58 protein-coding genes and 2 pseudogenes (2 of these 60 only partly in view) are annotated in these 56,261 nt (G+C 71.7%); 29 read left to right on the plus strand and 31 right to left on the minus strand.

Annotated features, from left to right (window positions below; genetic code table 11):
• Positions 1–879: the 3' end of a hypothetical protein gene (locus tag ACZ3YL_RS00785; RefSeq protein ID WP_465654466.1), read on the plus strand. The gene continues 3,243 nt to the left of window position 1, outside the view; only the last 879 of its 4,122 coding nucleotides appear in the window; its start codon lies beyond the left edge, outside the window; the stop codon is at positions 877–879.
• 36 nt (positions 880–915) lie between these two features.
• Here the strand turns inward: ACZ3YL_RS00785 and ACZ3YL_RS00790 are convergent, their stop codons facing one another.
• Positions 916–1,341, minus strand: a complete 426-nt coding sequence (locus ACZ3YL_RS00790) for a hypothetical protein (RefSeq protein ID WP_465654468.1) — start codon at positions 1,339–1,341, stop codon at positions 916–918.
• A 304-nt stretch (positions 1,342–1,645) separates the two neighbouring features.
• Here ACZ3YL_RS00790 and ACZ3YL_RS00795 point away from each other — a divergent pair, with 304 nt between their 5' ends.
• The 11 genes from ACZ3YL_RS00795 to ACZ3YL_RS00845 all read left to right on the plus strand — a co-directional run bounded on the left by ACZ3YL_RS00795 (position 1,646) and on the right by ACZ3YL_RS00845 (position 11,283).
• Positions 1,646–2,893, plus strand: a complete 1,248-nt coding sequence (locus ACZ3YL_RS00795; RefSeq protein ID WP_465654470.1) for a phage tail family protein — start codon at positions 1,646–1,648, stop codon at positions 2,891–2,893.
• 9 nt (positions 2,894–2,902) lie between these two features.
• Positions 2,903–3,985, plus strand: a complete 1,083-nt coding sequence (locus ACZ3YL_RS00800; protein ID WP_465654472.1) for a hypothetical protein — start codon at positions 2,903–2,905, stop codon at positions 3,983–3,985.
• The gene (locus tag ACZ3YL_RS00805) at positions 3,982–5,184 is read left to right on the plus strand and encodes a nucleoside phosphorylase-I family protein (RefSeq protein WP_465654474.1); all 1,203 of its coding nucleotides are present in this window, start codon (positions 3,982–3,984) and stop codon (positions 5,182–5,184) included. Before ACZ3YL_RS00800 ends, ACZ3YL_RS00805 begins: the two co-directional genes overlap by 4 nt.
• A 23-nt stretch (positions 5,185–5,207) precedes the next feature.
• On the plus strand, positions 5,208–5,513 hold the full coding sequence (locus ACZ3YL_RS00810) for a hypothetical protein (RefSeq protein ID WP_465654476.1): 306 nt from the start codon (positions 5,208–5,210) through the stop codon (positions 5,511–5,513).
• Between the two features lie 11 nt (positions 5,514–5,524).
• Positions 5,525–6,694, plus strand: a complete 1,170-nt coding sequence (locus ACZ3YL_RS00815; RefSeq protein WP_465654478.1) for a GDSL-type esterase/lipase family protein — start codon at positions 5,525–5,527, stop codon at positions 6,692–6,694.
• Positions 6,695–6,707: 13 nt separating this feature from the next.
• The gene (locus ACZ3YL_RS00820) at positions 6,708–7,964 is read left to right on the plus strand and encodes a beta strand repeat-containing protein (RefSeq protein WP_465654480.1); all 1,257 of its coding nucleotides are present in this window, start codon (positions 6,708–6,710) and stop codon (positions 7,962–7,964) included.
• A gap of 143 nt (positions 7,965–8,107) precedes the next feature.
• Positions 8,108–8,650, plus strand: a complete 543-nt coding sequence (locus ACZ3YL_RS00825) for a phospholipase D-like domain-containing protein (protein ID WP_465654481.1) — start codon at positions 8,108–8,110, stop codon at positions 8,648–8,650.
• Positions 8,647–9,060, plus strand: a complete 414-nt coding sequence (locus ACZ3YL_RS00830) for a DUF1003 domain-containing protein (protein WP_465654483.1) — start codon at positions 8,647–8,649, stop codon at positions 9,058–9,060. The genes ACZ3YL_RS00825 and ACZ3YL_RS00830 overlap by 4 nt, the downstream gene beginning before the upstream one ends.
• Entirely contained in the window at positions 9,060–10,643 is a 1,584-nt protein-coding gene (locus ACZ3YL_RS00835; RefSeq protein WP_465654485.1) for a GH25 family lysozyme, read from the plus strand. Before ACZ3YL_RS00830 ends, ACZ3YL_RS00835 begins: the two co-directional genes overlap by 1 nt.
• Positions 10,643–11,014, plus strand: a complete 372-nt coding sequence (locus tag ACZ3YL_RS00840) for a hypothetical protein (protein WP_465654487.1) — start codon at positions 10,643–10,645, stop codon at positions 11,012–11,014. Before ACZ3YL_RS00835 ends, ACZ3YL_RS00840 begins: the two co-directional genes overlap by 1 nt.
• A gap of 26 nt (positions 11,015–11,040) precedes the next feature.
• Positions 11,041–11,283 carry a hypothetical protein gene (locus ACZ3YL_RS00845; protein ID WP_465654490.1) on the plus strand — a complete coding sequence of 81 codons (243 nt, stop codon included), beginning with the start codon at positions 11,041–11,043 and terminating at the stop codon, positions 11,281–11,283.
• Between the two features lie 265 nt (positions 11,284–11,548).
• Here ACZ3YL_RS00845 and ACZ3YL_RS00850 read toward each other — a convergent pair whose 3' ends face one another.
• Positions 11,549–11,848, minus strand: coding sequence for a hypothetical protein (locus ACZ3YL_RS00850; RefSeq protein ID WP_465654492.1), 300 nt, complete (start codon positions 11,846–11,848; stop codon positions 11,549–11,551).
• A gap of 500 nt (positions 11,849–12,348) precedes the next feature.
• Complete coding sequence (locus ACZ3YL_RS00855) at positions 12,349–12,540, minus strand: hypothetical protein (RefSeq protein ID WP_465654494.1); 192 nt, start codon at positions 12,538–12,540, stop codon at positions 12,349–12,351.
• A 203-nt stretch (positions 12,541–12,743) separates the two neighbouring features.
• Here ACZ3YL_RS00855 and ACZ3YL_RS00860 point away from each other — a divergent pair, with 203 nt between their 5' ends.
• Positions 12,744–14,024: a helix-turn-helix domain-containing protein gene (locus ACZ3YL_RS00860; RefSeq protein WP_465654496.1), complete on the plus strand. Its 1,281-nt coding sequence runs from the start codon at positions 12,744–12,746 to the stop codon at positions 14,022–14,024.
• Positions 14,025–14,113: 89 nt separating this feature from the next.
• Here ACZ3YL_RS00860 and ACZ3YL_RS00865 read toward each other — a convergent pair whose 3' ends face one another.
• The gene (locus tag ACZ3YL_RS00865; RefSeq protein WP_465654498.1) at positions 14,114–14,374 is read right to left on the minus strand and encodes a hypothetical protein; all 261 of its coding nucleotides are present in this window, start codon (positions 14,372–14,374) and stop codon (positions 14,114–14,116) included.
• Positions 14,375–14,492: 118 nt separating this feature from the next.
• Here ACZ3YL_RS00865 and ACZ3YL_RS00870 point away from each other — a divergent pair, with 118 nt between their 5' ends.
• Entirely contained in the window at positions 14,493–14,972 is a 480-nt protein-coding gene (locus ACZ3YL_RS00870; protein WP_465654500.1) for an NUDIX hydrolase, read from the plus strand.
• On the opposite strand, the gene ACZ3YL_RS00875 is transcribed toward ACZ3YL_RS00870, so the two are convergent.
• Positions 14,969–16,399 carry a helix-turn-helix domain-containing protein gene (locus tag ACZ3YL_RS00875; protein WP_465654502.1) on the minus strand — a complete coding sequence of 477 codons (1,431 nt, stop codon included), beginning with the start codon at positions 16,397–16,399 and terminating at the stop codon, positions 14,969–14,971. The genes ACZ3YL_RS00870 and ACZ3YL_RS00875 overlap by 4 nt on opposite strands.
• 185 nt (positions 16,400–16,584) lie before the next feature.
• Between ACZ3YL_RS00875 and ACZ3YL_RS00880 the strand changes: the two genes are divergently transcribed.
• The 3 genes from ACZ3YL_RS00880 (at position 16,585) to ACZ3YL_RS00890 (ending at position 17,786) form a co-directional block, all read left to right on the plus strand.
• A complete protein-coding gene (locus tag ACZ3YL_RS00880) occupies positions 16,585–16,824 on the plus strand; it encodes a hypothetical protein (RefSeq protein WP_465654504.1) in 240 nt (79 codons plus the stop codon).
• 214 nt (positions 16,825–17,038) lie between these two features.
• On the plus strand, positions 17,039–17,311 hold the full coding sequence (locus tag ACZ3YL_RS00885) for a hypothetical protein (RefSeq protein WP_465654506.1): 273 nt from the start codon (positions 17,039–17,041) through the stop codon (positions 17,309–17,311).
• A 301-nt stretch (positions 17,312–17,612) separates the two neighbouring features.
• Complete coding sequence (locus tag ACZ3YL_RS00890; RefSeq protein WP_465654508.1) at positions 17,613–17,786, plus strand: hypothetical protein; 174 nt, start codon at positions 17,613–17,615, stop codon at positions 17,784–17,786.
• Positions 17,787–17,823: 37 nt separating this feature from the next.
• Here ACZ3YL_RS00890 and ACZ3YL_RS00895 read toward each other — a convergent pair whose 3' ends face one another.
• Entirely contained in the window at positions 17,824–18,066 is a 243-nt protein-coding gene (locus tag ACZ3YL_RS00895; protein WP_465654510.1) for a helix-turn-helix domain-containing protein, read from the minus strand.
• A gap of 358 nt (positions 18,067–18,424) precedes the next feature.
• Here ACZ3YL_RS00895 and ACZ3YL_RS00900 point away from each other — a divergent pair, with 358 nt between their 5' ends.
• From ACZ3YL_RS00900 to ACZ3YL_RS00920, 5 genes and pseudogenes are all read left to right on the plus strand, one after another.
• On the plus strand, positions 18,425–19,561 hold the full coding sequence (locus tag ACZ3YL_RS00900; RefSeq protein WP_465654512.1) for a CdaR family protein: 1,137 nt from the start codon (positions 18,425–18,427) through the stop codon (positions 19,559–19,561).
• A gap of 454 nt (positions 19,562–20,015) precedes the next feature.
• Positions 20,016–20,204, plus strand: coding sequence for a hypothetical protein (locus ACZ3YL_RS00905; RefSeq protein WP_465654514.1), 189 nt, complete (start codon positions 20,016–20,018; stop codon positions 20,202–20,204).
• 24 nt (positions 20,205–20,228) lie between these two features.
• Positions 20,229–20,582, plus strand: a complete 354-nt coding sequence (locus ACZ3YL_RS00910; RefSeq protein ID WP_465654516.1) for a hypothetical protein — start codon at positions 20,229–20,231, stop codon at positions 20,580–20,582.
• A gap of 67 nt (positions 20,583–20,649) precedes the next feature.
• Positions 20,650–20,781, plus strand: a pseudogene (locus ACZ3YL_RS00915) (aldehyde dehydrogenase family protein); the annotation flags it as partial.
• A gap of 214 nt (positions 20,782–20,995) precedes the next feature.
• Positions 20,996–21,319 carry a nuclear transport factor 2 family protein gene (locus ACZ3YL_RS00920; protein ID WP_188305695.1) on the plus strand — a complete coding sequence of 108 codons (324 nt, stop codon included), beginning with the start codon at positions 20,996–20,998 and terminating at the stop codon, positions 21,317–21,319.
• A gap of 15 nt (positions 21,320–21,334) precedes the next feature.
• Here the strand turns inward: ACZ3YL_RS00920 and ACZ3YL_RS00925 are convergent, their stop codons facing one another.
• Positions 21,335–22,558, minus strand: a complete 1,224-nt coding sequence (locus ACZ3YL_RS00925) for a serine hydrolase domain-containing protein (protein WP_465654518.1) — start codon at positions 22,556–22,558, stop codon at positions 21,335–21,337.
• 85 nt (positions 22,559–22,643) lie between these two features.
• Between ACZ3YL_RS00925 and ACZ3YL_RS00930 the strand changes: the two genes are divergently transcribed.
• From ACZ3YL_RS00930 to ACZ3YL_RS00940, 3 genes and pseudogenes are all read left to right on the plus strand, one after another.
• Positions 22,644–23,162, plus strand: coding sequence for an NUDIX hydrolase (locus tag ACZ3YL_RS00930; protein ID WP_188305693.1), 519 nt, complete (start codon positions 22,644–22,646; stop codon positions 23,160–23,162).
• A gap of 185 nt (positions 23,163–23,347) precedes the next feature.
• Positions 23,348–24,058: pseudogene (locus tag ACZ3YL_RS00935) on the plus strand (TetR/AcrR family transcriptional regulator); the annotation flags it as partial.
• A gap of 283 nt (positions 24,059–24,341) precedes the next feature.
• Positions 24,342–26,162 (plus strand): hypothetical protein, encoded by a 1,821-nt coding sequence (locus ACZ3YL_RS00940; protein WP_465654521.1) that lies wholly within the window; start codon positions 24,342–24,344, stop codon positions 26,160–26,162.
• Positions 26,163–26,285: 123 nt separating this feature from the next.
• Here ACZ3YL_RS00940 and ACZ3YL_RS00945 read toward each other — a convergent pair whose 3' ends face one another.
• From ACZ3YL_RS00945 to ACZ3YL_RS01000, 12 genes are all read right to left on the minus strand, one after another.
• Positions 26,286–27,374 (minus strand): TetR/AcrR family transcriptional regulator C-terminal domain-containing protein, encoded by a 1,089-nt coding sequence (locus tag ACZ3YL_RS00945; protein ID WP_465654523.1) that lies wholly within the window; start codon positions 27,372–27,374, stop codon positions 26,286–26,288.
• Between the two features lie 66 nt (positions 27,375–27,440).
• Complete coding sequence (locus ACZ3YL_RS00950) at positions 27,441–28,151, minus strand: spermidine synthase family protein (protein ID WP_188305691.1); 711 nt, start codon at positions 28,149–28,151, stop codon at positions 27,441–27,443.
• 170 nt (positions 28,152–28,321) lie between these two features.
• The gene (locus ACZ3YL_RS00955) at positions 28,322–29,389 is read right to left on the minus strand and encodes a YeiH family protein (protein WP_188305720.1); all 1,068 of its coding nucleotides are present in this window, start codon (positions 29,387–29,389) and stop codon (positions 28,322–28,324) included.
• A 14-nt stretch (positions 29,390–29,403) separates the two neighbouring features.
• The gene (locus ACZ3YL_RS00960; RefSeq protein WP_188305690.1) at positions 29,404–29,985 is read right to left on the minus strand and encodes a cysteine dioxygenase family protein; all 582 of its coding nucleotides are present in this window, start codon (positions 29,983–29,985) and stop codon (positions 29,404–29,406) included.
• An 89-nt stretch (positions 29,986–30,074) separates the two neighbouring features.
• Positions 30,075–30,980: a LysR family transcriptional regulator gene (locus ACZ3YL_RS00965; RefSeq protein ID WP_188305719.1), complete on the minus strand. Its 906-nt coding sequence runs from the start codon at positions 30,978–30,980 to the stop codon at positions 30,075–30,077.
• A gap of 193 nt (positions 30,981–31,173) precedes the next feature.
• Positions 31,174–32,043 carry an amino acid ABC transporter permease gene (locus ACZ3YL_RS00970; protein WP_188305689.1) on the minus strand — a complete coding sequence of 290 codons (870 nt, stop codon included), beginning with the start codon at positions 32,041–32,043 and terminating at the stop codon, positions 31,174–31,176.
• Positions 32,040–32,684, minus strand: a complete 645-nt coding sequence (locus ACZ3YL_RS00975) for an amino acid ABC transporter permease (protein ID WP_188305688.1) — start codon at positions 32,682–32,684, stop codon at positions 32,040–32,042. The genes ACZ3YL_RS00970 and ACZ3YL_RS00975 overlap by 4 nt, the downstream gene beginning before the upstream one ends.
• A 12-nt stretch (positions 32,685–32,696) precedes the next feature.
• Complete coding sequence (locus ACZ3YL_RS00980; RefSeq protein ID WP_188305687.1) at positions 32,697–33,608, minus strand: glutamate ABC transporter substrate-binding protein; 912 nt, start codon at positions 33,606–33,608, stop codon at positions 32,697–32,699.
• A 19-nt stretch (positions 33,609–33,627) separates the two neighbouring features.
• Positions 33,628–34,356 (minus strand): amino acid ABC transporter ATP-binding protein, encoded by a 729-nt coding sequence (locus ACZ3YL_RS00985; protein WP_188305718.1) that lies wholly within the window; start codon positions 34,354–34,356, stop codon positions 33,628–33,630.
• Between the two features lie 47 nt (positions 34,357–34,403).
• Complete coding sequence (locus tag ACZ3YL_RS00990) at positions 34,404–34,649, minus strand: LapA family protein (protein ID WP_188305686.1); 246 nt, start codon at positions 34,647–34,649, stop codon at positions 34,404–34,406.
• Between the two features lie 151 nt (positions 34,650–34,800).
• Complete coding sequence (locus ACZ3YL_RS00995; RefSeq protein ID WP_188305685.1) at positions 34,801–36,573, minus strand: ABC transporter ATP-binding protein; 1,773 nt, start codon at positions 36,571–36,573, stop codon at positions 34,801–34,803.
• Between the two features lie 43 nt (positions 36,574–36,616).
• Complete coding sequence (locus ACZ3YL_RS01000; RefSeq protein WP_465654527.1) at positions 36,617–38,395, minus strand: ABC transporter transmembrane domain-containing protein; 1,779 nt, start codon at positions 38,393–38,395, stop codon at positions 36,617–36,619.
• A 535-nt stretch (positions 38,396–38,930) separates the two neighbouring features.
• Between ACZ3YL_RS01000 and ACZ3YL_RS01005 the strand changes: the two genes are divergently transcribed.
• Positions 38,931–39,794 carry an aldo/keto reductase gene (locus ACZ3YL_RS01005; protein WP_188305683.1) on the plus strand — a complete coding sequence of 288 codons (864 nt, stop codon included), beginning with the start codon at positions 38,931–38,933 and terminating at the stop codon, positions 39,792–39,794.
• A 214-nt stretch (positions 39,795–40,008) separates the two neighbouring features.
• Here ACZ3YL_RS01005 and ACZ3YL_RS01010 read toward each other — a convergent pair whose 3' ends face one another.
• On the minus strand, positions 40,009–40,875 hold the full coding sequence (locus tag ACZ3YL_RS01010; RefSeq protein ID WP_317621142.1) for a MarR family winged helix-turn-helix transcriptional regulator: 867 nt from the start codon (positions 40,873–40,875) through the stop codon (positions 40,009–40,011).
• Positions 40,876–41,278: 403 nt separating this feature from the next.
• On the opposite strand from ACZ3YL_RS01010, the gene fabG reads away from it, so the two are divergent.
• Both fabG and ACZ3YL_RS01020 read left to right on the plus strand, forming a co-directional pair.
• Positions 41,279–42,046 carry a 3-oxoacyl-ACP reductase FabG gene (gene fabG, locus ACZ3YL_RS01015; protein WP_188305682.1) on the plus strand — a complete coding sequence of 256 codons (768 nt, stop codon included), beginning with the start codon at positions 41,279–41,281 and terminating at the stop codon, positions 42,044–42,046.
• Between the two features lie 231 nt (positions 42,047–42,277).
• On the plus strand, positions 42,278–43,141 hold the full coding sequence (locus ACZ3YL_RS01020; protein ID WP_465654530.1) for a phosphatase PAP2 family protein: 864 nt from the start codon (positions 42,278–42,280) through the stop codon (positions 43,139–43,141).
• 76 nt (positions 43,142–43,217) lie between these two features.
• On the opposite strand, the gene ACZ3YL_RS01025 is transcribed toward ACZ3YL_RS01020, so the two are convergent.
• Positions 43,218–43,436 (minus strand): I78 family peptidase inhibitor, encoded by a 219-nt coding sequence (locus ACZ3YL_RS01025; RefSeq protein WP_188305681.1) that lies wholly within the window; start codon positions 43,434–43,436, stop codon positions 43,218–43,220.
• A 77-nt stretch (positions 43,437–43,513) separates the two neighbouring features.
• On the opposite strand from ACZ3YL_RS01025, the gene ACZ3YL_RS01030 reads away from it, so the two are divergent.
• Positions 43,514–43,789: a DUF6343 family protein gene (locus ACZ3YL_RS01030; protein WP_188305680.1), complete on the plus strand. Its 276-nt coding sequence runs from the start codon at positions 43,514–43,516 to the stop codon at positions 43,787–43,789.
• Between the two features lie 58 nt (positions 43,790–43,847).
• Here ACZ3YL_RS01030 and ACZ3YL_RS01035 read toward each other — a convergent pair whose 3' ends face one another.
• From ACZ3YL_RS01035 to ACZ3YL_RS01080, 10 genes are all read right to left on the minus strand, one after another.
• Positions 43,848–45,248 carry an aspartate aminotransferase family protein gene (locus tag ACZ3YL_RS01035; protein ID WP_188305679.1) on the minus strand — a complete coding sequence of 467 codons (1,401 nt, stop codon included), beginning with the start codon at positions 45,246–45,248 and terminating at the stop codon, positions 43,848–43,850.
• Positions 45,238–47,148 (minus strand): 1-deoxy-D-xylulose-5-phosphate synthase, encoded by a 1,911-nt coding sequence (dxs, locus tag ACZ3YL_RS01040; protein WP_465654533.1) that lies wholly within the window; start codon positions 47,146–47,148, stop codon positions 45,238–45,240. Before dxs ends, ACZ3YL_RS01035 begins: the two co-directional genes overlap by 11 nt.
• A gap of 161 nt (positions 47,149–47,309) precedes the next feature.
• Positions 47,310–48,338 (minus strand): adenosyl-hopene transferase HpnH, encoded by a 1,029-nt coding sequence (gene hpnH, locus ACZ3YL_RS01045; RefSeq protein WP_188305677.1) that lies wholly within the window; start codon positions 48,336–48,338, stop codon positions 47,310–47,312.
• Between the two features lie 2 nt (positions 48,339–48,340).
• Entirely contained in the window at positions 48,341–49,027 is a 687-nt protein-coding gene (locus ACZ3YL_RS01050; RefSeq protein ID WP_465654535.1) for a 5'-methylthioadenosine/S-adenosylhomocysteine nucleosidase family protein, read from the minus strand.
• Entirely contained in the window at positions 49,024–51,105 is a 2,082-nt protein-coding gene (gene shc / locus ACZ3YL_RS01055) for a squalene--hopene cyclase (protein WP_223242217.1), read from the minus strand. The genes ACZ3YL_RS01050 and shc overlap by 4 nt, the downstream gene beginning before the upstream one ends.
• Before the next feature lie 7 nt (positions 51,106–51,112).
• The gene (locus tag ACZ3YL_RS01060; RefSeq protein ID WP_188304726.1) at positions 51,113–52,201 is read right to left on the minus strand and encodes a polyprenyl synthetase family protein; all 1,089 of its coding nucleotides are present in this window, start codon (positions 52,199–52,201) and stop codon (positions 51,113–51,115) included.
• Between the two features lie 182 nt (positions 52,202–52,383).
• On the minus strand, positions 52,384–53,826 hold the full coding sequence (hpnE, locus tag ACZ3YL_RS01065; RefSeq protein WP_188304725.1) for a hydroxysqualene dehydroxylase HpnE: 1,443 nt from the start codon (positions 53,824–53,826) through the stop codon (positions 52,384–52,386).
• A gap of 139 nt (positions 53,827–53,965) precedes the next feature.
• Complete coding sequence (gene hpnD, locus ACZ3YL_RS01070) at positions 53,966–54,823, minus strand: presqualene diphosphate synthase HpnD (protein ID WP_465655231.1); 858 nt, start codon at positions 54,821–54,823, stop codon at positions 53,966–53,968.
• A 41-nt stretch (positions 54,824–54,864) separates the two neighbouring features.
• Positions 54,865–55,812 (minus strand): squalene synthase HpnC, encoded by a 948-nt coding sequence (gene hpnC, locus ACZ3YL_RS01075; RefSeq protein ID WP_465654538.1) that lies wholly within the window; start codon positions 55,810–55,812, stop codon positions 54,865–54,867.
• A gap of 296 nt (positions 55,813–56,108) precedes the next feature.
• Positions 56,109–56,261, minus strand: partial view of an ABC transporter ATP-binding protein gene (locus tag ACZ3YL_RS01080; protein ID WP_317621045.1) — the end only. It continues 657 nt past the right edge of the window; the window shows 153 of its 810 coding nt (coding positions 658–810); its start codon lies beyond the right edge, outside the window; it ends in the stop codon at positions 56,109–56,111.

Consider the following 56,261-nt stretch of genomic DNA (forward strand, 5'->3'; position numbering starts at 1 on the left):
GGCGGCGGCATCGTCGGCAGCATCAAGGGCTTCGTCGGCGGCCTGATCGACAAAGCCGTCGATATCGGGAAGATCACAGCCGCCATCGCCACGGGCAACGGCGACGCCCTGACCAACGCCCTGACCAAGCTCGTCGGCACCCAGGGCGCCACCGGCAACTACGCCAAGCTCATGCTCGGCGTGCCGACTTCGCTGATCCACAGCATGGTGCAGGCCATCCTCGGTTCTCATCCGGCATCCAGCAGCAGTGGCGGCGGTGGCGGGGGTCCCATCCCCACCGGAGACCACCTGTCCATCATCGACGCGGCGCTGCAAGCCGCCGGTGTACCCCCACCGGGGACACAAGACGAGTGGCGAGCCGGACTCAACACTCTGATCGAGCGCGAGTCCGGCTGGAACCCCCGAGCCATCAACAACACCGACATCAACGCGCAGAACGGGGACCCGTCCCGCGGCCTCGCACAGACGATCATGTCCACGTTCCTGGCGCACCACGTACCAGGCACCAGCACCGACATCTACGACCCGGTCGCCAACGTCGCCGCGGCGACCCGCTACATCGTGGGCACCTACGGCAACATCAGCCGGGTCCAACAGGCCAACCCCAGTCTGCCCCCCAAGGGGTATGACAGCGGCGGGTGGCTGATGCCGGGCACCATGCCGGTCAACGGCTTGGGCAAGCCCGAGGCGGTACTCACGCCGGAGCAGTCGCAGGCGTTCATCACGCTGGCGAGGCACCTCGCCGCCCAGGGACCCGGAGGAGCTTCCACCGGCCGGCAGGTCACGGTCGAGCAGCACTACCACGGCACTCAGCTGCCGACGGTGGAGCAGCAGGCGGAGATGCAGCGTCGTCTCGCGCTCGCGCTCAGCGGCGCCTGACGCCGAGGTCGGGGTGGGCTCGCTCCCGGGTTGCCGTCACGTCTTGGCGATCCGGGTGACGCCCACCCACAGCTGCTGCATCTGGGCCGTGGTCAGCTTCGCGCTGGGATTGACGTTGACGTTGAACGAGATCGACTTCCCTGGCTGGATGGGTGCTGTCGTCGCATCGACCCCCGGGCCTCCGGGCTGCCCGGTCTCGCTGCCGATTGCCTGGGTGACATGGAAGGAGTAGATGACCGGCGCCTGGCAGGGGTTGGTGAACTCGAAGGTCACGATGACCATGTTCACGTCGAGCTGGGCGTTGAGGAGTTGGGCCTCGTTGCCGGAGTCGTCGGCTGGGATCCCGCACGGGTCGGCGGCGGTCTTCACGGCCTTGACGTCGTCGAGTTCGGGCGCCCCCTGGGCCGGCTTGTAGGGCAGTCGGGCGGCGGGTATCGCCACTTCCAGCTGTCCGGTTGCCACCGCAGTGGGGCTCGGCGCCAAAGCCAGCGTCGAGCTCGGCGTTGAAGTCGTGATCGTTGGCGGAGTCGTGGTCGCCGACGGGGTCGGACTTGATGCCTCGGCCGGCGGTGAGGCTGCCGGGTGCGCGGTGGTGGTGCTGGCGCACGCGGCGGTCAACAGGACGACGGCCAATGCCGGGAAAGCGCGACGCACGAAACCCCTCCCAGGGGTTGTGGCGGTTTGGTGCGGCCAGTGTGGCAACGCCTCGATCACCCCGTCGTGAGCTTTGCCGGACCGTGACCGATACCGCCGGAGGTGATGAAGGGTGGCGCAGGCCATCGCAGGGCAGCCGTACACGCTGAGCCTGAACTTCTACGACGAGACCACAGGCAAACTCGCAGACCCGACGTCGGTCCAACTCGACATCACCTACGGACAGCAGGTCGGCTTCGTGCCGGACACCGCCGGGCCGTACACCTACCAAGGCGCCTCCACGGTGACGTCCGGCCAGGTCTGGCGGACGGGCCCAGGCCAGTACTCCTGTGTCTGGAACGTACCCGCTACCGCAGCTCAGGGCGTGTACGTGGCCAACTGGACCTGCGGCTACGGTGTCTCGACCTGGCTCGGCGTCGAGGACTTCACCGTCATGGGCGGCCTCCAGCCGCCGGTGCAGGCCGGCGACGTGGGGTTCTGGACCGGCGGCCTGGTCTACGGCGGTCTGGACATCGAGTTCGGGCAGGTAGACGTCAACGGCATCGCCTGGATCTGGCAGAAGCTGGAGGGCTGGGACGGCCCCGACGTCCAAGGCGCCGGTGTCATCGCCAGAGCCGGCGACCACGGCGCGTGGGCCTCTCCACAGTTCTTCGCGGCCCGCACCATGACCCTGACCGTCACAGCCTCGGCCCCGACGCAGGCCCTGCGGGACCAGGCACGCGCCCTGCTTCAACAGGCGGTGCCCGTCAGTGACCTGGCGATGCTGCGCTATGACGAGCCGGTCCCGAAGTTCGCATGGATCCGCCGCTCGGGAAAGATCACGGAAGCGTACCCGACCCTGGCTGACGTGACCTTCACGATCGGACTGGTCGCCCCGGACCCCCGGCGGTACGCCATGGCACAGAGGTCCCTGACGATCGGCCTGACGCCCGCCGCAGGCGGCGGCACCATGGTGGAACCCTTCACAGTGCCGTTCGGTCTGGCGCCGGCTGCCGCGCCGGGTGCCGCGGTGGCCCTGAACGGCGGGTCCTTCCAGTCGCCCCCGGTCGCGGTCGTGGCTGGCCCGATCACCGGTCCCACCCTCACCAACCTGGCCACCAACCAGACCGTGTCCTGGTCCAGCCTGACCCTCAATACCGGTGACGTGCTTGTCGCCGATTTCCTCAACCGGCAGGCATACGTCAACCCCACCACGACCTCCACCTCGCCCGGCGTTCCCTCCACCGGGGGCACGTTCTGGCCCGCCGACGTCGGATCTTCGTGGTGGCAGCTCGGTCCCGGCACCAGTCAGATCGCGTTCGGCGGCACGGCCGGGCCAGGGGCCACCGTCACCTACTACTGGCGTGACAGCTATGTGTAAGGAGATCCCATGGCGACGCAGGTGACTACCTCCTTGCCGATGTGGCTCGCCGGGGCGACGTATGACGCCAACGGCGGCAATGACCTGCGTAACTCCGGGGTCACGGCCTACTTCTACGACCAGGGCATCGCATCCGGCACCACCATCAGGGTGCTGGGCGGTGTCGTCGGCGGCTCCGGCCTCGGTGTCACTGCGGGCACCGGCATGGCCGTCCTGGTCCAGCCCGGCTCCTACGTGGTGCCCAACACCACGACTCCGACGGCAGGCGGCTATGCCAGCACCCTGCCCTCGCAGGCGACGCTGACCGTACAGACCGCAGACCCGTCCAACGCCCGCATTGACATCGTGGTGGCGTTCGTGTCCGACATTGGCACGTCGGCATCGTTCGGCGCAGTGCAGATCATCACCGGCGTGGCGGCCCCCTCGCCGGCGACGCCCGCCGCCCCGGCTAACTCGATCACGCTGGCCAGGCTGACAGTTCCGGCGGCGGCGACGTCCATCACGAACGCCATGATCGCCGACACCCGGACCTACACGACGACCACCGGCGGCGTCCTCGTCGCCCCGAAGGGCACTGTGTCCGGCTACCGGGGACAGGTCGCCTTCGACCCCGGTACCGGAGCCTGGTACCACAACAACGCCCCCGGGAGCAGCGACACCCGACTGCACGTTCTGCCGTGGACCCCAATGATCCAGACGCGAACAACTGGGTTCAGCTGGAACGGCTCCGAGCAGACGGTCCTGTCGACCACGGTCACCACCGACGGCTTCACTGACGTAGAGATCTATTTCAAGTGGGCTGGCGTGCAGTGCAATCGGGGATCGGCGTCACTGTCCTTCGAAGTGGCCTACGTCATGTACATCGACTCGGTAGCGGTCGACGGGTTCTGGACGCCCCCACTGCCTGCGGACGGCACCACCTGGAGCGGCGGCTCCTGGTCGTATTTCACCAGCCCCGGAGTGGGTGACACCCCGTCTGCGGGCACCCATACGGTGAAGGTCACCGCGTCAAACAGCGGCGGCTACGCGACAACGATCTACTCCAGCTCCGGCAACAAGACGCTCCTGCGCGTCGGCCCAGAGGCGCTGTGAGCAGCTACACCTACGTCGCAACCGACCTGATCTCCGGCAGGGTCCTCGCTGACAGCTTGCCCATGACGGTGCAGTCGTTCGGGATGCAGCTCAACGGCTCGGGAACCCTCAACGGGGCCCTCACTCTCAACGAGCTGTACTCGACCAACGCCCCGTTCGTCACCGCACTCGAATGCCGCCGCGCCGTCCTGTGGGTACTGCAGGACGGCTACCCGGTGTGGGTGGGCATCGTATGGGACTGGCCCGACCAGGGACGTCGCGGCACTCTCCCGATTTCCGCCCAGACGGTCGACACCCTGTGGTCCCACCGCCTGATCACCGACACCCTTGTCTACGCCCAGGTGGACCTGTTCCAGGCCTTCATCGATCTCGTCTCCTACGGCCTGTCCAAGGAGTCCGATTTCATCTCCTCCGTTTCGCCGGCCGCCACCCGCTCCCCTGCCTACCTGGCCGCCGTCGCCGCGAACGGAGGCATGTCCCGTCTGGTTATGCCCATGGGCGCTGCGGCCTCGGCCGGGGTGCCGTGGACCGCCTCCTACCAGTACTCCGACCTCACGCAAATCAGCAGCGCCTGGCAGGACATGTGCGCGTCGGGGAACTTGGAGTACGCGTTCGTCCCAGGGTTGGACTCCTCTGGCAACCTGGCCATCTTCCTTCGACTCGCGTACCTGCGGATGGGCCGACCAGCATCGGCCTCCGGATACAACCTCATCTATCCGGGCAACGCGCTGGACTACGGTTACCAGCGCACCGGATCACAGTCCTCGAACGTGGTCTGGGCGACCGCGCCGCCGAACGGCGCCGCCCTGCAGTGGCAGTCCGTGTACCCGCATGGCGCGGACGCCAGAGACCTGGCCGCCGGATACCCGCTGATGGAGTCCACCGTCTCGTGGCAAGGGTCGTGGGTTGTATCGCAGGCCCAGATCGACGGCTTCGCCGATGGCGAGGTACAGCTGAAGACCCAGGCCATGACCGCCCCGATCGTGACCGTCGGCGGCGCCGGCTACCCGCGGCTCAGGGACATCGTCCTCGGCGACAGCACCACTCTGGTCGCAACCTCGGACCTGCACCCGCCCAAACCCGACGGCTCTCCAGGTCTCATCCAGCAGGTACGCGTCGTCGGCTGGTCGTGCCGGCCACCCGGCCCGAAGCAGTCCGAGAGCATCCAGCTCCAGACCTCCGGCGTCACCGTCGGATAGCACCCGAGAAGGGGTGACCACCCGTGCCCCGATACCCCAGCCCACTGGAGGGGCGGTTCGCGGCGACGCTCCAGGACATCCTGCGCCGACTCTCCCGCCTCGAAGTACACACGGCCGGCATCGACTCGGGGTTTCCCCTCGCGGCACTGCCCGGGGTCATCGACTCCGGCTACAGCAGCGGAGACCCGAAGGCATACATCAACGGATCGACCACCCTCACCGGCCCGTACCAGCACCTCGCCTCGTACTCCCCGGCGGCCGGCGACAGGGTGCTGATGCTGCCCGTCGGGGTGCAGCAGACCTACGTCATTCTGGGCAAACTCGCCTGATGGGGGGACACATGACCGCCAACGTGTACGGCATCGCCAACACCGGCAAGGGGATCTACATCCCACCGGGATGGGGCTCAATCTGGAAGGCCAAGCTGACAGTCGCACAGGCCGGCACGGGAACCGCCGTTGCCGCCGCCATAGGCGGCTCCTCCACGCAGGGCTACTACGCGTCAGACCTGCGCTTCAAGAGCTGGCTGGGGACGCTGCGCAGTTCACTGCAGACCACCTACGGAGTCGGCGGCTCCGGGTTCCGGTCCTCCTCCATGACAGCCCTGTTCCAGAGCGCGAACGGCGTCCCCGCGGCAGCCACCAGCGTCTACAACTCCGTCGGCAACCTGGCCACCCTCGGCGGCACCTGGAGTGCTGGAGGCAACGCCTACGGCCCCGGCGGCTACTACGTGTACACGCAGGCGCCGGGAGCCACGTGGACTCTCTCGGTGAGGGGCACCATCGTCAAGATCTTCACTGTGGACGGCGGAGGCAATCACGCCAACTGGACATACTCGATCGACGGCGGTGCGGCGGTCACCGTGACCGACTCCGGATCCGCCCAGGCCACCATCCGGACAACGGTCATCAGCGGTCTGTCTGTTGGAGCCCACCAGGTCGTCATCACCTACGCCGGAACCGGCACGAACTTCCTGTCGGTGGTAGGCATCGCCGGCGAAAACACCACCGGGGTGATCGTCAACGACTTCTCCCGCTACGGCAGCAGGGCCGGCGACTACGCCCTCGCCGACCAGACCCTGGCCACCCCGTTCAACGCCGGCGCCGCCTACCCCGCCGACCTGGTGATCCTCACCCACGGACCCAACGACGCCGTCCACGGCGACACCGGCGACACCTGGGCCCGGAACATGCGGCTGCTCATGCAGAACGTCCGAGACGCCAACTCCAGCGCCGAACTGATGATCGTGCTCCCCAACGTCGGCAGCTTCGACACCACGAACTACATGTACCAGGACTACGCCGGCCCCGCCCGAGGACTGGCGGAAGCGTTCGGAGCGGCCCTCGTCGACTTCTGGACCATCGGCAACAACAGCTGGAACTACTGGAACTCGCTCGGCTACTGGGCCTCGGCATCCACCCCGGGCGCAGCCGGGTCCGACACCGTCCACCCTTCCGACGCGGGCCACCAGTTCATTGCGAACACCCTGCTGCCGTTCCTGACGACCTGACAGGGAGAACGCGATGACCTCCATCCCCGCCCCGGTCTACACGACCACCGGTAGCGCCGTGTACACCGGCACCGTCACCGCCCAGGGCGGCACTCTCACCGTCACCAACACCTCCACCCCCCACTCCGCCAGCCTCAGCGTCGACGGCGCCATCACGGGTCTCACCGAATCCCTCAGCGCGGCGGCCCCCAGCGGCGGCGTGCTTCAGGTCACCAACACGACTTCTGCGCCGACGGCCGCGAACATCGGCATCACCTCGAACGCCGCAGCCGACAAGACCCTGGCCGTGCAGGTGGCAGGAGACACGCAGCCCCGACTCACCGTGGACTCCAACGGAAAACTCGGCTGGGGACCGGGCGGCTCCACCGCTACCGACACCGACCTCTACCGCTCCTCCGCCGGCGCCCTAACCACCGACGGCTCCCTGGCCGTCGGAACCAACCTGTCGGCCGCTGGAACCTCCACCCTCACCGGGAACGTGGCCGCCGGGGCCAACCTGTCCGTCGCAGGCACCTCGGCCCTCACCGGCGCAGTGACCACCAGCGGCACCCTCGGCGTCGGCACGAACCTGTCCGTCACGGGAACATCCACCCTCACCGGCGCGGTGACGGCCAACGGAACCGTCAACGTCGGCACCAACCTGACGGTCACAGGTACCTCCACGCTCACCGGGAACGTGACAGCCAGCGGAAATCTGACCGTCACGGGATCCGCAACCGCCGCCGGAGTCGCCTTCCCGGCAGGGGTCTACTTCCCGGCCGATCATGGCTTCGCGGCCTGGACCTACGACCCGACCGGCGCGGTCAACACCAGTCTGACCACCAGCGGAACCCTCTATCTCGCCCGGGTGCCGATCAGGTCCGCCACTACGCTCACCAAGGCGTACCTCAGCATCGCCACGGCGGCGTCCGGAGTCACCGCCAATCAGAACTTCGTCGGCCTCTACGACTCCGGCGGCACCCTGCGCGCATCCACGGCGGCTGGCTCCATCGACGCCAGCATCACCTCTCCAGGACTTCTCGCTGCGACGTTCAGCGCCTCGTACTCCGCCCCGGCGGGCATGTACTGGATCGCGTTCGTCAACAACGCCACCACCCCCACCACTCTCGGGCGCACAGGGACGTTCCTGGCGACACCGAATGCGAACCTCGCCGCATCGGCCTACCGCTTCGCCGTGAACGGCACCGGCCTGACGAGCATGCCCGCAACCATCACCCCCGGCAGCAACACCCTCAGCGGCATGATCACCATGTGGGCGGCCGCGGGCTGACGGCCCAGCGCAGGCCCCCCGCAATCACCTGAACCGCGAGCTGCAGCGGATCCCAATGGCGTATCCGCCTGCCCGCCAGCGACGTACCCCGACCTCCGCCCCCGCGGTGCCTGCGGGGGCTTCTTCATGCCCGGAGACCATCCATGGCCCTGCCCGACCTCGACGTGCTCGACAAGCACAAGGCCTGCGGCGGATTTCCGCCCGGCTACCCAACGAACGTCCGTACCTGGTACTCACCGGTCGACGACGTCCACGCCGTCCTGATCGACCTCATCAAGTCAGCCACCCAGAGTCTGATCGTCGCTCAGTACGGTTTCGACGACGACGAAATCGCCGAGCTCCTCAAAGAGAAGATCGCCGACGAGCATGTCTTCGTGCAGCTCAGCCTCGACTCGTCGCAAGCCGGCGGCGTGCACGAGCGGGAGATCCTGGCGCGGGAGGCATATCCGGCGTCCAGCATCGCGATCGGACGCTCCGAGAGGGGTGCTATTCAGCACATGAAGCTCCTGATCGTCGATGGCCTCGACGTGGTCACCGGCTCCACCAACTGGTCCCATTCCGGTGAGGCACTGCAGGACAATCAGCTCACGGTCATCCGTGATTCGCTGGTGGCCGCTGAGGCCCGCGCCCGCATCGACGCGATCCACCACCACATGCTCCGCGCCGCCCAGGGAGCTGCCTCGTGAACGGAGGCCCGGCTGCGGACGATCAGCTGCATCGGCACCCTGCGAATAAGGCCCGGCACGATGACCGAACCGTCGGCGACCGCATAGCCGACAGCCTCGCCTCCGGCATGGGCAGCTGGCGGTTCATCATCGGCCAGGCAGTGTTCACGGCGGCGTGGATCGCGGCGAACACGGTTCACGGGTGGTCCCGGTGGGATGAGTACCCGTTCGTCCTGCTCAATCTCGTCTACAGCTTCCAGGCTGGCTTCACCGGCCCGATACTGCTGCTCAGCCAGAACCGGCAAGCCGAGCACGACCGGCTGCGGGCGGAGCACGACTACGACGTCAACGAGGAAGCACTGGCCTGGAACAGGGCCATCGCCGCGCACCTCGGGGTGAGCGAACCAGGGAGTGAACGGGAGGACAGCTGATGGCGAACGCAATCGGCTATGACGTCAGCGACTACCAGGACAACATCCCCGCCGACGCCCAGTACGTCTTCGTGAAGGCGACGGAAGGCGGTCACACCGAGCAGGCCGGGTACACGGCGAAGGTCGCCGCGGCGCGCGCCCGAGGCCTACCACTCGGCCACTACCACTTCATCCACTGCGAGAACCCGGTCGACCAAGAGGTCGAGCACTTCTGTCGGGTCGTCGGCCAGGTGCCTGCTTCGGATCTGCTGGCGCTGGACTTCGAGCCGTACGGGCAGGGTGTGAGTGACGCGGCCTGCACTGCGGCGAAGAACGCGTGGTTGGCGGCCGTCAAGTCGCGTTACCCGAACAACAAGGTCGGCATGTACGTCGACCTGGACTGGTGGCACCGCACGGATGGCAACTGCGGGGACTTCCTGTGGATCGCCGATTACGGGCACCCCGCCGGGCAGCCTTCGGTTCAGCACCCCTGGAGTTTTCACCAGTTCACGCAGTCGCCGTTGGACGAAGACGTCTTCAACGGGAGCGCGGCCGATCTTCAGGCTTGGGTAGGCGCGACGACTTCGGCGCCCACTTCCGTATCCGTGCCGAGCCAGGCGGGGCCGTGGGTCTCCCCGGGCCGGGTGACGCGGGATCAGTGGGGTTCGGTGGCTCCGTCGGGCGCGTATACGCCCATGACGAACGCCGCAGGCGTGAAGATCCACTATCTGGGCAGCGCCTACACCTTCGGCGACCACTCCACGTGCGCGGCCTACATCCGGCGAATCCAGGCCTCCCACATGGCCGACCCGAAGGAACACTGGGTCGACATCGCCTACAACGAGTTGGTGTGCGAGCACGGCTACCGGTTCGAGGGCCGCGGCCACAACGTCAGGTCCGGCGCGAACGGCGACCAGAACCTCAACGCCCAGCACTACGCGATCTGCGCGCTGCTCGGCTCGTCCGGCTCCACCACGCCGACCGCCGCCCAGCTCAACGGCCTGCGGGACGCCATCGAGGACTACCAGCACAACGCCGCCGCCGGCCCGGAGATCCGCGGCCACCGCGACGGCTACTCCACTGACTGCCCCGGCGACCCGCTCTACGCCTGGGTCCAGGCGGGAGCCCCCAGACCCCAGGAGGACGATGTGACCCCCGACGAACTGCTGTCCGCGCGCATGCCGGACTACGCCGCGGTGCCCGACAGCACCGGCAAGCCGTACGTGCCGACCGTGGGCGAGGTGCTGAACGGCGCCAAGACCGCCGACGCGCAGCTCGCGCAGCTCCGAGCGGACCTGCCGCAGCTGCTGCTGTCCGCCCCGATGCCGGACTACGCGGTACTGGCGGACGGGTACCGGCCGACCGTAGGTGAGGTGCTCAACGGCAGCAAGACTGCGGGCGCACAAATCACGGCACTGACGGCGCAGGTGACCGCCCAGTCCGCGGCGATCACCGCACTGGCCACCCAGCTTGGCCAGCAGCACGCTGGCGTCGACACGGCGGCTGTCGTCGCGGCCGTGCAGCAGGCAATCGCTGCGGCGACGGTGCACGTCCAGGTCGACGTGGCCGGCTCCGTCTCCTCGACCGGAAAGGCCGCATCGTGATGCCGCGAATCTTCGGCCGGGAGCCGGCGCTGTGGCTCGCTCTGGTCTCCGTCATCATCAAGACCCTCGCGGCGTTCGGCCTGCACGTCACCACCGACCAGCAGTCCACGATCAACGCGACGGCTGCGGCCCTGGTCGGTCTCGCGGTCGCGGTCATCGCCCACGACGGCGTCAGCGCGGCGCTGTTGGGAGCGGTGCAGGCGGTCATCGCGCTCGCCGTCGGGTTCGGCCTGCACTGGAGTGCCGATCAGCAGGCGGTCGTCATGTCCCTCGTTGCCGCGGGCGTTGCCATGTGGACCCGCACGCAGGTCACTGCTCCGGTTTCTGCTGCTGCTGCACCGGCCGGTCCGGCGATCGCGAGCCGCGAGTGACCACCCCTACCCCGACCCCTACGACCGTGGACTTGCTGGTGGTGCTGACGAGGTTGGAGACCAAGCTTGACGCCGCGACGATCGGGATCGCCGATCACGAGAGCAGACTCCGCGCCGTTGAGCAGACCGCCATCACCGAGGTCGACGTCGCTCATCTGAGATCCGATGTCGAGTCCCTCAAGCGCAACCGTTGGCCCTTGCCCACCATCGGCGCCATCGGCGGAGTCGTCGGCGCCCTGGCCGCGGTGTACGCCGTGGCGCATCCCTGAACCACCGCGCCCCCGTCCGGCCACTGCCGGGCGGGGGCGCTTCGTTGTGTCTAGTGAAGGTCGGTACGCCTGCCCCTACCCGGCCGTGAGGCCTTTGCCTCGCGGACTTCGTCAGCCCGGTAGCGGGCTTGGGGACGTTTGCTGACGGGGTGTGGCACGTAGTCCGCGGCTGCGACTCCCCAGCGGGAGAGGGTGCTGCTGGCGGATTTGGCCGAGGCGGCGCCGAGGAATTCGGCGACCTGGTCGATGGTCCAGAGTTCGGCGGTCATTGGGCCGTGTGCTCGCCCGCGACGCTGCGGATGAACTCGGCGGCGTCGTCGGTGATGGTGGTCCAGTGGTCGACGTTGAGGTCGCGGGGGTTGTCGGCGAGGAGTTCGGGCCGGTCGGGGTGCTGGGAGACGACGACGTTCTCCTCGCCGTCCTCGGCGATGAGCTGGTCGAGGGTGGCGTGGATGAGGCTGTGGGCCTCGGTGCGGTCGAGGCCGGTGAGGGTCTGGACCTCGTCGAGGAGGGGGTAGGTGGCGATGGTGCGGCCGCCGGTGTGGCTGTAGATGTCGGTGGTCATGGCGTCCTCCGTAGGTGGTGGCTGCGACATGGATAACTTTGACGTACGTACGGCGAAGTTGCAAGGGGGTGCGGCCTGTCTTTGGATTTCGCTACAGTCAGGGCATCGGCCCCGCGTTCGCGGGGATGATCCGCCCAGGTCACAGCCGCAGCAGTTGGCCCCGCGTTCGCGGGGATGGCCCGTGGCCCTGTTTCACCGTGACGTCGCGCCCGCGTTCGCGGGCAGTAGAACGCCCCCGCTCCCCTCAGGGAGAGCGGGGGCGCTTCGTCGTGTCCTAGCGGAACGGGATCGCCGCGGTGCTGCCACCGGCGAGCACGCTGGCGTACGCGTCCTCGTCGACGAGCGACCGGTAGTTGAGCACCGGATCTCCGGCACGCACGAGGGCAGTTGCGCATGCGAGACACCACGGCTGTGGCGGTTGGACGTCGAGGTCCTCGATTGCTGCTTCAGCGGTGCGGCACTGCTCGCAGATCGACATGCTGGCTGCCTTCCTGGCTGTCTCAGCCCCAGTTGGAACCGCAAGCAACGCAGCCCCATCGGCCGTCCATGGTCTGGTAGGTGCTCCCCGACCCGCAGACCGGGCACGACACGGCGGACGCGATCCGGTCGCTGTCCGGCAGGCTACCGCGCTGCGGGGTGGTGTGGTGGGTGGTCTGGATGGTCGGGCGGTCGAGCAGCAGGGACGCGCTCATGACGCTCTCCTCTAGGTTGAGGATGGGATGGGGATGCGCCCGGCCGGGGCATGAACCAGACAACCCCCGCAGCCGCCTGGCGGGGAGAGGTGGACGGTTCTCCCGCACGCCGTGTGCGTGCCCTGCATGCGCTGTGCGCGCCCTGCCCGCGTCGACCACCTGGTCGGTACGGTGGCCACCCCGTGCTGTCGGAGGGTGGCGCCGTGTCGCAGCAACGTCGGATCGGGACGGCTATCAGGGCCGCCCGGTGTGCACAGCGGATGACTCAGGCCCAACTGGGCCTGGCTAGCGGGTACTCGGCGTCCGCGATCAGCCGGATTGAAGCGGGCACGCTACGCCCGACTGAGCAGGCCTTACGGCTGATCGTGCAGGCCCTGGGCCTGTCGCCTGGGGCCTTCGGGCAGGGCCGACCGGCTACCCTGATCCAGGATGTGACCCTGGATCAGCAGGAGGACGCCATGCTCCGCAGGCAGCTACTCGTGGCCGGAATGGCGGCGGCGGGGGCTTCAGTGCTCCCGGCGGGGGCAGCGGTCGCCTCCCGGCCGGACGCGTCGGCCCGGATCGTTGGGGCGTTGTACGAGCCTGCGGTGTCGGCGCCCTCGTCTCTGCCGGAGCTCGGTCGGGCGCTGGCCGCAGCGCGCGCGCAGTTCACCGCGGCACGGTATGCGGACCTCGGGGAGGCTCTGCCCACCCTGCTGGGGACGGCCCAGGCGACCCGCGAGCACCTGTCGGGCAGCGCCCGTGAGGAGGCTCACGCGTGTGTGGCCCGAGCCTGGGTCCTGGCGACGGAACTCGCCTTGAAGGGGCACTCTGATGTCGCCTGGCCAGCGGCGGACCGGGCCCTTGCTGCGGCTCAGGCGAGCGGCGATCCGGTGGTTCAGGGTGAGGCGGCGCGGGTGTTGGCGATCACCATGCGGCGCGCTGGACGGCCGGCTGCCGCCGTTGATCTCCTGCGCCGCACTGCTGGATCGCTCGGCCAGGGCCCGGGTGACACCTCCCGTGCGGTCGCGGCGACCTTGCTGATGACGGCTGCCTACACGGCCGCGTGCGGTCAGCGCCGCGGCGACGCCCTCGACCTCATGGCAGGTGCCGAGGACGCGGTCGGCCGCGTGGCCGGCGCTGGGCCTAGTCTGCAAACCGCGCTGTTCACGGTCGACGCCACGGCTGCACAGGCTGACCTGTACTGGATCGGCGTGCACACCGCGCTGGGCACGCCGGACGAGGGCGTGCCATACGCGGCGCGGATCGTCCCGGGACGGCTGCCGACCGCGGAGCGTCAGGCCCGGTACGGGACCGATTGCGCCCGCATGTGGCACCACCTCGGCGACCATCGCAGGACGTTTGCGGCCCTGCGGTTCACCGAGCAGGCGGCGCCGGAGGAGGTCCGACGCCCGGCCCTGCGGGCCCTGACCGCCGACTTGCTGTACGCGCCGGTCACGGTACCCGGCGTACGGGAACTCGCGGCACGTACGGGTGTCGTCTAGGAGTACATCACGGGGTGTCGCCGGTCCACCGCCAGACGCCGTACAGGGTCACGGTTTCCCAGTTCTCCATGGGGCCATGATGCCCGAGGTCAGGCTGCAGCTTCCTCGCCGTCGAGGTGGGCCTTGGCCGCGTCCATGGAGGCCTGCCAGGTCTGCGCGTAGCAGGCGCTGGTGCGTGCCTGTTCCCAGATGGGGTGGGCGCGCAGGGCCAGGGCCGCGGCCACGTACGTGTCCCGGGCGGCGTCCACGTCGCCGCCGGCCTCGCGGGCCGCGCTCATCGCCCGGTCGGCCTCCAGCGCGGCAGCGTGGAGGGGCAGCAGATCATCGGGGAGCGGCAGCGGCTTGGGCATGCCGCCATCGTAGGCACCTCTGGCAGGATGACGCGGACCGCCCCACCTAGATCACGAGGTGCCAGTGAGTAGCGAGTGGACCGTCCACGGCAGCCGGCCTGTGTACACCAGCCAGTGGGTGAACTTGGACCTCGTGGAGGTTGAACCGCCGGGGCGTCCCCGCTACGAGCACCATCTGGTGCGGTTCGCCCCGGTCGCCGCGACAGTGGTGATCAACGACCAGGGGGAGGTTCTGATGATGTGGCGCCACCGGTTCGCCACACAGACCTGGAACTGGGAGATCCCCAGCGGCATCGTCGAAAACGGCGAGACCCTTGAGGCCGCGGCCGCCCGCGAGGTCTTGGAGGAAACCGGCTGGCAGGTGGGAACGGTCGAGCCGCTCGCCTACAACCAGCCGATCGGCGGCATGAGCAACGCCGAGCACCATGTGTTCCTCGCCCGCGGCGCAACGTACGTCGCACCGCCGGTGGACACCCACGAGGCCGACCGGATCGAGTGGATCCCGCTGGACCGCATCCAGGGCATGATCGACCGCCGTGAGATCGTGGCCGGCGTCGCGGTCACCGGCCTACTGCAGGTACTGGCGCGCCGGCCTTAGCCCTCCAGAGCGGGGACCGCCTCCGCGGCGATCATCTCGCGCAGGTCGGCCACCAGCGGCATCCGCGCGGCCCGTGCCGGCACAGCGGCGACCACATCCCGAGCCCTGGAAACGACGATGCCTGTCCGATGCTCGGCGGGGATGGTGCCGAGGGCGAGCATGCCGACCTGGGCTGCTGCAGCGATCTCACCGACTCCGATGAGGCTGGTCGCCTGGTCCATCGCGATGAGTGCCCGGTCGAGGTGCTCGTCGGGGGCGTACAGGGCAAGGGCCTCGTCGAGGGCGAGCTGGGCTCGGCGGGTGTCGCCGAGGGTGGTGTACATGCTGCCGATATGCCAGCGGAGTTGGCGTTCGGTGTAGCCGTAGGCGAGGTCGCCGGTGTGGGTGGTGTCGAGGCGGGCGAAGGCACGCTCGGCCAGGGTCATGGCCTGGCGGGCGTCGTCGGCACGGCCCATGCGGGCGAGGGACCGCGCTTCGAGGGCGGGCGCCCACGCTGCGGTTGCACAGACGGTGTTGCCGGCGAGGAGCCGGGCACGTTCGGCGAGACGGGCGGCCGCGGCGGGCGCGCCGTAGTAGAAGGGGATGACGGCCTCGCGGGCGACCAGCCACGCTCGGAGGGCCCGGTCACCGGTCTCCTCGGCGGCGAGCTGGGCGCATCGATACCAGCCGCGGGCTTCCCGATGCTCGCCGAGGGCAACAAGAGCGATGCCGGTGGTGGCTGCGAGGCGGGCGGCTACGTGGCAGAGCCGGGCCCGGTGATCGGCGTGCTGGCTCCGGCCGAGCAGTGAGCGCACCTCGGCGAAGTCCAAGACGGCGCCGGCGAGGATCTCCCCCGGGGAGGTGTGCTGGTAGGCCTGCCCGTACTCGGTGGCCGCGTCCTCCCACTGATCGATGGTGGTATCGGCGACGGATCCGGTGAGGGTCCGGGTCATCTCCTGCCGGACGCTGGCCAGGGCGGTCATGACGGGGCTGGGGAGGGTGACACCGGCAGAGCCGAGGAGGGTACGCAGTATGGCGTTCCTGGTGTCCTCCGACTCGTCCTGCGGAGCGCCAGCGTCATGTTGGATGGTGGCAGGGGCGGCGGGCGGGTGCTGCTCGGTCCCGGCAGGCGTGTAGTCGGCGCCGTAGCCCAGGCGGTCGGGGCGAGTCTGGTACAGGCGACAGAGACCGTCGAGCCTTGGATCGCTAGGCCGTGTACCGCCCCGCTCCCACGACGAGAGCTGCTGGACGGTGACGCGGTGCCCGACGTCGGCGAGCGCCATCACGGCGTCCTGGAGGGTCCAGCCGCGGGCGAGCCTGGCGGCCTGCAGGAGGGTGACCTGGCACTGGTTGGCGATGGCCTGAACGACCTGCCAGGGGGCCCAGCCTGACGCGTGGGCCTGGGCTACGAGGCTGGCCGCAGCCTGCCGAATGGTGGCACGGGGCACCAACGCCTCCGGGACGCAGCAGGGAATGTGTCTCCACGTTAGGTCACACCGTCAGTCCGGCTGGGCCGGTTTCATCACGTCGCCGTGAAACGCCGGCCCATGTGCCGACGGCGCCATGATTTCGGGCCCGCTTCATGGCGCCGCTGTCATTGTCCAGATCTGGGCCCCGGGCGGATCCTCTCGGCATGGACACCCCGCCAACGCAGGTATGCACCACGGTCGAGTACCGGCCGTTCGACGGCGCGCCCCGAGAAATCCGGGTGACAGGCGAACAACTGCACCGTCAGGTCTGCGCCCTGGGCGTGGATTGCACGGGCGATGTCCTGGTCGACGCCGGGCACGTCTACACGTCCACCAGCACCGGTAAGCGGGTGTACGGCTGGCCCGTGGTGGCCCACCCCCAGTGTCTCGAGGAGGCGTTGTGACTGCCGTCGTGGCGTCGTGGCCGCCTCCCCCGGACAGCATCGTTGTCCGCATCGACGTCCGGCCTGCCGGCAGGTACGTCTCGCCGGAGTGCCAGCTCGGCGCGCACTGGGCATGCCCGGGCGGGATCCGCAGCGAGGCTCGCGTCCCGATCCTCGCATGTCTCTGCCTTACCACGGGCTGCTCGTGCAGCCGACACCTACCAGGAGGTGCTTGATGCCCACCCGCATCTCGGTGGAGTTCCGGCCGATCAGTGGGCCGATCCGCCAGATCACGGTGACCCCGGAGCAGTGGCACGGCAAAGTGTGCGCCGTGGGCAACGGCTGCATCGGCGAGCTGCGGGTAGTCGGTGATCTGTGCAACAAGGCCGAGCACCCCGGCAGCCTGGAGTACCTCCGGCCCGCCTACGCCCACCTGGACTGCCTGCGGCCCGTGGAACGCGAGCTGCCCAGCCTCCGCCGCCGACCGACCGTCACACCGACCTGGTGACCCGCGCAGGCGGGATCCCGGCCACCCCGGTCGAGTACGGGCGGTGCGTGACGTGCTGGGGCTGGGGCTGGGGGCCGTGGGTCGCGGACCTCACGGCAAGCATCGCCCTCGTAGCGCACTGCCTGCCGCAACCTGCTCCGAACGCGCCTCCGGAGGGCGACCGCGGGCCACGATGGTGGCTCGCAGCACAACGAGAGGACAGCCGATGAGCGGGAGCATCCCCCCGGACGCCCAGGGCCGGTGGCGCGGCCAGCGAGGCCGCGCTTCCCGAGGCCCCACCCGGACACCCCTGCATCCCCCCATGCCGCTGCCGGACGAGATGCCAGCGGCCGAGGAGAACGAGGAGGAGGAGACCACCATGCAGGACGACGGACAGCGCAAGCCCAGCGGGAACCCGGGCGGCCTGGGCCACCCACCGCCGCCGGCGCCGGGGCCATCCAGCCCACCCCCGCCGAGCCCGCCGCCGACCGAGTAGCGACTCCCCTGGCCGGCCCTACGGCGGTACAGCCGGCCTACTCGTCGCGGAAGAGGCGCCACAGCGGCACGCCGATCGCCCGCGCAATGGCGCTGAGCTGATCCAGAGTCGGCGCGACGATCCCGTTCTCGAAGCGGCCGATCGTTCGCCGGTCAATCCGCGAGTGTTCGCCGAGCTGTTCCTGAGTGAGGTTGGCCTGTCGCCTCAGTGAATGGATCCGCGCCCCTACGTCTCGCCGGTCGCGGATCTGCTGGTCAGTGGGGGTATACGGGGCAGGCACCCCTTGACGCTGGCGCGCTAGTGATCAAAAGTCTGTACCGGTACGCAGCCATTTATCGAAACCACGTTCGGGCTACTATGCATCTCCCGAGCCGCGACTACAGACATGTAGTCGCTAGAGACCTTGATCACTCTGCCAAAGCAGCACTAGGTGCGTACACCCAGCGCATGCGACGATCCGCCCGCACCCCACCAACCCGCCGAAAACACCAGCCCACAACACACCTGGAGGCACCGTGCCAACAGGCTGCAGGACCCCACACACCGCAGCCGCCGACCGAACCCGCCGGGCACCTGGACGCCGCTTAACCCCGCCCCCCACAGGAGACCGCACCCAGGCCTGACAGGACGACAGCGCAATGCAGCCAGACCCCCGCACCCTCATCGACCAGATCCGCGTAGCCGGTCTTCAGTTCCTCATGACCGGGCACACCGACGACTTCCGACGCATCATCGGGCCCCTGCTCGAACCCGGCACGTTCGACACCAACACGTGCCGCGTCTACATCGCCCACGGCCCCGCCCCCGACCGCAGCCGTGTCCTCGCCGCATGCCAGGACGCCGTCGGCACGCGCGCATTCGTCACCCGCTGCCTCGCCTACGAGGGCGACGTCATCGTCATCGCCCCCCTGAACACGCCCGCCGGGTCACCCGCAACGGGATGGGACCTGACCGGCATGCGCCTCAGGCACCTCCTCGAGCCATTGCCCGACTGGCACCTCGGCGGCAGCGGAATCTCCAGCCTCGACCACGTCGCCCAGGCCTACCGAGACGCCTCCAACGCCCTGCTCAGCGCCCGGTACACCGCCGAACGAGCCGCCCTGTACAGCTCCGATATAAGGCTCGCGTCCGTAGTCGGCCCTGGAGCGGCGAGTTGGGCCGCCACCTTCCTCGCCCCCCTACTCGCCCAGCCGGCAGGCCGCGCCGAACAGCTGGTCGATACCGTGCGTCTTGGCCTGGTCTTCAACCACTCGGCGGCCGCGAAAATGATCCCCACGGGCCGGAACGTCGTCGCGAAGCGCATGCGGTACGTCGGCACTCTCCTGGGGCTCAACCTGGACCGGTTCCCGGACAGGGCCGCATTGGACCTCGCCCTCGAGATCAACGCCACCGCCGACTGCAACGCTAGCCCCTCTGACGGCACGCCCACTCTGGCTGATCTCCTCGCCACTCCGGAGGTCCGTAACTGGGCAGAGTCACTTCTCGGGCGCCTCGACGCGGACACGCGACCCCTGCGCCGAACGGTGACGACGTGGCTTGGACATGACGGTCACGTTGCTGGCGCCGCAAAGGCGCTCGGGCTGCGGCCAGCGGCGGTTCGCGAGCACCTGCGCGCGGCCGAGGCACTTCTCCACCGGCGGCTTCTCGGCTCCCTGCCGAGCGAGGCTGATGAATCGGACTTGGGGGTGGTGGGAAGCGGGGGCGCCTACCTCGCGGCGGCGGCGCTCGGCGAGATCGAGGTGGACATGTGGCCTGACATGCGCCGCAGACCATGATGATGGTCAGACAAAAAGTGCAGATGTTGTGCGAACGAAGCGAAACAGGTGCACTTTTTCCGTTCCGTGCGCCGGGCGTACGCCCCTACCGTAGTCCTCCCGCGCCAGGAGATCGATCAGTCTCAGCCAGCCCTGGAGGCCTCGGTGACCACCCTCACGATCCTAGGCAACACTCCGCACGCGACCACGATCACCAGCCGCCTCATCAACGCCGGCTTCACCCTGCACGCACCTGACGCCCCGAGCGCAGCAAGAGGCCCCATCAGAGCGCTCCTCACTGCCTACGACTCGGCCGCCGCTTCCAGGGAAGCGGCGGCCCGCGGCTCTACCTGCGCTGCCTGCCGCCGCTTACTGGATCGACCTGAGCCCATCAACCGGCGACGACGCCAGCGCTGGCCTCGCCCGGCAACACGGGGTCACCCGCATACAGGCCACGCTCTCCGAGTACCGGCACGTGCTCGTCGCGACCGTGCATCCCGACGTCGACCTGTCCGAGCTCCCCATGTGCGACCTGATCCTCAACTCGGCCGCTCACCTCATCGCCCGCAGTGCCCGACCAGAACTCGGGCTCATCGGGATGGGCCTGGAGGCGCAGATAGGCATCCCATCCCCTCGCCCCAGCGGCGACACCGCTCTCGGCTGACCACGGATCAAGGACCCTCAGATCATGCGCGCGGCACGTGCAGTCATCACCTTCCCGATCGTCCACCCGAAGCTTGCGACGGTCTCCGCCACACCGGCGCCGTCGGCCGTCGACACCGCTCGCATAGTCCTGGCCCAGGACGACGCCTCCCGGGCCTCGGACGGCTCCCTTGAAGGCCTGCCACCAGTCGAGCTCATACTCCTCATAGAGTGCCTGCGGGGCTCCCTCTCGGATCTCCTACGCCTCCACCATGGCGGCCCACACCACTGGGCTCGGCTGCGGCAGGCGGAAGACGTAAACCTGGCAACCATGAACGTCACCGACCTGCGGTCCATGGCCCGTCAGCTTCGTGATGAAGTGGCTGAACTCGCGGCGTGACACGGGTTGACCAGCCGAAACACCGGCGCACCCTTAGCGGGCCTTTGTACCCCTTTTATCGAAAGCCGCGCACGCGGCCTTCGGCGGCTACAAGAACTCCGGCATCGGGCGAGAGAACCACAAGGCACTGTTGGAGCACTACCAGCAGACCAAGAACCTGCTGGTCAGCTACTCCCCCGACGCGGTCGGCTTCTTCTAGGCCGGCCCCGGACATGAGTGGAGCGGGAGGCCTGACCCGGCCTCCCGCTCCACCGCCACTCCCCGTGGCGGGTCTACCGGGCAAATCACCTGTTTCGGGATCAAAGCACATGAATCCCTCGATTTCTCCGACGCGCCGCCGACATGCCCGGACGGCCCGCGCGAACGCCGTAGACAGGACTTCCCGTTCCCCAACCCCTCCCAGGGAGTCCGGCATGACCATCGCCCCCGCCAAGCTCACCGACCCCGCCGTACGCGCCTTCGTGATCGCCATCAACGCCGGCGACCGCGACGCCTTCACCTCCGCCCTCACCCCGGGCGCGACCATGTCCGACGACGGCTCCGACCGCGACCTCGCCGACTGGACCGAGCGCGAGATCTTCTCCTCGCGCGGCCGCATGGCCGTCCAGACCGAGTCGGACGGCGGCCACGCGCTGGTCGCCGAGTTCACCAACGACACCTGGGGCGCGATGCGCACCGCCTGGCGCTTCACCGTCGACGGCGGGAAGATCAGCCGCTTCGAGACCGGCCAGGCCTGAGGCCGGAGTCCCGGGCTAGCGGCCGAGCCCGAGGCACTCCCGCACCGCGCGGATCAGGTTGCGCGACCGCACGTCCCCGGTGACGCCCGGCTGCATGCCGTTGGTGACGTACCCGAAGCCGAGCCCGAGCTCCGGGTCGGCGAAGCCCAGCGAACCGCCCCGGCCCGGGTGGCCGAAGCTCGCCGGGGAGGCCATCGGCGCGGTGGGGCCGTGCCGCCAGAAGCCCAGGCCGAAGGTGGAGTTGACGATCAGCACCCGGTCCGGGCCGTTCACCACCGGCCCGACCGCGCGGGCCAGCAGCTCCGGACCGAACAGCGGCGGCAGCAGCGCGCCGGATCCGTCCGGGCGGTCGGCCTCGCCGATCAGCGCCGCGTAGAACCGGGCCACCGAACGGGCCGTGCCGATGCCGTTCGCACCGGGGATCTCGGCGGCCTGCACCACCGGGTCGTTCATGTCCACCCCGGGCAGCACCGAGGCGAAGGCCCGGGCGGTCAGCGAGGTCGGGTCCTGGTAGGCGTCCCGGACGGACTGCTTGGGCCGCAGCCGCAGCCCGCTCGGGCCGGTCCGGGCCGCTTCCGGGGCGGGCAGGTCGACCAGCTTGCCGACCCTGGGCGCGGCGTCGGCCGGCAGTCCGATCCACAGGTCCAGCCCGAACGGCCGGGCGATCTCCTCGGCGAAGTACTGTCCGATCGTCCGACCGCTCACCCGGCGCACCACCTCACCGACCAGCCAGCCGAAGGTGTACGGGTGGTAGCCGTGCGCCGTCCCCGGCTCCCAGGCGGGTTCCTGCGCGGCCACCGCGGCGACGGCGCGCTCCCAGGTCAGCACGGACTCCAGGCGCAGCGGCACGTCCAGCGCCGGCACCCCGGCCTGGTGCGACAGCAGCCAGCGCACCGGCACCGCGCCCTTGCCGGCCGCCTTGAACTCCGGCCAGTACGAGGACACCGGCGCGTCCAGGTCGAGCAGGCCGCGCTCGGCCAGCAGCAGCGCGGTGGCCGCGCTCAGGCCCTTGGTGACCGAGCGCAACACCTGGGCGGTGTCCGCCGTCCAGGGCACCGCGGGCGCGGGCCGCCCACCGACCTCCGGCCGGGCGTCGCCGCCCCACAGGTCGACCACCTTGCGGCCGCGCAGGTACAGCGCGAAGGCCGCGCCCAGCTCGCCGTACTCGGCGAAGTTCCGCGCGAAGGCCTCCCGTACGGGCTCGAACCCCTCGGCCGTCTCGCCCCAGATCTCCACCACCGCGTGCCGTCCTCAGGTCGTTCGTCGCCGCCCAGTTGATCGATCCCGCGTTCGAAGCGGGCCCCGAAACCCTAACCTGTCGTCCATGACCAACCCTGCCGAAGAGCTGCTGGACATCGTCGACGACAACGACCGGGTGATCGGGACCGCGCTGCGCGGGGAGGTGTACCGGCAGGGGCTGACCCACCGCTGCGTCTTCACCCTGGTCCGCGACCCGGCCGGCCGGATCTTCGTCCACCGCCGCACCGACACCAAGCTGTTCGCCCCCGGCGCCTACGACATGTGGGTCGGCGGCGTGGTCGGCTCCGGCGAGAGCTACGCCGAGGCGGCCGTCCGCGAGGCCGAGGAGGAGCTCGGCGTGCGGGGCATCGCCCCGCGCCCGATCTTCAAGTTCCTGTACCGGGAGCCCGACGGCGGCAAGCTCTCCTGGTGGTGCGACATGTACGAGGCGGAGTGGGACGGCCCGGTCTCCCCGCAGGAGTCCGAGGTGGCCTGGCACGCCTGGCTCACCCCGGCCGAGCTGTCCGAACGCCTCGCCCGCGACACCTTCGTCCCCGACGGCCTGGAGGCCTACCGCCGCTACCTGGAACTCCACGCCGCGTAGGCACGGGCAGGGCGGGAACCGGCAGGCGGGCGGGACGGGCAGGACAGGCCGCATGGGCCCGCGGACGGCCGCCGGATAGGCTGACGAGCATGGCCTCCCGTACGCCGTCGCCGACGGCCGACCGCGCAGCACGGACCGCCGCCGCACCCGACCGGGGAGCGGCGGCCGGGCGCCCGCGCCGACGGCTGAGCGTGGACGAGCGGCGGGAGCAGCTGATCGCCGTGGCGCTGGAACTGTTCAGCCGGCGCCCGCCGGAGGAGGTGTCGATCGACGACATCGCCGCCGCCGCCGGCGCCTCCCGGCCGCTGGTCTACCACTACTTCCCGGGCAAGCAGGCGCTGTACGAGGCCTCGCTGCGGCGCGCCGGGCGGGAGCTCGCCGCGCGGTTCGAGGAGCCGATGGAGGGGCCGCTGTCGGAGCGGCTGCACCGGGTGATGGGCCGCTACCTGGACTTCGTGCAGAGCCACGGGCCGGGCTTCGCCGCGCTGCTGCGGGGCGGCTCGGTGGCGGCCAGCGCGGGCACCTCGGCGGTGATCGACGAGGTGCGCCGGGCCGCGCACGACCAGATCCTCGCCCATCTGGCGGTCCCCGCGCCGAGCCCCGGGCTGCGGCTGACCGTCCGGGCCTGGATCGCCAACGCCGAGATCACCTCGCTGGAGTGGCTGGCCGAGCGGTCCGTACCGCTGGAGGAGCTGCAGCTGCACCTGGTGCAGGAGTTCGTCGCCTCACTCACCCTCACCGCCGCCCGGGAGCCCGCGCTGGCCGCCGAGCTGGCCTCGTTCTTCGCCGACGAGCGGCCCGACGGGCCGTCCGGGCGCCTGGTCCGGGACCTCGCCGGGCTGTTCGCCGTCCCCGGCATCCTCGAGGCGGTCACCGCACTGGCGGCGGGAGCGCCGTCCGCCGAGACCCGGACCACCAGGACTCAGACCACCAGGGCCCAGACCACCGGGGCCCAGACCACCGGGACGCCGCCCTCCCGGCCCGTGGACGAACCGTCCGCGCAGGCCACGGAGGGTCCCACCGAGGCCCCCTCGGAGTGATCATCGGGTGATCCTGCGGTTCGGTGACGACGGTGGGCTCTGATAGGAATGGGCAGGGACCTGACGGACCGCCGCCCGGGCGGGCCCGGTCCCACCCGAACCACCGACGGCAGACGGAGCAGAGCGGGGGGCTCACCAGTTGACCCAGGACGTCCAGTTCAGTGCGGAGGCCAACCCCTTCGCAGCAGCCGAGCAGGTCTGCGCCACTCTCGGCACGCTCACCGACGCCCTCTTCGACGAGCACACCTCGCGCCACCCGGCGGCCGCGCTGAGCAGCCTGAAACCGGCTGAACACCCCGCCGCCGAGGCGCTCTTCGGCCTGCCGATGGCGCCCAACGGGCCGGTGCACCAGGCCCTCGACCGGCTCGGCACGGTGATCACCGCCGGAACGGCCCGGCCCGGCACCGGCGCACGCGTCGCCGACCGGGTCACCTCCGCGTTGCACAACCGCTACGGCGGCGGCGCGGTGCGCGGCGCCATCGCCGACCGGGGCACCACCTCGGCCGCGCTGTTCCAGCTGCCCGTCACCGGCGAGTTCGCCGACGCCAAGCTGCGCCCGCCGTTCGCCCCGGCACTGGCCGCGCTGGCGGCCGGGCAGCAGACCCGGCGGCCGTTCGAACTGGCGACCGGCGCGGGCGCCGAGGTCCGGCTGGTGGTCCCTCCGGGCTTCCACGCGCTCACCTCCCCCGGCGGACCGGCCGGGGCCTCCGCCCGTACCGTGCCCGCACTCCCGCACGACGACGACCCGACCACGGACGGCGACGGCGCCGACCGGGCCACCGTGGCCGCCGCCGCCGAGCTGACCGGCCACCTGGCCGAGGTCGCCGACGAGCTGTTCAGCGCCACCGGCCGGGAGCCGCGCCGCGACTTCGCGGTGATCTCCGCGACCCTGACCGACCTGCTCCAGGACGCGGGCGTCCGCTACGCGGGCGTGTGCGCGCTGGAGCGCGACGGGCGCGCCTCCGAGGCCACCCTGGTCATCTCGCTCGCCCGGCACCCGCTGCCGATCACCGCGCTCGCCACCGAACTGGCCACCGTACGACGGCACGCCGAGGTCTGGACGGTACTGCTGCCGGCCGGGCCGGCCGCCGTCCTGGTCGAGGGACGGACCGTCCCGGTGCCCGGGGCGCTGGCGGCCGACGGACAGCGCCGCTGGGTCGTCACCTCGGCCGTCCAGGCCTTCGTACCGCTGCCGGACAGCGGGACGGTGCTGTGCGCCCAGCTGTCCACGGCCCGGCCGGAGGACTGGGAGCTGTACACGGAGGCGTTCGCGGAGCTGCTGAAGAGCATCCAGTTCGGCTGGGACGGCGAGCCCGCCACGGCGCCGGGGGCGCCCGCGCCGACGGCCGCCCCAGTGGCGGAGGCGCCGGTCGCGAAGGAGCCGGTCGCGGAGCCGGCCGCCGAGCCGGAGGAGAAGCCGGTGCACCTGCGCGGCACTCCGGTGCGGATCCCGCCCGCCGACTTCAACCCCTTCGCGCCCGTCGCGGAGGAGGCCGCTCCGGTGGCCGCCCCCGTGGTGGGAGAGGAGGAGCCGGCGCCCCGCAGGGGCACGCCGGTGATGATCCCGCCGCCGGACTTCGACCCCTTCGGCATCTCCGGCACCCCCACCACCACGGACGAACCCGCCGCCCAGCCCACCGGTGGTACGGCGGCTCCGGACCCGTTCGGGACGACGATCGCCGCCGACCGGAAGGCCGACCCCTTCGGCACCACCGTCGCCGCTCAGGGCCCCGCTGTCCCGCCCCAGCCCTCCACCCCGCCGCTGATCCCGGCCCAGGCCGCCCCGGTGGCCGCCCCCGTGGTGGGCGAGGAGGAACCGGCGCACCGCAGGGGCACGCCGGTGATGATCCCGCCGCCGGACTTCGACCCCTTCGGCATCTCCGGCACCCCCACGACCACGGACGAACCGGAGGCGGCGGCCGAGGCCGACGCGGAGCCGGAGCACCGGCCGTTCGGCTGACACGGGAAGCAGCGGACAGGCGACACCTGACAGATAGCGGCTGACAACTCACAGATTTCAGATTTCGTTCGCTGACATCTGTGAGTTGTCAGCCGTCTGCTGTCAGCCGTCTGCTGTCAGCTGTCAGCCATCCCTCCCCGCCCGCCCCCGCGCCTCGATCAGCGCCCCCACCCCGTCCAGCATCCGCTCCAGCCCGAACGCGAACAGCGCCTCCAGGCTCATGTCGATCTCCGGCCCCCGGGCCAGCGCGTCGAACATCGGAAACCGCTCCGGGTCCGCCATCAACCGGTCACGGTCCTCGTCGGCCAGCCGGTCCATCCACTCGTCCGCGGACAACCCGCTGTCCTGCTCGGCCTGCGCCTCCCGCTCGAAGTGGACGGCCAGCCCACAGGTGAAGGCCGCCAGACTGACCGAGGCCTGGGCCATCTCCTCCCCGCTCAGCCCCGTCCCCACCAGCGCCGCCATCGCCCGCTCGGTGTGCAGCGCCGCGTCGGGCGCCAGCACCGGACGGGTGAACGACATCGTGGACGCCAGCCACGGGTGGGCCCGGTAGATCCGCCACTGCAGCCGTGAGACCTCCGCCAGCCCCGTCCGCCAGTCCGACACCGGCCCCCCGGGGATCGGCTGCTCGCCGAAGACCTTGTCCATCATCAGCCGCACCAGCTCGTCCTTGCCGGGCACATGACGGTAGAGCGACATGGTCGCGACGCCCAGCTCGGTGGCGACCCGGCGCATCGACAGCGCCGTCAGCCCCTCCGTGTCGGCCACCCGCACCGCCGCCGCGACGATCCGCTCCCGGCCGAGGTCCCGCTCCCCGCCCTTCCCCCGCCGCACACCGGTCGCGGCCGCCGCCCGCCCCGCATCCCGAACCGGAGCCGGAGCCGGAGCCTTGACCGGAGCCGGAGCCGGAGCAGCCGCCGAAACAGGAACAGCGGCCCCAGCAGAGGCCCCAGCCGAAGCCGGAGCCGCCACCACCGTCCCCACCCCCGGCACGGCCCGCACCAACCCCTCCTCCCGGAGCCGGTTGAGCACCTTGGTCGCGGTGGCCATCGCCACGCCCCACTCCTGCATGATCCGCCGGGTCGACGGCACCCGGGCGCCCGGCTTCAACTCCCCCGCCGCGATCCGGCGTCGAAGCTCACCCGCGATCCGCTCCGAAGGCGTCCCGCCGTCCACCACACCCACCACCGCCCGCTCGACCGACCACCGCACTAGTGCACCGCAGCGCACACGCTAGCAGCCGGCCCAGCCTCCAACGAGCGTGAACAGCAGCCCCGTTCAGCCGCCGCGCCGCGCCAGGTGCACCACGTCCGGCACCCCCCGGCTGACCGGGATCTCATGGGTGGCGACGTCCGAGAACCCCGCGACCCGCAGCGCCTCCTCGAAGTCCGGCGACGGCTGGGCGCTCCACACCGCCAGCACCCCGCCCGGCTGCAGCCGGTGCCACAGCACCGCGAGCCCATCGGCCCCGTAGAGCCCGGCGTTGGAGTCGGTGACGGTCCAGTCCGGCCCGTTGTCGATGTCCAGGCACAGCGCGTGGTAGCGCTCGCCGTCGGCCGCCGCCAGGTACTCCAGCAGGTCGGTGTGGAGCACCGCGACCCGCCCGTCGTCCAGCGCACCGGCCGAGTAGGCGCCCAGCGGGCCGGAACGGTGCCAGTCGATGATCGCGCTCTCCCGCTCGACGACGGCGATCCGCCCCCAGCGCGGCTCGGCCACCGCGTACGCGAGCGAGAAGCCGACCCCGAGCCCGCCGATCAGCACCGACGGCGCGGCCACGCCGTCGCCGGTGCGGTCCAACTCGTCCAGCGCCGCCTGGACGAGCAGCCGCTCGGAGCGCCCGTCGGCGGTGTCCATCAGGAAGCAGCCGTTGGCGATGATCTCGTGGTGCCGTCCGCGCCGCCGCAGTACCACCTCGCCGAACGGGCCCTCCCGCCGGTCGAGCGTGACGACGGCCTCGTGGCCGTCCCGTTCGGGCAGTGCGGTGGTCATGCGTACTCCTACTCCTCGACGGACTCGGCAGCCGGCTCGACCCCGTGGGGGGCGATCACCCGCCCGACAATAACCGAGTCCGCCGAGGCCGGGCCCACGCACAAGCCGGGCCCACGCAGCGGGCCCGGCCCGGGTGCGTGGGCCCGCTGCGTGGGCCCGGCTTGCCCCCGTCAGGTCGTGATCAGCACCCCCGCGTACGACACGCCCGCGACGACCACCCACGAGCCGAGCCCGAGCAGCGCGATCCGCCCGCCGGTCCGCGCCATGGTCGGCAGGTGCACCGCGCTGCCGAGCCCGAACAGGGCCGCGGCCAGCAGCAGCTCCTGGGCGTCCCCGGCCAGGGTGAGCGCCTGGTCGGGCAGCACTCCGGTGGTCCGCAGCACGATCATCGCCAGGAACCCGGCGACGAACAGCGGCACGATCGGCGGCCGGCGGCCGGCCTTGCCCGCGTCGTCCGCACCCTCGACACCGTCCTCGCGCGCATTGCGCAGGTTGCGCCGCGCCACCACCGCCACGCCCGCGACCAGCGGCGCCAGCAGCACCACCCGCATCAGCTTGACCAGCACGGCCTCGCGCAGCGCGCCGGGCCCGCCGGTCTGGGCGGTGGCGACCACCTGCCCGACGTCGTGCACGCTCGCCCCGACCCAGCGCCCGAACTCGATCTCGCCGAGCCCCAGCGGGTGTTGCAGCAGCGGCAGTACGGCGATCGCCAGCGTCCCGCACAGGGTGACCAGCGCGACCGAGGAGGCGACGTCCTCCTCCTCGCTGCCGGCCGCCTGGCTGACCGCGCCGATCGCCGAGGCCCCGCAGATCGAATAGCCGGTGGCGACCAGCAGCGGCTGGTCCCCGGGCAGTCCGAGCTTCCGGCCGAGCCACATCGTGCCGGCGAAGGTGGCGGCGACCACCGTGAGCACCATGGCGACGGTGGCCCAGCCGAGGCCGAGCACGTCGTCCAGGCTGAGCTTGAGCCCGAGCAGCACGATCCCGAGCCGCATCAGCCGCTTCCCGGCCGTCGACAGCCCGGGCCTGGCGACCCCGCGGACCACCGGGCGCAGCCCGGGCAGGTGGGCCGCCGCCATGCCGAGCACGACGGCGGCGGTGAGCTTGGGCACGGCGGGAACGGCCGCGTGGACGGCGAGCGCGGCGGCCACCCCGACCGCCGCGAGCAGCAGGCCGGGGGCGTCCCCGCCGAGCGGGGGGAGTGAGCGGGTGCGGGTGGCCCGCTCCCGGAGGGTCAGTGACACGCCGCCGCTCACCGCTCCTGGTCGGCGGGCAGCTGGTAGACCCGTCGGATGCTGGTGCCGAGCCGCGAGACGTCCGCGCCGTACACGTGGATGGAGATGGCGGTGCTGGTGCACGCGTTGCGCACCAGGTGGATGTCGCCGGGCGGGGCGAAGGCCGCGACCGTCCCGGCCGGGCCTGCCACGTGCTCGGTCTCGACCAGTCGGGAGCTGCGCCCGTCGGAGACCAGTCGGTAGCGGGTCTCGCTCTCCTGGCCCTGGTGGACACCCGCCACGCACCAGGAGACGTGGTCGTGGATCGGGGTGCACTGGCCGGGCAGCCAGACCAGGGCGACGACGGAGAAGCTGCCGTCGGCCTCGGCGTGCAGGACGTGCTGGCGGTAGCGCTGCGGGTCGCCCTCGCGCTGGGCGGGGGTGAGCAGCGCGTCGGGTCCGTCGGCGGCGGCGTGCAGGTGCGGGGCGAGGCGTTCGCCGACCAGGTAGGCGGTGAGTTCGGGAGGCAGTCCGCGGTCCACAACGGCGCGGATCTCACTGACCAGTGCGGTCATCCGCTCGGTGAGCCGGTCGCTGCCGACCGTGGCTGAGGGCGTCATACGAGCAGGTTGCGACCCATGGACCTATCACGTCCAAGGAGGTTTTCTAAGCATTACCCCCATACGTGCTTATGGGTCCGAGCCCCGGCTCAGCACCCGACCCGACTGGCCGCCGCCTGCCGCAGGTGGTCCAGCACCAGCCCGGTGGCCGGGATCCGCCGGTGCTCGCGCAGCACGTACGCGCTCACCTGCCGCCGCAGGTGCGGCTCGACGGCCCGCCCGGTGACCTTGCGGTGGCACATGAAGGAGAGCACCAGCGCGGGCATCAGCGCGATCCCGACCCCGGCGGCGACCAGGCTCTGCACCGCGAGGTTGTCGTCGGTGGAGAACACGATGTCCGGCGCGAAGCCCTCCTCCGCGCAGACGTGCAGCAGGTTGGCCCGGCAGCGCGGGCAGCCGGCGATCCAGCGCTCGCCGTCGAGGTCGGCCAGCCGGACGGCGTGCCGGCGGCCGAGCGAGTGCCCGACCGGCAGCAGCACGGTGAGCAGGTCCTCCATCAGCGGGATCTCGTCCAGCCCGTCCGGCACCTCGGTCGCCTGGCCGGGGTAGCGGAAGGCCAGCGCGATGTCGCACTCCCCGCGCAACAGCCGCTGGACGGAGTCCGGCGGCTCGGCCTCCAGCAGCTCGACCCGGACGCCGGGGTGCTCGGCGAGCAGCCGGGCCATCGCCTCGGGTATCAGGGTGGCGTTGGCGCTGGGGAAGGCGCAGACCCGCACCCGCCCGGCGCGCAGCCGGGCGAGCGCGGCGAGCTGCTGCTGGGCGGCGGAGAGGCTGCCGAGGATCAGCCCGGCGTGCCGGGAGAGCGCCTCGCCCGCCTCGGTGAGCCGCAGTCCGCGCCCGGCGCGGGTGAACAGCGGGACGCCGACGGTGCGTTCGAGGGCCTTCATCTGCTGGGTGATGGCGGGCTGGGTGTAGCCGAGTTCCCGGGCCGCCGCCGAGTAGGAACCGGCCCGGACGACCTCGTGGAACGTCCTGATGTGCCGCGAGTCGAACACCGGCTCCATGGCCCCTCCGCCCGGTCGTCTGCCGCCTGCCCTCGCAATCATAAGAGGAATTTGGAGGTCCCGGCTTCGACCTCATCCGCACCTATGGTTCAGTCCCGAACCATGCTCCCCTCCCCGCAGGCCCGCCCGGCCCCCGCCTCGACGCGGAAGCCCTCCCCCACCCGCGGAAGCCCTCCCCACCCGCTCACGCCTGCGCCGACGGCGGCAACCCCATGGCCACCCCCGCCTTGGCCACCGGCGCCCCGCCCCGCACGCTCGGGCTGCGCCGGCTGCGCCGCTCGACCCAGCGGGCGAGCCAGGACAGCAGCAGACACATCCCGATGTAGATCGGCGCGATCACCATCACCACCGGGATGAACGGCAGGTCGTAGTCCAGGTTGGTGGCGATCAGCTTGCCCGCGTGCAGGAACTCCTCGAAGGTGATCAGGAACCCGAGCGAGGTGTCCTTGAGCGCGACCACCAGCTGGCTGATGATGGCCGGCAGCATCGCCCGGTTGGCCTGCGGCACCAGCACGTACGCCATCACCTGGGTCTTGCGCATGCCCAGCGCGTACGCCGCCTCCCGCTGCCCCTTGGGCACCGCGAGCACGCCGGCCCGGAACACCTCCGCCAGCACCGAGCCGTTGTAGAGCACCAGCCCGGCCACCAGCGCCCACAGCGGCTGCGCCTTGAGCGCGACGAAGATGAAGAAGATCATCACCAGCACCGGCATGGCCCGGAAGAACTCCACCACCAGCGTGGAGACCCAGCGCACCGCCCGGTGGTCGGACAGCCGCCCGGCCGCGAACACCGCGCCGAACGGCAGCGCGAACAGCACCGTCCAGCCGAAGGCTCGCAGGGTGTTGCCCAGCCCGCGCAGCAGCAGGTCCTGCACGCCCCGGTACTCGAAGGGCTCCCACTTGGCGTAGGTGAACTGGTGGGTGTGGAACAGCATGTAGACGACCCAGCCGATCAGCGCCGCGATCAGCAGCAGCGCGATCCCGCCGTACAGCCGGTGCCGGGCCAGCGCCTTCGGGCCGGGGATGTCGTACAGCGCCGAGGATTCGACCGTCATCGGGACACCGCCACTCGTCGTTCCAGCAGGTTGAAGACGGCGCTGATGGTCAGGGTGATGATCAGGTAGCCGACGGCGATCCAGACGAAGGTCCAGATGATGCTGTAGCCCAGCTCGTTGATGGTCCGGTAGGTGCCCAGGAGCTCGGTGACGCTGAAGGAGCCGGCGATCGCCGTGTTCTTCGCCAACGCGATCATCACACTGCCGATCGGCGCCACCACCGAGCGGTACGCCTGCGGCAGCACCACCAGGCCCATCGTCTGCCCGAAGCTCATGCCCAGGCTGCGGGCCGCCTCGCCCTGCCCGGTCGGCACGGTGTTGATGCCGGAGCGCATCGCCTCGCAGACGAAGGCCGAGGTGTAGCAGCCGAGGGCGAGCACGGCGAAGGTGTAGAAGGGCAGCGTGATGTTGAACCGGGGCAGCCCCAGCACCACGATGAAGAACAGCAGGGTCAGCGGCGTGTTGCGCAGCAGCGTCACCCACACCGTCCCGAACACCCGCAGCGGCCGGACGGGCGAGACCCGGAAGCCCGCGATCAGTACGCCCAGCACCAGCGACAGCACGGCGCTCACCGCGAACAGCGAGATCGTGCCGAGGAAGCCTTCCCAGTAGGTCGACCAGTTGTCGGTCAGCGTTTTCACGGCGCGGCCCTCTCAGTACCGGTCGATCGGCGGCGGGGTGGGCGCGGGCTCCCCGGACAGGCCGAGGGTCGCGTCGAAGGCCTTCTTCCAGTCACCGTTCTGCTCGTGGTGCGCCAGCGCGTCGTTCAGCGCCCCGCGCAGCACGGTGTCGTTCTTGGGCACGCCGATCCCGTACGGCTCGGTCGAGAACAGCGGGCCCACCACCTTGAGCTCGTCCGGCACCTTGGCCGCGTAGCCCAGCAGGATCGCGTTGTCGGTGGTGACGGCGTCCACCTGGCCGGTGATCAGGTTGTCCACGCAGGCCGAGTAGGTGTCGTAACCGATCAGGTGCGCCTTGGGGTACTGCGACTGGATGCGCTGGTACGGCGTCGAGCCGGCCGCCGAGCAGACCTTCTTGCCGTTCAGGTCCTGCGGGCCGTGGATGCTGTTGTCGTTCTTGCGCACCAGCAGCGACTGCCCGGCGACGAAGTACGGCCCGGCGAAGCCGACCAGCTTCTTGCGGTTGTCGTTGATGGTGTAGGTGCCGACGTAGTAGTCCACCTGGCCGTTCTGCAGCGCGGTCTCCCGGTTGGCCGAGGCGATGGTCTTGAACTGGATCTTCTCCGGCGGGAAGCCGAGCGAGGCGCCGACCATCTTGGCGATCTCGATGTCGAAACCGGAGTACACGCCGGTGGCCGGGTTCTTCTGGCCCAGGTAGGGCTGGTCCTCCTTGGCACCGACCACCAGGTGGCCCCGGCTGCGGGCGGCGTCCAGGGTCGGCGAGCCGGTGATCCCGGAGGCGTCCTGCACCTGGTAGCTGGGCAGCGCGCTGGGCTGGGGGCCCTTGGGCGGCGGGGTGCCGGCCTTGCCGCAGCCGGTCGCCAGCACGGCGAGCAGCAGGGCGGCGGCCAGGAGTCCGCGCGCCCGCGCGGCGAGCGTCGTCATGGGGTTCACGGCGCCGCCCTCAGTGCTTCAGGATCTTGGACAGGAAGTCCCGGGCGCGCTCGCTCTCGGGGGCGCCGAAGAAGGCCTCCGGGGCGCGGTCCTCGACGATCCGGCCGTCGGCCATGAACACCACCCGGTTCGCGGAGGCCCGGGCGAAGCCCATCTCGTGGGTGACCACGACCATCGTCATGCCCTCGCTCGCGAGCTGGCGCATGACGTCCAGCACCTCGTTGATCATCTCGGGGTCGAGGGCCGAGGTCGGCTCGTCGAACAGCAGCGCCTTGGGCTCCATCGCCAGCGCGCGGGCGATCGCGACCCGCTGCTGCTGGCCGCCGGAGAGCTGGGCCGGATACTTGGCGGCCTGCGCGGCCAGGCCGACCCGCTCCAGCAGCGCGTGGGACTTGGCGTCGGCCTCGGCCTTGGGGCGGCCCCGGACCTTGGTCTGGGCGAGCGAGACGTTCTGCAGCACGGTCTTGTGCGCGAACAGGTTGAAGGACTGGAACACCATGCCGACCTCGGCGCGCAGCCTGGCCAGCCCCTTGCCCTCCTCGGGCAGCGGTTGGCCGTCGATCAGGATGGTGCCGCGCTCGATCGGCTCCAGCCGGTTGATCGCCCGGCAGAGCGTGGACTTGCCGGAGCCGGACGGACCGATCACCACGACGACCTCGCCGCGACCGACCGTCAGCTCGATGTCCTGCAGCACGTGCAAATCGCCGAAGTGCTTGTTGACCCCGCGCAGCTCGATCAACGGGGTGAAGGCCGAGGACCCGGCCGGGGCCGGTTCGGGGGCGGTGCTCACCGGCCGCGCCGTCCCTTCAGCAGCCAGCCCAGCACACCGCCGGCGACCAGCGTCGCCAGCAGCGCGATCCAGAGCGGCGCGGTCACGGTGAACACCCAGAACTGGATCTTGACCTTGTCGAGGTTGGCGAACAGGAACCACACCGCGAGGATCACGATGACACCGATCCCGATGTACCGCGTGGGGATCCCGCCGATCTCGCTGCGCTGGGCCCGGGACGAGCCGTCTGAAGTCTTGGTCACCGGAGCAGTCTGCTGGCCGGGGTGACGATTTGCCCGGCTACGCGCCCTTACGGGCAAGGGAGTAACCCGCACGGGGCAATCCGGCCCCGCACGGGTTTCGAACCCCCGCTACACTGCCCCGCCGGCCGGACGGCGGGGCCCATCGCGCCCGCTAGCGTTCGTCCCGCCAGGAGCGCCACAGCGACGCGTACGGGCCGCCGGCCGCGACCAGCTCCGGGTGGCTGCCGTACTCGCTGATCCGCCCGCCCTCGACCACCGCGATCACGTCCGCGTCGTGCGCGGTGTGCAGCCGGTGGGCGATGGCGATGACCGTCCGGCCCTCCAACACCCGGGCCAGCGAGCGCTCCAGGTGCCGGGCGGCCCTCGGGTCCAGCAGCGAGGTGGCCTCGTCGAGCACCAGGGTGTGCGGGTCGGCCAGCACCAGTCGGGCCAGGGCGAGTTGCTGGGCCTGCGGCGGGGTCAGCGAGGTGCCGCCGGAGCCGACCTCGGTGTCCAGCCCCTCCGGGAGGGCGTCCACCCAGGCCCCGGCGTCCACCGCGTCCAACGCGGCCCGCAGTTCGGCGTCGTCCGCCTCGGGTGCGGCCAGGCGCAGGTTGTCCCGCAAGGTGCCGACGAACACGTGGTGCTCCTGGTTGACCAGGGCGACCTCGGACCGCACCCGCTCGGCCGGCATCCGGGACAGCGCCGCCCCGCCGAGGGTGACGCTGCCGCGCCCGGGCGCGTAGATCCCGGCCAGCAGCCGCCCGAGCGTGGACTTTCCCGCCCCGGACGGGCCGACCAGCGCGACCCGGCTGCCCGGCGCGACGTCCAGGCTGATCCCGTGCAGGACGTCCGCGCCCTCGCGGTAGCCGAAGCGGACGTCCCGGGCCTCGACCCGGCGGCCGTCCGGGCGGGCCGACTCGTCGCCCTCGTGCTCCGGCACCTCGTGCACCCCGACCAGCCGGGCCAGCGAGGCCTGTCCGATCTGCAGCTCGTCGTACCAGCGCAGGATCAGGTCCACCGGGCCGGTCAGCATCTGGGCGTACAGCACGCCGGTGGTCAACTGGCCGACGGTGAGCCAGCCCTTGAGGGTGAACAGCCCACCGACCACCAGGGTGGCCAGCACCGCCGAGGTGTAGACCGCGTCGATGGTCGGGAACCAGACCGAGCGCAGCCACAGGGTGTAGCGCTCCCAGGCCAGCCACTCGCCCAGCTTGCGGTCCGTCAGCCGGACCCTCTGCTCGCCCAGGCGCAGCGCCTCGACCGTCCGCCCGGCGTCCACCGTCTCGGCCAGCACGTTGCTGACCGCCGCGTACCCGGCCGCCTCGTTGCGGTAGGACTGCGGCGCGCGCCGGAAGTACCAGCGGGAGCTGACCAGCAGCAGCGGCAGCCCGACCAGTGAGGTCAGCGCGAGCAGCGGCGAGGTGACCAGCAGGGCGCCCAGCACCAGCAGCAACGACACGACCGCCACGGCGAGTTCGGGCACCGCCTCGCGCACCGACTTGTCCAGCCGGTCGATGTCGGTGGTCCCCCGGGAGACCAGGTCCCCGGTGCCGGCCCGCTCCAGCACCCCGGTCGGCAGCGCGACCGAGCGGACCAGGAAGTCCTCGCGCAGGTCGGCCAGCACACGCTCGCCGAGCACCGAGCCCCGCATCCGGGACCAGCCGGTGAAGGCGGACTGCACCGCCAGCGCCAGCAGGTACCAGCCGACCGCCACCGCGATGGTGGCCTCGGCGGTGCCGGTGGCCAGCGACTCGACCAGGCTGCCGAGCACCCACGGCCCGACCAGCCCGGCCAGGGTGGCCATCGAGTGCAGCGAGACCACGGCGGCGAACCCGCTCCGGTGCCGCCGCGCCAGCACCCCCAGGTACCGCCGCACGGCGGCCGGGGAGCCGACCGGCAGGGTGGTGGCCGGCCCCTGCTCCTGATGGACGGGGGGCTTCATGACGTGCTCCTCACGTACGGGGTCGGACGGTTGACGACGGTGCTCATACCTGCGCGGCCCCCTCCATCTGCGCGGCCTCCTCGTCCCGGGTGACCACGGCCCGGTAGCCGGGTTCGGTGCGCATCAGGTCACCGTGCCGACCGGCCGCGACCGCCCGGCCCCCGCGCAGCAGCACCACCCGGTCCGCCTGGTCCAGCAGCAGCGGACTGGTCGCGAACACCACGGTGGTGCGCCCCGCCCGGATCTCCCGCAGGCCGGTGGCGATCCGGGACTCGGTGTGGGCGTCCACCGCGCTGGTGGGCTCGTCCAGTACCAGGACGGGCGGATCGGCCCGCAGCGCGCGGGCCAGGGCGAGCCGCTGGCGCTGCCCGCCGGAGAGCGAGCGCCCGCGTTCGGTGATCCGGGCGAGCATCGGGTCGCCCGCGCACTCCGGCGAGCCGTCCACCAGCGCCTCCAGCACGTCCTCGGAGCGGGCCGCGGCGAGCGCCTCGGCCACCGGGACCCGGCCGGAGGACGGGATGTCCAGCAACTCGGCCAGCGTGCCGGAGAGCAGCACCGGCTCCTTGTCATGGACCAGCACCGCCGCCCTGGCCTCGACCAGCGGCACGGTGTCCAGCGCGGTGCCGCCGAGCCGGACGGAGGGCAGCTCCGGCTCGCCCTCGGCCGAGGGGACGTGGCCGCCGAGCCGCTCGGCGAGCGCCCCGGCGAAGTCCGGGTCCCCGCAGACCACCGCGGTCAGCTCGCCGGCCCGGGCGGTCAGCCCGGTGGCCGGGTCGTGCAGGTCGGACCTGCCCGGCCGGGTCAGCGCGCCCTCGGCCGCGCCACTGGTCCGGCTGAGCGAGAGCACCCGCACGGCCCGTCCGGCGGAGACCCGGGCAACGCTCCAGGCGTGCGCGGCCTCGCCCAGGATCCGCAGCGGCGCGGCCAGGAAGGCGGTCGCGCCGTACACCGCGATCAGGGTGCCCACGCCGAGCTCGCCGGAGGCGGCCAGCCGGGCGCCGTACCACGTCACCCCGACCACGAACAGGCCCGGCAGCAGCACCTGTTGGGCCTGCATCAGCGACCACAGCCGGGCCGAGCGCACCGCCGCCGCGCGGACCTTCTGGGAGGCCGCCCGGTACCGCTCCAGGAAGAGTTCCTCACCGCCGATCCCGCGCAGCACCCGCAGCCCGGCGACGGTGTCGGCGGCCAGTTCGGTGGCCTTGCCGCCGAGTTCGCGCTGCTTCTCGTAGCGCCGCTCGAACGGCCCGATCAGCGGCCAGACCGAGGCGGCCAGGACCGGGACACCGAGCAGCACCCCGATCCCGAGCACCGGCTCGACCACCAGCACCACCGAGCTGACGACCAGCCAGACGATCACCGCGGCCCTGACCCGGGCCACCAGTTCGACGTACCAGCCGATCCGCTCGACGTCCCCGCTGCCGACCGCGACCACCTCGCCGGTGGCGATCCGCCGGGACAGCCCGGCGCCGAGGTGCGAGGCCTGCCCGGCCACCAACTGCCGTACGTGGCAAGCGGCGTGGATCCAGTTCCAGACCGCCTGCCGGTGCAGCAGCACGGTGCCCACCGACGCGGTGGCGGACAGCAGCAGCGCGAGCGCGCCGGCCCGCCAGATTCCGCCGGCGTCGCCGTCGAGGACGGCCTGCACACCGTGCCCGAGCGGTATCGGCAGCGCGGCCTGGGCGCCCATCTCGACCAGCGCCCAACAGGTGGCGCGGATCTGACCGCGCCGCTGGGCGCGCTGCAGCCAGCGCAGGAAGGCCAGGGGTGAGGAGAGGTCGGGACTGCCGGGGTCGGCCAGCGGCAGGGGGGTGAGCGGCATGACACTCCGATGCGAAGGGTGCGGGAGGTACTGGAGGTGCAAGACACGCAGGACGTGCGGGACACGCAGGAGGTGCGGAAAGTGCGGAGTCGCAGGGGCGGGGAGGTGCGCGGACACGGCGGCGCGAAGGAGCACGACTGCCCCGGGGGCGCACGACCACCGGAGCCGGCCGCGCACGAACGCGCGCAGCCCGTACGGAGGGCCGCCCCGCTCACGCACCGGAACGGGCAGCGGACGTGCGGCGCACTGGCGCGGCGACGTCGACGCGTCCGGTGGGGGCGCCGGACGGGCGGGGGATGGGTACGAAGGACCCGGGTCTCAGGAGGTCATGCCCGCGAGCCTGCCAAGCCCGGTGTGACCCGCGCAACAGGTTTTCCGCCGCCTCGTCCGCGCCACTCCCGCAGTACGGCCCCGGCGCACGCCACGCCGTCGTAAAGCTTCGCCAAAGATTCCCCCGAACGGCGGGAACAATGGTGCCGGGGTGCCAGTTGCCCCCACTGGAACCAACGGACAACCAGGAAGGCACCCCTTCCCCGTGAGCAACATCCCCAGCGTCACCCTGAACGACGGCGCGAAGATCCCCCAGCTCGGCTTCGGCGTGTGGCAGGTCGAGGACGCCCAGGCCACCCCCGCCGTGCGCACGGCGATCGAGGCGGGCTACCGCTCGATCGACACCGCGGCGATCTACGAGAACGAGGTCGGCACCGGCGCGGCCATCACCGAGGCACTGGCGGGCGGCCTCGCCCGCGAGGACCTCTACGTCACCACCAAGCTGTGGAACTCCGGCACCCGCGACTGGTCCGGCGAGCAGGGCCGCGACGCGGTGCTGCGCGAGTTCGACGCCTCCCTGGAGAAGCTCGGCCTCGACTACCTCGACCTGTACCTGATCCACTGGCCGCGCCCGATGCACGGCACCTTCCTGAACGTCTGGAAGGCCCTGGAGCAGCTGAAGGAGGGCGGCCGGGTCAGGTCGATCGGCGTCTCCAACTTCGGCCCCGAGCAGCTGACCCGCCTGCTGGACGAGGCCTCGGTCGTCCCGGTGCTGAACCAGGTCGAGCTCCACCCGTACTTCCCGCAGGAGGAGCTGCGCGCCTTCCACGCCGAGCACGGCATCGCCACCGAGGCGTGGAGCCCGCTGGGCCAGGGCGGGGACCTGCTCGCCGAGCCCGCGCTGGCGAAGATCGCCGAGAAGCACGGCCGCACGGTCGCCCAGGTGGTGCTCCGCTGGCACCTGCAGAGCGGCGTGATCGCCATCCCGAAGTCGGTCACCCCGTCGCGCATCCGGGAGAACCTCGACGTCACCGGTTTCGAGCTGGACGCCGAGGACATCGCGGCCATCGCCGGTGTCGCCACCGGCAAGCGGATCGGCCCGGACCCGCAGGGGTTCGACTGGAACTGACGTCCGCCGTGGGGGCGCCGGCCGATCAGGCCCGGCGCCCCCGACAACGACAGTCCTGACTGTCGGTCATATCGAAGTACCGCTCATTCCCCGCAGGGACGAGCGGCACTTCGGTGTGTCCGGATTCACCAACGCCAACGGTCGGCCGTTGCCGACGGCCGTGAGCGTCAGGAACTTTGGTGAATCGTTTTGGCTGTTGTTACCAAAGCTTGGGCTAGAGCCTGCCCGCCTTGGCGATGAGCGCGAGCGCCGCCTCGTGCTCCTCCACCGCCAGCGGCGCGAGCAGCAGCCGCTGGACTTCGGCCACCCCGGCGGCCGAGCGGTGCAGCAGGTCCTGGCCCGCCGGTGACAGCGAGAGCAGGTTGCGCCGCCCGTCCGAGGGGTCGCGCCGACGCTGCACCAGACCGCGGCGCACCAGCCGGCTGACCATCTCGGCCATCGTGGCCTTGTCCAGCGAGGCCAGCTCGCCGACCGTGCGCTGGTCCGCGCCCGGCTCCTGCTCCAGCGCGTCCAGCACGGCGTACTGCGGAGCCGTCAGCTCCGCACCGACGTGCTCCGACCAGAGCTTGGTGTGCACCTGCTGGCCGACCCTGATCAGGTAGCCGATCGCCCGCTGGGCGTCCAGTATCGGCCGCGCATCGGTGAAGACAGCGACGGCCGCGGGTTCCAGCCTGGCTATCTTGGCCATCACCCGGACGATCTCGACCTGCTCGTCCGGCGTGAGCGGCTCGAACAGCACCCGCTGGACGCGGACCACACCACCGGTGGCCTCGCGCACCGCCTGGGCGCCGCTCTGCGAGAGGGCGAGCAGTTTGCGCCGGCCGTCGGCCGGGTCGCGCCTTCGCAGCACGAGGCCGCGGCGGACCAGCCGCGCGACCATCTCGGCCATCGTGGCCTTGTCGAGCGAGGCACGCTCGCCGACGGTCCGCTGGTCCGCGCCCGGTTCGAGGGCGAGCACCAGCAGGACGGCGAACTGCGGAGCCGTGAGATCGGCTCCGACGTGCTCCGACCACAGCCGGGTGTGGACCTGCTGTGCAACGCGAATGAGGTGTCCGGGCGACTGCTGCAGTCGCGCGGACACGCGGGTTGTCGGGATCTCCCCCAGCACCATGTATCCGTCCCGATGTCACACCCGGTGTGTGTGGGACACCCGGGTGGGGCAGTAACGGCGAGTGGGCGTCCAGCTATGAGGGAGGGCGCTCCAGCCGTGCAGCCGGTGGCTGCTGGCGGACACTATACAAACGGCTGGCCCTTGCTGGCAGGCAGGGGCGGATAGTAGACGCAGGTTCGGCAACATTGGCATATTTACGCGCTGCCACACTGTTGCAGTAACCCGTTCTCAGCAGAAAGCCGACCGGTCGGTCCTTACCGACCGTCACCTGCGCCTCTCCACCCTGGTCGCCTCCCCTACCCGCCGGTAGGGTATGGGCACCCTCTCCGGGGGCACTCCCCCGGAGGCACCCCCGAGAGAGACGAGAGCGCGCATGACCGAGCAGAGCACCGCCCCCCGGGTCGCGGTCGTCACCGGCGCCGCCCGCGGCCTGGGCGCCGCCACCGCCGTCCGGCTGGCCGCGGACGGCTACGCGGTGGCCGTCCTGGACCTGGACGAGGCCGCCGGCAAGGACACCGTCGACCGGATCACCGCCGCCGGCGGGCGGGCCCTGGCCGTCGGCGCCGACGTCTCGGACGCCGAGCAGGTCCAGGCCGCCGTCGACCGCGTGGCCGCCGAGCTGGGCGCGCCGGTCGTGCTGGTCAACAACGCGGGCGTACTCCGCGACAACCTGCTCTTCAAGATGTCCGAGTCCGACTGGGACACGGTCATGAACGTGCACCTGCGCGGCGCCTTCCTGATGACCCGCGCGGTGCAGAAGCACATGGTCGACGCCGGCTTCGGCCGCATCGTCAACCTGTCCTCCTCGTCCGCCCAGGGCAACCGCGGCCAGGCCAACTACTCGGCCGCCAAGGCCGGCCTGCAGGGCTTCACCAAGACTTTGGCCATCGAGCTGGGCAAGTTCGGCATCACCGCCAACGCCGTCGCCCCCGGCTTCATCGCCACGGACATGACAGCGGCCACCGCGGCCCGGGTCGGCATGGACTTCGAGGACTTCAAGCGGGCCGCGGCCTCCCAGATCCCGGTCCAGCGGGTCGGCGAACCCGAGGACGTCGCCAACACCATCGCCTTCCTGGCCGGCGAGGGCGCCGGCTTCGTCTCCGGCCAGGTGATCTACGTCGCGGGCGGCCCCCTCGACTGAGCACGGAACCTACACAGGGTTACCACGGGGTGGGAAGCCGGGCGAACCGGCCTCCCACCCCGGTTTCTTTACCGGGGCTTTTGAAGAATCATTCGAAGACCACACTGGCATTCGATCCTGGAATACTGGATATCACTCCCCGAGCCACCCGCCGACGGCCCGATTGTCGATTTCCCGGGGAAATGACAATTCCCTCCGGAATAGCCTCGGCCAGATGGGTATGGTCACCCCGTGCAATCCAGAAGTACCGCCGCTCGCATTCCGCGCCAGGGTCCGGAACGCCGCAGCGCCGACCGTCGGGAACTCCCGGGCCCCGACCGTGCTCCCGACCGGGTCCCCGGCCCGACCACCGGCCCCGGCCCGACCACGCCCGGCCCGACCGACCTCGGCCGAGCCACCGGCCCCGGCCCGGCCGCCACCGCCCCCGGCGAACCCGGCTGGCCCCCGATGAGCCGCCGCCGAGCCGCCCTGTTCGCCGCCACCTTCGCCGCCTACCTCCTGGTGCTGGCCGGCGTCCTGCTCAACACCGACCTGGTCGACCTCGACTGGTCGGTCCGCCTGCTGCGCCCCTATGACCGGTGGCCCAGCCTGGAACCGCTGCTCAACACCTGGGTGGTCGCCGGCCAGCGCGGCCCCAGCGCCATCGCCGCCTTCGCCTGGCTCCTCTGGCGCGCCCACCGTCTCGGCCGACTGCGCCCGCTGCTGGTGATGGGCGTCGCCCTGCTGCTGCTCAACGTCACGGTCGGCGCGGTCAAGATCGTCACCGGCCGGCTCGGCCCGCACTACGCCCAGTACGTCGGCTCGCCCGAGCTGTTCTCCGGCGGCACCATCTTCCCCTCAGGCCACACCGCCAACGCCGTGGTCACCTGGGGCGTGCTCGCCTACCTCGCGGTCCGCTGGCGGCGCACCGGCACCGTGATCGCCGCCGCCACCGCCTGCTCGATCGGCCTGACCACGGTCTACCTGGGCACCCACTGGGTCTCCGACGTGCTGGCCGGCTGGGCCGCCGGACTGCTGGTCCTGCTCTCGCTGCCGCTGCTGGAACCCCTGGTCGCCGTCGCCGAACAGCGGCTCCACCGCCGGTTCGCGCGGTGAACGCGCTGAACGCGCTGAACGCGCTGAGCACGCTGGAGCGCGTCGAGCACACCGAGCCCCGCCGCACGGCCGACGCCTACCCCTCCCAGCTGCGCTCGACCACGCCGTTGCGCACCGTGAGGTTCAGCCGCCCCTCCCGGTACTCCATGGTCATCAGCTGCCCCGGCTCCAGCACCCGGACCGAGGCCCAGCCGTGCCGCCGGGCGAGTTCCCGGGCCCGCTCGATCCGCAGGCCCGCGTAGCCCTCGGCGTCCTCCCCCGTCGTGCCCGCGTCCCCGGCGTCCGACCCCGTCATCGTGCCTCCCCGGCTCTCCCCCACGGACGTACGCTGGAATGGTAGCCCTCACCCGCGCGCCCCGGAGGTGAACGAGCATGCGCACCACGACCCCTCGGCGACGGTGGCGCAGCGGCACCGAGCCGGCCACCGCCCGCAGCGACCTCAAGCTCCGCTACCTGCTCTCGCTGATCTTCACCCCGCTGTTCGCGCTGGGGACGGCGGGCTTCGCGCTGTGGGCGGCCTCCTCCCCGGTCGACGGCGCGCCCAGCCGGGGCACCCTCACCGGCTTCGCGATCGCCCTCGGGCTGCTCACCCTGTTCGCCGTCGTCGATCTCGTGGTGGTCGTCCGGCGCCGCCGGACCGAGCTCTGACGCGGTGTCTCCCACGGAGTGGGAAGTCGGCCCGTCCGACTTCCCACTCCACACGGCGTTACCGGTTTCCGACCGCCTGCTTCACCAGCGTCCGCCCGAAGTCCCACATCAGGCCGTTCCCCCGGTGCGCTTCGTCCATGATCTCGGTGAACGCGTCGACGAACCGGTCCACGTCCCGATCGGTGATGATCAGCGGCGGGATCAGCTTGATCACTTCCAGGTGGTCCCCGGACACCTGGGTCAGGATCCGGTGCCGCTGCAGCAGCGGGACGACCACCATCTGCGCGAACAGCCCCTTGCGTGCCGCCTGCAGGGCCGTCCAACCGGTGCGTAGCTTCAGCGACTTGGGCCGGCCGAACTCGATGCCGATCATCAGCCCGCGGCCGCGCACCTCGGCGAGCAGCTCGTACCGGTCGACCAACGCCGTCAGCCGCTCGCGGAACCGGTCGCCGACCTGCCGGGCGTTCTCCACCACCTTCTCCTCGCGCATCACCTCCAGGGTCGCCAGCCCGGCCGCCATCGCCTGGGCGTTGGACCCGAAGCTGGCCGAGTGCACCAGCACCCGGTCCATCGAGGAGTACACCTTCTCGAAGATCCAGCTCTTGCCGAGCGTCGCCCCGATCGGCACGTACCCGCCGGAGAGCGCCTTGGCCGCGCACACCAGGTCGGGCAGCACGCCGTCCTCGTGCTGGTAGGCGAAGAACTCGCCGGTGCGCCCGATCCCGGTCTGCACCTCGTCGCAGATCAGCAGCGCCTTGTGCTCGTGCAGCAGCGCCTGGGCGGCCCGCAGCCAGCCGGGCGGCGGCGCCTGGACGCCCTTGCCCTGGATCGGCTCGACGATCAGCGCGGCGACGTCGCCGCGCTTCAACTCCTTGGCCAGCGCTTCGATGTCGCCCAGCGGGATGGCGGTGTCCGGCAGCAGCGGGTCGAAGCCCTTGCGGAAGCCGTTCTCCCCGTTGACCGACAGCGAGCCGGTGGTCAACCCGTGGAAGGCGTGGTCGGCGTAGAGGACGCGCTTGCGGCCGGTGGCGTAGCGGGCGAACTTCAGCGCGGTCTCCACCGCCTCGGTGCCGCTGTTGCCGAAGAACACCCGGTCCAGCCCGGGCGCGTACGACAGCAGCCGCTCGGCGAGCAGCCCGGGCAGCGGCGAGCAGTCGAAGCGGACCAGGTCCGGGAGGTCCAGGTCCATCACCTGCTGGACCGCCGAGCGCACCGCCGGGTGGTGCCGGCCGAGCGCGAAGATGCCGAAGCCGGCCAGCATGTCGAGGTACTCGTTGCCCTCGGCGTCGTAGAAGTACTGGCCCTCCGCGCGCTCGTAGTACTTGTCGAAGCCGATGGCGTGGAGCATCCGCGGCAGCTGCGGGTTGAGGTAGCGGCTGTGCAACTCGTAACGCTCACCGCCGCGTTCGGCGAGGAGGGCGGCGAGGTCGAAGGCGGGGCGGTCGGGGTCAGCCGGCATGGCGCGGGTTCGCTCCTCGGGTCGGTAGCAGGTTCTTGGCGAAGACGGCGGTCTGGGCCGCGACCCCGGTGCCGGTCAGGCCGGCCTCCTCCAGGATCTCGCCGCGGGCGGCGTGGCCGAGGAACTCCTGCGGCAGGCCGAGCACCCGGACCGGGACGTCCACGTCGGCGTCGCGCAGCGCCTGGGCGACGGCCGAACCCACGCCGCCGGTACGGCCGTTGTCCTCGACGGTGACCACCAGCCGGTGGGCGGCGGCGAGTTCGGCCAGCGCCGGATCGACGGGCTTGACCCAGCGCGGGTCGACCACGGTCGCGGTGAAGCCCTCGGCGAGCAGCAGCCGGGCGGCGTCCAGGCAGGCGGCGGCGGTGGCGCCGACGGCGACCAGCAGGATCTCCGGTGCCGGTCCGGTGCGCAGCAGCACGTCCGTGCCGCCGATCCGTTCGACCGCCTTGACCACCGGCCCGACGTTGCCCTTGGGGAAGCGCACCACGGTCGGCGCGTCCTCGACCTCGACGGCCTCGCGCAGCTGGGCCCGCAGCTGTTCGGCGTCGCGCGGCGCGGCGAGCCGCAGCCCGGGGACGACCTGGAGGATCGACAGGTCCCACATGCCGTTGTGCGAGGCGCCGTCGGAGCCGGTCACCCCGGCCCGGTCGAGCACGAAGGTGACGCCCAGCCTGTGCAGGGCGACGTCCATCAGGACCTGGTCGAAGGCCCGGTTCAGGAACGTCGCGTACACCGCCACCACGGGGTGCAGCCCGCCGGTGGCCAGGCCCGCCGCGCTGGTGACGGCGTGCTGCTCGGCGATCCCGACGTCGAAGGTCCGGTCCGGGTACGCCTTGGCGAAGGGCGCCAGCCCGACCGGCTGGAGCATCGCCGCGGTGATCGCCACCAGGTCGGTCCGCTCGCCGCCGAGCGCGAGCAGTTCCTCGCCGAACACCGAGGTCCAGGAGACCCCGGCGCTGGGCGAGATCGGCAGGCAGGTGTACGGGTCGATCGGGTTGACGGCGTGGAAGCGGTCCGCCTCGTCCTGCTCGGCGGGCCGGTAGCCGCGCCCCTTGACGGTCAGGCAGTGCACGATGACCGGGCCGCCGAAGTTCCGGGCCTGGCGCAGCGCCTGCTCGACCGCGCCCAGGTCGTGGCCGTCGATCGGCCCGAGGTACTTGAGCCCTAGGTCCTCGAACATGCCCTGCGGCGCGAAGGCGTCCTTGAAGCCCTTCTTGGCGCCGTGTAGCGCGTCGAAGATCGGCTGGCCGACCAGCGGGGTGCGCTGCAGCGCCTCCTTGCCGAGTGCGAGGAAGCGCTCGTAGCCCTGGGTGGTGCGCAGGGTGGCCAGGTGGTTGGCGAGGCCGCCGATGGTCTTGGCGTAGGAGCGCTCGTTGTCGTTGACGACGATGACCAGCGGCCGCTCACGGGCCTCGGCGATGTTGTTGAGCGCCTCCCAGGCGAGCCCGCCGGTGAGCGCGCCGTCGCCGATCACCGCGACGGTGTGCCGGTCGTGCTGACCGAGCAGCTGGGCGGCCTTGGCGAGCCCGTCGGCGTAGGAGAGCGCGGTGGAGGCGTGCGAGTTCTCGACCAGGTCGTGCTCGGACTCGGCCCGCGAGGGGTAGCCGGACAGGCCGCCCTTCATCCGCAGCTTGGAGAAGTCCTGCCGGCCGGTGAGCAGCTTGTGGACGTAGCTCTGGTGGCCGGTGTCGAAGACGATCCGGTCGTACGGCGAGTCGAAGACCCGGTGCAGCGCGATGGTGAGCTCCACCACGCCGAGGTTGGGCCCGAGGTGGCCGCCGGTGCGGGTGACGGCGTCGATCAGGAAGTCGCGGATCTCGTCGGCGAGCAGCGGCAGTTCGGCGGCGGGGAGCTTGCGCAGCTCGGCCGGGGACGTGACGCGGGAGAGCAGTGCCATGGGTACACCTCACGACTCGGAGCGGTGCGGTGGTGCCTCCGCCCGGCGGGGCGGGGCCGGCCCGGGCACGACGGCCCGGACCGGACGGGAACTCTGGGCGGGGACCCAGGGCGGGAACTCTGGGCAGGACGGCTTCGGGGCGGGCGGTGCCCGGCCCGGGCTCAGCGCACGCGCTTGGAGCTGACGGTCTCGGTGATGGCGCGCAGCGACTGCTGGAGCGAGCCCATGGTGGCGAGGACGGCGGTCGGCTCGTAGCCGCAGTGGGCCATGCAGTTCTCGCAGCGCGGGTCCTTGCCGCGCCCGTACTTGCTCCAGTCGGTCTTCTCGACCAGCTCGCGGTAGGTCGGCACGTAGCCGTCGGCCATCAGGTAGCAGGGCCGCTGCCAGCCGAACAGCGAGTAGTTGGGGATGCCCCAGGGGGTGCACTCGAAGTCGGCCTTGCCCTCCAGGAAGTCCAGGAAGAGCGGGCTGTGGTTGAGGCGCCAGCGCTTGCGGTTGCCGCCGGCGAAGGCTTTGCGGAAGAGCTCGCGGGTCTGCTCGACGCCGAGGAAGTGCTCCTGGTCGGGGGCCTTCTCGTAGGCATAGGCCGGGGAGATCATCATCTCGTCGACCTGCAGCTCGTCGTTGAGGTAGTCCATCACGTCGATGACGGTCTGCGGGGTGTCGGTGTTGAAGAAGGTGCTGTTGGTGGTGACCCGGAAGCCGCGGCGCTTCGCCTCCTTGATCGCCGCCACCGCCTCGTCGAAGGTGCCCTCCTTGGCCACCGACTCGTCGTGCCGCTCGCGCAGCCCGTCGATGTGCACGGCGAAGGTGAAGTACGGCGAGGGCTTGAACTTGTCCATCTTCTTGCGCATCAGCAGCGCGTTGGTGCAGAGGAAGACGTACTTGCGGCGCTCCACCAGCTGCCGGACGATCTCGTCGATCTGCGGGTGCATCAGCGGCTCGCCACCGGCGATCGAGACCATCGGGGCACCCGACTCCAGGACCGCGCCGACCGCCTGGGCGACGGGCATCCGCTGCTTGAGGACGCCTGCCGGGTGCTGGATCTTGCCGCAGCCCTCGCAGGCGAGGTTGCAGGCGAACAGCGGTTCCAGCTCGACGATCAGCGGGAACTTGTCCCGTCGCTTGAACAGCTTCTGCTGCATCAGGTAAGTGCCGACCCGCACGGTCTGGCGCAACGGCATGGCCATGGCTAGCTCGCCTCCTGGGGGAGCGTCGAGGATGTGGGGTGGTTCAGGTCTGCGGAGCGGGGGCGGGGGCCGGGCTCCTGTCGGTACCAGTCGACCAGGGCGGGCACCGTCGCCCGCAGGGTCCGCCACGCGCGCACCCCGGCCGGCAGCGTGCCCGGCCGCAGCAGCTCGTGCTCGGGGGTGTCCACCACCACCCGCAGCACGGCGACGGGCAGCACCGGGCGCACCTCCCGCAGCGCGGCCAGCACGGCGGCGGCCTCCATGTCGACGGCGAGCGCCCCCTGCAGGTGCAGGGCGCGCCGCTCGATGCCGCGCACCACGTGGTCGGCGGTGTGGTGCACCCCGGTGTGCGCGGTCAGGCCCTGCTCCTTGAGCGCCCGGGCCAGGTCCGGCCCGGAGTCGACCGGGTAGAGGTGGCCCTCGGCGTCGCGCACGCCGTCCGCGGCCACCACGTCGCCCGGGGCCACGCCCGGTCCGACGGCGGCGCCGAAGCCGGCCACCACGACCGCGCCGTAGCAGCCCGGGGCGGAGCCGAGCAGCCGCCGCACGGCCGTCCCGGCTCGCCGCCGGCCGACCCCGGTGCGCACCAGCACCGGGGGCCCGCCCGCCGCGCCGCGCCAGTCACCCCCGCGCAGGGCCCACACCTCGGGGCCCAGCGCGCAGAGCACCAGCAGCGGGGCGGTGGTCACCGCGAGGCCCCGATCGCCGGGGTGCCGCCGGGCTTCACCATGCCGGGGCTGCCGTTGAGGTAGCGGCCGAGCGCGGTGACCGGGAAGACCAGCCGGTACAGGTGGTAGTTGATGGAGAAGTCCCACGGGAAGCCGGTGCCGGTGAACTGCGGTTCGTCCCAGGTGCCTTCGGGCAGCTGGGTGCGCACCAGCCACTCCACCCCGCGCTCCACCGCCGGGGTGGCCCGGCCGTCCGGGCCCTCGCCGGCCGCGAGCAGCGCCATCAGCGCCCAGGCGGTCTGCGAGGCGGTGGAGTCGCCGCGCCCGGCCCAGTGCGCCGGGTCGTCGTAGGAGCGCATGTCCTCGCCCCAGCCGCCGTCGGCGTTCTGCCGGTCCTCCAGCCAGCGCACCGCCCGGCGGATCGCCGGGTGCTCGTCCGGGACGCCTGCCGCGACCAGGGCGGGCAGCACCGAGCCGGTGCCGTAGATGTAGTTGGTGCCCCAGCGGCCGAACCAGGAGCCGTCCGCCTCCTGGTTGCGCAGCAGCCACTCGATGCCGCGCCGGGTGCGCGGGTCACGGGCCCGGCCGGTCTCGGCGAGCATCTCCACCACGTGGGCGGTGACGTCCGCGGACGGCGGGTCGACCACCTCGCCGAAGTCGCAGAACGGCAGCTTGTTCGGCAGCAGGCTGGTGTTGTCGACGTCGAAGGCGCCCCAGGCGCCGTTCTTGGACTGCATGCCGAGGTTCCACAGCACGCCGCGGTCCACCGCTGCGTCGACCTTGCCCTGGTCGGGGTGGGCGACCCGGCGCAGCGCCAGCACCACCTCGGCGGTGTCGTCGATGTCGGGGTAGGTGTCGTTCTCGAACTCGAAGGCCCAGCCGCCGGCCGGGAGGCCGGGCCGCTGGACGGACCAGTCGCCCGGCTTGCGGATCTCCTCGCCGAGCATCCAGTCGACGGCGGAGACCAGCGCCGGGTGGTCGGCCGGCAGGCCGGCGTCGACCAGCGCGATGGTGGCCAGGCAGGTGTCCCAGACCGGGGACTGGCAGGCCTCCATCCAGCGCATGCCGTCCTCGGTGTGCACGGTGAAGCGGTCGAAGGAGGAGAGCCCGGCCTTCATCACCGGGTGCTCCAGCTCGTAGCCCTCCAGGTGCAGGGCGATCAGCGAGTAGACGGCCGGCGGCTGGATGCCGCCCCAGCAGCCGTCGGCCTCCTGGCGCTCGACGATCCAGCGGCAGGCCTGGGCGACGGCGAGGCGGCGCAGCGGTCGGACGGCCCGGTGGTGGTAGGCGTGCAGCACCTTGTCCAGGCGCTCGAACAGGCCGTCCCAGCTGGTGGCGGGAGCGAGCGGCCGGTCGGGGTACGGGTGGTCCGGGTCGGTGTGCAGCTCGGTGAGCGCGAAGGGGGCCGGACGGACCGGGCGGTGGGCCGAGACGACGGTCAGCGGGACGATGGTCTGGCGGGCCCAGCAGCCGAAGGCGTAGATGTTCAGCGGCAGCCACTTGGGCAGGAAGATGATCTCGGGCGGCATCTCGGGCAGCCGCTCCCACGGCCACCAGCCGAAGAGCGCGAGCCAGATCCGGGTGAACACCCGGGCGGCCGCGATGCCCCCGGTGGAGCGGACGTAGCGCGCGGCGGCCAGCATGTGCGGGGCGTCGGGGTCGTCGCCGGCGAGCTTGAGGGCGACGTACGCCTCGACGGTGGTGGACAGTTCGGCCGGTCCGCCGTGGAAGGTGGCCCAGGTGCCGTCCTCCCGCTGCTGGGAGCGGATCCACTCGGCGGTGGCCCGGGTCTGCTCCTCCGTCCTGATGCCCAGGAACTGGCGGAGCAGTAAGTCCTCGGCGTCCATGGTGACGTTGGTCTCCAGGTCGCCCTTCCACCAGCCCTCGGAGGACTGCAGCGAGAGCAGGTGGGTGGTGGCGCGCGCGAGGGCCTCGCGCGCGTCGCCGGGCTGCCGGTCCGCCTCACCGACCGGCCGCGGCCGGTCGGTGTCCTCGGGCTGCCACGGCCCCGTGCCCAGCAGGGCCGGGGGGCGGTCGCCCACCGCGACCGGCTCGGAATCGTACTCAGGGTCGAGCCGGCCGTCCGCGGTTGCTGTCAACGTAACGTCACCTCTCTCGTACCACCACGAATTCGGCGAGTGCGACGAAGTGCTCCCGCACCCCGTCGGACATGGGCACCTCGTCCAGGGCGGCGAGGGCAGTCGTGTGCTGGCGGCGGGCCTCCTCCTGGGTCCAGGCTCGACCGCCGGCCTCCTCGATCAGCGCGGCCCGGGCTGCCAGCTCGGGCTCGCTCTCCTCGCCCCGGCCCTTCGGGTCCGCGAGCTGTCCGGCCAGCCGGCGCGAGGCGGCCCCGCCCTCGGCGAGGGCGGCGGCGACCGGCAGGGACTTCTTGCGCTGACGCAGGTCGCCCCAGTGCGGCTTGCCGGTGACCTCGGTCGCGCCCCAGATGCCCAGCAGGTCGTCCACCGCCTGGAAGGCCAGGCCCAGGTGGTGGCCGTAGCGCTGGAGCGCGTCGGAGACCTTGTCGTCGGCCCCGGCCAGGACGGCGCCGATCGCCGAGGCGGCGGCCAGCAGGGCCGCCGTCTTGCCGCCCTCCATCTCCAGGCATTCGGCGACGGTGACGCTGTCGCGCTGTTCGAAGGCGACGTCCATCGCCTGGCCGTCGATCAGCCGGCGGGTCGCCGTGGTGAGCAGCCGGACGGCGCGCGCGGCGTCGGCGGGGCTCGCGCCACCGGTCACCGCGGCGTCGAGCAGTACCTCCGTGCCGAGCGTCGCCAGGGCGTCGCCGACCAGGATCGCCTGGGCCGGTCCGAAGACCGTCCAGGCGGTGGCCCGGTGCCGACGGGTCTCGTCACCGTCCATCAGATCATCATGAAGGAGAGAGAAGTTGTGCACCAGCTCAACCGCCACCCCGCCGGGCACGCCCACCTCGGCCGCCGCACCGGCGGCCTGGGCGGACAGCAGCGCCAGCGCGGGCCGCACGGCCTTGCCGCCGTCGCCCTCCACCGGGGTGCCGTCCCGGTCGATCCAGCCGAAGTGGTACGCCGCGACGGTGTCCATCGGTGCGGCCAGACGGGCGACAGTGGCCCGGAGCGGCGGAGTGCAGAGCGTACGGCTGCGGGCGAGCAGCTCCGGCACCGAGACCGGTTCGGCGTGCGCCGTGCCTCCGACGGCGAAGCCGGTGCGTGACTCCACGTGCGTTCCCTCTCCCTCGTGGTGCCGGACCGCACGGGGCGGCCGGGTGCTGTCGGTGCGGCTGGTGCCAGTGCGAGTGGTGCCAGTGCGAGTGGTGCCGGAGCGAACGGTGTCGGTACGGCCGATGGGGCCGACGGTACGCCCGTCGGCTCTGGCGGGCTCCCCGGCGACGGGACCCGCCGTCACCTCGGCCACCGCCCGTCGGCCCGGTCCACGGGCACCCGGGTGCCGGCGGCGGCGAGCACGGCGTCGGCCGCGGCGTGGCCGCTGCGCACGGCGCCCTCCATGGTCGCGGGCCAGCCGGTGGCGGTCCACGCCCCGGCCAGCAGCACGCCGGGAACGCCGGTCGCGGCCGACGGCCGCAGTGCGGCGCTGCCGGGGGCCCCGTCGAAGGTGGCGGTGCGTTCCCGGGTGACGAAGAAGTCCAGCACCTCGGCGCCGGCGGCGGCCGGGAGCAGCCGGGCCAGCTCGGGCAGGTAGCGGTCGCGCAGTTCGGCGACCGGCAGGTCGATCTCGTCCTGGACGGCGGACTGCGAGAGCGCCAGGTACTGGGCGCCGGGGTGGGCGCGGCCGACCGAGGTGCCGGCCAGGCCGGAGTGGGTGGTGCGGTCGAACACCCACTGGACCGGGCTGCCGAGCGCGGCGAAGAACGGCCGGCGCAACACCTTGCGGTCGTAGACCACGTGCACGTTGAGGATCGGCGTGGTGCCGAGGTCCTCCAGCCGGTGCGGGACGGCCCCCGGCGGCAGCAGGGCGGCCGCGGTGTCCTGGGCGCCGGCCAGCACGACGGTGTCGGCGGTGAGCAGCGTCCCGTCCCCCAGCTGGCCGCCCTCCAGCCGGACGGCGTGCTGGGGTGTGGCCGGCTTGAGTTCCGCGACCCGGGCGCGCAGCAGCACCCGCACGCCGGCGCGTTCCAGCTCCGCGAGCGCCCGGTCGTGGTGGATCACGCCGAGCGGGACGGCGGCGATGCCGATGTCGGAGGCCCCCGGGTCGGAGAGCAGCCCGGTCTTGAACACCATCGCCGCCAGCGCCAGCGACACCTGGTCGGCCCGGGCGTTCAGGGTGGCGACGCCGACCAGGTCCCAGAGCGCGGCCGTGGTGGCGGCGTTCTGCCCGTTGCGGCGCAGCCACTCGCCGAAGGAGAGCCCGTCCAGCGCCGGATCGGCGAGGTCCAGGCCCTTCAGGGCGAGCGCCCCGCGGACCACCCGGGCGCGGTCGGCCGGGGACAGGTGCGGGTACCGGGCGAGGCTGCCGGCCAGGTGCAGCGGGACGGGCAGGCCGGCCCGGCGCAGTCGGCCGAGGGTGCGCACCGGGGCCTGGTCGGGCCCGGTGACGGAGAGCACCGGGACGTCCAGGCGGTCCTGGAGGTGGGTCATCCGGGTGGCGCCGAGGCGCTCCAGCAGACCGCGGTAGGCGGTGCAGCAGCGCAGGAAGACGTGCTGGCCGTTGTCGACGGTCAGCTCGCCGCGCTGGAAGGAGAACGCGAGGCCGCCCAGCCGGGGGCGCCCCTCGGCGAGGGTCACGTCATGGCCGGCCTCGGCCAGTCGCAGTGCCGTGGTGATCCCGGCCAGGCCGCCGCCGACCACGACGGCGGCCGGGCGCGCGGCATCGGCTCGCCCGGTCATCAACCCTCCCCCTCGCACTCGCTGGACCGCCCGGCGGCGATCGCTGTGGCCGGCACTCTCGTGCTCGGCGTCGTGGTCAACACGGCCCCACCCGGATGTGATTCCCCGCTGACACAGCGTGACAGAACCGTGGCGAGAATCAAGAACGCCCCCCGGCGAGCCCGGAAAGCGCGACGTACGCCTTCTCCCAGCCCGGGAGCGAGACCCGGCCGCGCAGCACCGACTCCGGGTCGGCGGCGATCCGGCCGAGCAGCCGGTGGTAGATCCCGGCCATCGCGGCGGTGCAGGCGCGGCTGCGGCGGTCGAGCATCGGCAGCAGCCGCAGGCCCTCCTCGAAGGCGGCCTGGGCGCGGGCGGCCTCGAAGGCCACCAGTCCGGTGAAGTCGGCGCCGACCGGCGGCTTGGGCAGTGCGAAGCCCTGCTCGCAGCCGAACCGGACCAGGTCCTCGGCGGGCAGGTAGGTGCGGCCGGTCAGGGCGTCCTCGCGCAGGTCGCGCAGGATGTTGGTGAGCTGCAGGGCCAGCCCCAGGGTGTCCGCGTACTGCGCCCCGCGCTCGGGGTCGTCGCAGCCGTAGACGCCCAGCGAGAGCCGGCCGATGGCACCGGCCACGCAGCGGCAGTAGACCTTGAGCTCCTCGTACGTCTGGTACTCGGCGCCCTTGAGGTCCATCTCCACGCCGTCGATCAGCTCGTCGAAGCCGCCGAGCGGGATCGGGAAGCGCCGGGCCGCGTCGGCCAGGGCGACCTTGATCGGGTCGGTGTCGTCCTCGGCGACCGCACCGGAGTGGACCTCGTCCACCAGCTCCCGGGTGCGCACCAGCGCCTCGGCCTTGCGGTCGGCCGGGAGGTCGCCGTCGCCGATGTCGTCCACCCGACGGGCCAGCGCGTACAGCGCCGACATGGCCAGCCGCTTGGGCTCGGGCAGCAGGCGGATGCCGTAGCTGAAGTTGCGGGCCTGCAGTCCGGTGACTGCCTCGCAGTACCGGTACGCCGCCATGACCGGGGCCGACGCCAGTGGTGATGCCGCCACTCGGGCGTTCACCTTCCCTTCGCGAAGATGGCCGCCGCCTTCATTGCCAGGCGGCGCTTGTCCGGCTTCGCCTGCCGGGCGAGTACGTCGTACCCGGCGTCCTCGACGGCCGCCAGGGCCGCGTAGCCGCCTGCGGTGAATCCCGCGAGGAGCAGTCGAAGCCTCCCCCGAACCGTACCTACCAATGGTGCGCCGCGGTCGAGCAGGGTGCGGGCCCGCTCGGTCTCGAAGGCGATCAGTTCCCGGACGGCTCCGGTCGCGCGGGGGGCGGCGAGCTCCTCCTCCGAGACGCCGAAGCGTTCGAGGTCCTCGGCGGGGAGGTAGATCCGGCCGCAGGAGAGGTCCTCGGCCACGTCCTGGAGGTGTTCGACCAACTGGAGGGCGGTGCAGATCGCGTCGGAGAGGGCGATCCGCTCGGGGGTGGAGACGCCCGCGATGGCGAGCACCAGGCGGCCGACCGGATCGGCGGAGAGCGTGCAGTAGCCGACCAGGTCCTCATAGGTGGCGTAGCGGGCGGTGGTCTGGTCCACCCGGTTGGCCTCGATCAGACGGCGGAACGACTCGGGGGTCAGGCCGTGCCGGTCGACCACCGGGACGAGGGCGCTCAGCAACGGGTGGCGGGGCCGCTCGGCACCGCCGGAGCGCAGGGCCGTTTCGAACACCCGGTCGAGGTCGCGCTCCAGTCCGTCGAGCAGGGCGAGCCGGAAGGAGACCTCCGCCGGGCTCGGCGGGCCGGACTGGGCCGAAGGGGTGGCGGGGGGCTGCCGATCGACCCCGAGCAGGGCGGCGGTGGCGGCCGGATCGGCCAGGTCACCGTCGCCGGCGTCGTCGACCAGCCGGGCGAAGCCGTAGACGGCCATCAGGTCGTCGCGCCAGGCCGCGGGCAGGAAGAAGGGGGCGACCGGGAAGTTCTCCGCACCCGCCTTCTCCAGGGTCTGTCCCGCGGAGGGGTTCACCGGCGTATCTCTGGGCTGGGCCGAAGCCGACACTGCAGTCACTCCCCCGTTCTACACCGCTCGGTACCACCGGTCCGACTCGGACACGCGTCCGAGCGCGGGCGTCACGCACGGCACACCGCCCCCGCGCCCCCCAGCGTGACACCACGCGCCGCGCGCGAGAAGAGCGCCCCGCCCGGCGCACGGCGGCGCTCACCCCCGCGGCGGCGGGCCACCCGGGGTACCGGCGGCGCGCCGAAGGGCCGGCTCCGGAGTGTTCCGGGGCCGGCCCTTCGGTGCCGGGGCGCTTCGGGGCCCTACGGGCGCTCGCCGCGCTCGTAGCGGCCGACGACCTCGTCGGTCGGGCCGTCCATGACCAGCTCGCCGGCCTCGATCCAGATGGTCCGCTCGCAAACCTCGCGGATCGAGTTGTTGTCGTGGCTGACCAGGAAGACCGTACCGGCGGAGCC

Source organism: Kitasatospora sp. NPDC023176 (genome assembly GCF_055560495.1).

Coding starts and splice junctions, on each gene's coding strand:
- ACZ3YL_RS00800 (WP_465654472.1), top strand. CDS start 2,903: ATGGCGACGCAGGTGACTACCTCCTTGCCGATGTGGCTCGCCGGGGCG.
- ACZ3YL_RS00815 (WP_465654478.1), top strand. CDS start 5,525: ATGACCGCCAACGTGTACGGCATCGCCAACACCGGCAAGGGGATCTAC.
- ACZ3YL_RS00820 (WP_465654480.1), top strand. CDS start 6,708: ATGACCTCCATCCCCGCCCCGGTCTACACGACCACCGGTAGCGCCGTG.
- ACZ3YL_RS00825 (WP_465654481.1), top strand. CDS start 8,108: ATGGCCCTGCCCGACCTCGACGTGCTCGACAAGCACAAGGCCTGCGGC.
- ACZ3YL_RS00835 (WP_465654485.1), top strand. CDS start 9,060: ATGGCGAACGCAATCGGCTATGACGTCAGCGACTACCAGGACAACATC.
- ACZ3YL_RS00840 (WP_465654487.1), top strand. CDS start 10,643: ATGCCGCGAATCTTCGGCCGGGAGCCGGCGCTGTGGCTCGCTCTGGTC.
- ACZ3YL_RS00850 (WP_465654492.1), bottom strand. CDS start 11,848: ATGACCACCGACATCTACAGCCACACCGGCGGCCGCACCATCGCCACC.
- ACZ3YL_RS00855 (WP_465654494.1), bottom strand. CDS start 12,540: ATGAGCGCGTCCCTGCTGCTCGACCGCCCGACCATCCAGACCACCCAC.
- ACZ3YL_RS00865 (WP_465654498.1), bottom strand. CDS start 14,374: ATGCCCAAGCCGCTGCCGCTCCCCGATGATCTGCTGCCCCTCCACGCT.
- ACZ3YL_RS00880 (WP_465654504.1), top strand. CDS start 16,585: ATGGACACCCCGCCAACGCAGGTATGCACCACGGTCGAGTACCGGCCG.
- ACZ3YL_RS00885 (WP_465654506.1), top strand. CDS start 17,039: ATGCCCACCCGCATCTCGGTGGAGTTCCGGCCGATCAGTGGGCCGATC.
- ACZ3YL_RS00890 (WP_465654508.1), top strand. CDS start 17,613: ATGCCGCTGCCGGACGAGATGCCAGCGGCCGAGGAGAACGAGGAGGAG.
- ACZ3YL_RS00900 (WP_465654512.1), top strand. CDS start 18,425: ATGCAGCCAGACCCCCGCACCCTCATCGACCAGATCCGCGTAGCCGGT.
- ACZ3YL_RS00910 (WP_465654516.1), top strand. CDS start 20,229: ATGCGCGCGGCACGTGCAGTCATCACCTTCCCGATCGTCCACCCGAAG.
- ACZ3YL_RS00920 (WP_188305695.1), top strand. CDS start 20,996: ATGACCATCGCCCCCGCCAAGCTCACCGACCCCGCCGTACGCGCCTTC.
- ACZ3YL_RS00930 (WP_188305693.1), top strand. CDS start 22,644: ATGACCAACCCTGCCGAAGAGCTGCTGGACATCGTCGACGACAACGAC.
- ACZ3YL_RS00950 (WP_188305691.1), bottom strand. CDS start 28,151: ATGACCACCGCACTGCCCGAACGGGACGGCCACGAGGCCGTCGTCACG.
- ACZ3YL_RS00960 (WP_188305690.1), bottom strand. CDS start 29,985: ATGACGCCCTCAGCCACGGTCGGCAGCGACCGGCTCACCGAGCGGATG.
- ACZ3YL_RS00970 (WP_188305689.1), bottom strand. CDS start 32,043: ATGACGGTCGAATCCTCGGCGCTGTACGACATCCCCGGCCCGAAGGCG.
- ACZ3YL_RS00980 (WP_188305687.1), bottom strand. CDS start 33,608: ATGACGACGCTCGCCGCGCGGGCGCGCGGACTCCTGGCCGCCGCCCTG.
- ACZ3YL_RS00995 (WP_188305685.1), bottom strand. CDS start 36,573: ATGAAGCCCCCCGTCCATCAGGAGCAGGGGCCGGCCACCACCCTGCCG.
- ACZ3YL_RS01000 (WP_465654527.1), bottom strand. CDS start 38,395: ATGCCGCTCACCCCCCTGCCGCTGGCCGACCCCGGCAGTCCCGACCTC.
- fabG (WP_188305682.1), top strand. CDS start 41,279: ATGACCGAGCAGAGCACCGCCCCCCGGGTCGCGGTCGTCACCGGCGCC.
- ACZ3YL_RS01025 (WP_188305681.1), bottom strand. CDS start 43,436: ATGACGGGGTCGGACGCCGGGGACGCGGGCACGACGGGGGAGGACGCC.
- ACZ3YL_RS01030 (WP_188305680.1), top strand. CDS start 43,514: ATGCGCACCACGACCCCTCGGCGACGGTGGCGCAGCGGCACCGAGCCG.
- ACZ3YL_RS01035 (WP_188305679.1), bottom strand. CDS start 45,248: ATGCCGGCTGACCCCGACCGCCCCGCCTTCGACCTCGCCGCCCTCCTC.
- dxs (WP_465654533.1), bottom strand. CDS start 47,148: ATGGCACTGCTCTCCCGCGTCACGTCCCCGGCCGAGCTGCGCAAGCTC.
- hpnH (WP_188305677.1), bottom strand. CDS start 48,338: ATGGCCATGCCGTTGCGCCAGACCGTGCGGGTCGGCACTTACCTGATG.
- hpnE (WP_188304725.1), bottom strand. CDS start 53,826: ATGACCGGGCGAGCCGATGCCGCGCGCCCGGCCGCCGTCGTGGTCGGC.
- hpnD (WP_465655231.1), bottom strand. CDS start 54,823: ATGGCGGCGTACCGGTACTGCGAGGCAGTCACCGGACTGCAGGCCCGC.